Raw genomic sequence first — 56,388 nt, 5'->3', positions numbered from 1 at the left:
AGCTGCCAGCAATGCGCCACACAAGGGGCGCAAGACCGCGCAAAGCTACCACAGGAACGGATAAATATCCGCTGCGCACTTCGATTTAATGCAGGTTTTTCGGGGGTTTCAGCCTAAAACGCACAAAATTGAACAAAAAACGAACAACCGGCATTTCTGCCAACATCCGGCCACTGCATCACCTGATGTCTGGGTTAAACTTGACGACTTTTGCAGCTCGCCGAGAATCCCATGCCAATCCGTCATTGCATCGTTCACCTGATCGACAAAAAGCCCGATGGCAGCCCCGCCGTACTGCATGCCCGCGACTCCGAACTGGCCGCTTCCGACGCCATCGAAAACCTGCTCGCCGACCTCAACGACAGCTATAACGCCAAACAAGGCAAGGCCTGGGGCTTTTTCCACGGCGAGTCTGGCGCCTACCCGCTGAGTGGCTGGCTGAAGCAATACCTGGATGAAGAAAAGGACTTCACGGCCTTTAGCCGGGTGGCCGTCGAACATCTGCAGAAGCTGATGGAAGAGTCCAACCTGTCCACCGGGGGGCACATCCTGTTTGCCCACTACCAGCAAGGCATGACCGAATACCTGGCGATCGCCCTGCTGCACCACAGCGAAGGCGTGGCGGTGAACGCCGAGCTCGACGTGACCCCTTCCCGCCACCTCGACCTCGGCCAACTGCACCTGGCAGCGCGCATCAACTTGTCCGAGTGGAAGAACAACCAGAACTCCAAGCAGTACATTTCGTTCATCAAAGGCAAAAATGGCAAGAAGGTTTCGGACTACTTCCGCGACTTCATCGGCTGCCAGGAAGGCGTCGACGGCCCGGGCGAAACCCGCACCCTGCTCAAGGCCTTCAGCGATTTCGTCGAGAGCGAAGACCTGCCGGAAGAATCGGCCCGCGAAAAAACCCAGACCTTGGTCGAGTACGCCACCACCCAGACCAAGCTGGGCGAGCCAGTGACGCTGGAAGAACTGTCCAGCCTGATTGACGAGGACCGGCCCAAGGCGTTCTACGACCACATTCGCAACAAGGACTACGGGCTGTCGCCAGAGATCCCGGCAGATAAGCGCACCCTCAACCAGTTCCGCCGCTTCACCGGGCGGGCCGAGGGGCTGTCGATCAGCTTCGAGGCGCATTTGCTGGGGGACAAGGTGGAGTATGACGAAGAAGCAGGGACTTTGATTATCAAAGGGCTGCCGACCACTCTGGTGGACCAGCTCAAGCGGCGTAAAGACTGATCAGTACCGGGGCTGCTTCGTAGCCCAGGCCATCTCAAGCCGAGCCGATGAGATAAGACGCCACCAGCGCCTCCTTCGCCGACTTGCGCAGCCGCTTTACCAGCCGCTCCTGGCGCAATGCCTCGCCCTTGTCCGGCCATTGCTCCACATAGACCAGCGCCTGCGCCGGGCTGGTCTTGAAGTAACGGGCGCCTTGCCCCTTCTGATGCGCCAGGAAACGCCGCTGCGGGTCATCGCTGATACCGCAGTACAACGAGCCATTGGCCGCCCGAACCAGGTAGACATACCAGGGTTTCATTGCCTGATCCGGAACTTGTTCACTCACGACGCCTGCTCTTTCCATCATTAGTTTGGTGAGCCCACTCATTGAGGGCTTCATCATGCTCGACTCATATACCCGCACCGGTCTGGGTGCAGTGTTGCTTGCGGCTGCGTTCAGCGCCCAGGCCTCGATTGGCGCACGAACCGCCGAACAGATGCAGAACAACTACAACGCCACCCCGGCGCAATGCGCGGGCAATGCCGTACCGGCCCACGCCTGTTCGGGTGTGCTGCTCAGATCAACCAAGCCTTCGCCGCATTACCACACCTGGCATCATAGCCAGAACAGCAAGGACAAGGGCGGCGTTTCATTCTCGTACTTGCGTAGCGATATTCCCACAACGCGGTTGGCTGCCGACGGCCGCAGCGGCTTCACCCTGTACCCTCTGTTGCAGCGCCCAAAGGGCTCGCTGTGGTATGAAATGCTCTGCGCCTGGCCAACTGACGGCGACTCGTGGGAGCGCGATACACGGGGCTGCGGCGACAATCGGCAATCCGCTGAAGTGGAAGCCGCCTGCCACGAGCAAGGCGTGCTCACCGCCGAAGACTGGATGGCCCGGTTCAGCGAAAGCGGTGACTACAAACGCCAGTGTGCGTTTGATGTCCGGCGGGCCCGAGTCCCGGAACGGGCCGACGCCTTCTATCAAAGCGTACGCGCCAAACAGCTGTATGCCCAGCACATGCCATTCCCGTGGAACGAGATTGTGATCGGCACCTGGGATGAAGCAAACGCCGAGAAGCTGCCGATTCAATCTTTCTTCCATATCGAAGGGGAGCATGGCGCATTGCAGCAGGCACAGGCAGACCAGCAGGACTGGCACAACACCAATGGCACTTTCATTCCGGTCATCCGCATTCGACTACCGGACAACCTGCAGGAAAATGCCCGGTTCAGTTACCACGAGGGGGATCAGGCCGTACCTGCGCCTTGAGCATGCTGGTACGCCCGCAGGCCGTTGAACGCTTGCTTGCGTACCTTGTTCTGCAACATTGGCGACCAGCCTAGCAGTACGCCAGGCACACCCAACGCCTGCCGCGACCAGCGCCACAGGTCGAAAGTGTCGTCGTGCTGGCAGATCAGCCCATCGCGAATCACAAAGCGCGCCTGAATGTCATTGACCACCACTCGGCCAGTCTGGCTGAACAGGTAAGTCGCCACCCAGTGCGCGCCCCCACCACGCTCATCGGCACGGACACTGTCGTAGGTCAGGGTGAAGTTCTTGGCTCGGCTGGTGAGCATCCGCCACATGTCGCCAGCGTCCCGGCCACGCAGGGTGCCGAACACCGGGTCGCTGAAGACGATATCGTCGCTGTAGCAGGCAATCATCGCCTCGGCATCCAGGCGCTGGAAGGCTTGGTAGAAGCGTGTGATCAGGTCGCGGTTGGCGTCGCTCATGTGGGGATAGTCCGTCCTGGGGTCGAAAGCAGCACGATAAGCTGCACCGCAGGCTTACGCCAGTGCCGGCCTGTTCGCGGCGATTCGGTGCTTCGATGCAACCGCGAACAAACTGGTACAGGCAACGTCTTTCTCAGACTTTTTCGCTGCTGACCTGCACATGCAGCGCCCGCCCAGCCCCCAGCCCAAACACAATGGCACCTATCCCAAGCACAGCAAAAATCCAGCCCAGCGCCGCCCATCCCCCGGTCAGGTCATGCACCAACCCCACTGCAAACGGCCCCATCGACGCCAGCGTGTAACCTACGCCCTGGGCCATGCTCGACAGGTTCGCGGCAACGTGGGCGTCCTTCGAGCGCAACACGATCAAGGTCAGCGCCAAGGCGAAGGTACCGCCCTGCCCCAGGCCCAACACCACCGCCCACCCCCACAGTCCGGAAAGCGGCGCATACAGGCATCCGAACAACCCCGCCAGGGTGATCAGCATGACCAGCACGATCGCCAGGCGCTGGTCATTGCCGCGGGTGGCCAGCCAGGGCGCGCTGAGCGAGCTGATCAGTTGCACGATCACCGACCCCGACAGCACCAGCCCTGCCTCGGTCGGGCTCAGGCCACGGCCGATCAGGATCGAGGGCAACCAGCCAAAGACGATGTAGGCCAGCGACGACTGCAAGCCCATGTACAGGGTAACCTGCCAGGCCAGCGGATCGCGCCACAGGCCACGCACGCGATAAGCCACCTTGTGCAGGCCATGCCCCTGGCGCGCCTGGGGCAGCCACACCAGCATGGCCAGCAAGGCCGGCAGTACCCAGAAGCCCAGGCCCAGCGCCCAACTGCCATCGAAATGCTGGGCCAAAGGCACGGTGGCACCTGCCGCCATGGCCGCGCCCAGGCACAAGGCCATGGTGTACACACCGGTTAACGTACCCGCATGCTGCGGGAAGTCGCGCTTGACGATCCCGGGTAATAGCACACCGATAATACCGATGCTGGCACCCGCCATCAGGCTGCCGAAAAACACCCCAATGGCGCCGAAGGTGCTTCGCACCAGAATACCCAGCGCCAGCGTCAGGAGGATGCCGAGAATCACCCGCTCGCTGCCAAAGCGCCGCGCCAACACAGGCGCCAGCGGTGCAAACAAGCCCAGGCAGAGCACCGGCAAGGTGGTCAGCAAGCCCGCTTGCGAGGCATTTAGCCCCAGGCCATCGGAGACCTGGCCCAGCACCGGCGCCATGCTCGACAGCGCCGGGCGCAGGTTAAGCGCCACCAGCACCAGGCCCAGCAGCAGCAACCAGGGCCGCCTTGGCAGCGCGGGCTGCTGCTGAACCTGCTCGTCGTCAGCCTCGGCGTCGATCAGCAATTCTTCGAGGTCCCGCGGGTTCGGCGGGGTGTTGCGGGTGATGGATTCAGCCATGGCCTTCTCGGGTTCAGGATTCGATGAGGGTACGGCTCAGGCGCTTGGCCCGCTCCGCGTCGCGTTGCTCGATGGCGTCGAGGATCTGCCCATGCAGGTCGAACGTGGCCTGGCAGCGTGGCACGGTGGCCATGTTGTGTTGCAGCGCGGCAGCCACCACCCCGGAAAAGTAGCGATACAACTCGCTTAACGCCGGGTTGTGGGCGGCATCGACCAACCGTTGGTGGAACACCAGGTCGCAGGCCACATAGGTATCGACATCCCCGTGAAAGTGCCCGGCACTGCCGGCAAGGGCATCGCGAAGCGCCTGCAGGTCGGCTTCGGTACGCCGCACCGCTGCCAGGGCAATGGCCTCGGTTTCGAGGATATGCCGGGTTTCCCGGGCCTGCTCAGCCGTGCAGCGGGACATTGCCTGCACCGCCTGCAACGGATCCTGGGCAGTGCGCAGGTAGCTGCCATCGCCTTGGCGGATTTCGACCAGGCCACTGAAAGCCAGCACGCGCATGGCCTCACGCACGGTATTACGGCTGATCCCCAACTGCTGGGCCAGTTCCGGTTCGGTCGGCAGACGCTGGCCGACCTGCCAATGGCCCAACACGATTCGCTCGCGCATGCGCTCCACCGCCAGCTCTACCAAGGAACGCTTGGTCAACTCTGTAGTCATGCCATTCAACCAATCATCCGACGAATTAGCTCAAGTTACTGGATAGTGGTTAACAGCGCAAACCGCCTGGTATTTCTGCCAGTTGTGCAGGAGAAGGCGAATTGCAACGCTCGCCGGGTACTCCCAGGAAGATACCAACATGCGACTGGCAAGCCTGCTGCTAATGCTGTTCCTGACCCTGCTGCCTGGCTGTGAGCCGAGCCGCCAACCCAGCCGGCCAAAGGCATTGTTCATCGGCCTGGACGGCGTGCAGCTGCAGGAATATCTGCAGCTGGGCGACGCCACGAACCTGACGCAACGGCTGTACCATGGCAGGGCCTACGCCGGGGGCGTGAACGGCAAAGCCAGTGAGCAACCCACCTTGAGCGGCCCCGGTTGGGTCACCCTGCTGACAGGCGTCTGGAGCAACAAACATGGCGTCGACTCGGACGCCGAGTCCCTGCGGGTGAACCCGGCATTTCCCAGCCTCTTCAAGCGGTTGCGCCTGGCCTTGCCCAACGCTTACCTCTCCAGCATCGTCAACTGGCACCCCATCAACACAGCGTTCCTGCTGGAAGACGCCCACGGCGCCGACGTGCGCGAAAGTGGTTTGACGGATGCACAGGTGATCGATCGCGCCTTGCAGATACTCACCGATACGCCCGCAGACTTCACCTTCGTTCAACTGGACGAGCCGGACCAGGTGGGCCACAACCAGGGGTACGGCGAGCGTTACCAACAGGCATTGCGCAAGGTTGACAGCGAGCTCGGTCGGCTGCTGGACAAGGTAGACCAGCGACGTCACATGTTCCCGCAGGAAGACTGGCTGGTGATCGTCAGCACCGATCACGGTCGCGATTATTGGGGCAAAGGCCACGGCAGCGCTTCGGAGCAGGAAAAAAGCATCTTCATCGCCAGCAACAAACCGCTGAATCAGGAACTGACCGAACTGAGCGTGCCCGCGGAAATGCCAGGGCCCGACAACCTGTACGGCCTTCCCGCGCAGACCTCGGTGGCGCCCACTGTGTTACGCCATATGGGCCTGAGGTTGCAGCCGGAGTGGCTATTGGACGGCACGCCCTTGCTCGGTGATACGGGCGTGCGCAAGGCGCGGGCTGATGAGCACAAAGGGCGACTGCGCTGGAACAGCGATGCCAATGGCTACCTGACGATACTGAAGAATGGGCATGTGGTTGCCCAAGTAGCAGCCAGGGCCGAGCAATGGACCGACCCTGAAGGCATGGGGCAGCAGAACGACTATGCGCTGGTGCTGGACGGCACACCGGTGGCGGTGCGCAACAGGCCGGCGGCCAAGACGTTTGCCATAGAAGAGATCAGCTATTAAGCAGGACGCGCTTTCTGCTGGAGCAGCCTTATACCGCTAAAGGGCCACGTAACAGCAGAAAGCGATGCCGGTCAGTTCAACGCATCAAGCAGCGCCTGGTTCATCTCTGGCGTGCCGATGGTAATGCGCAGGAACTGGGCGATCCGCGCCTGTTTGAAGTGCCGCACGATCACACCCTGCTCGCGCAGGCGCGCTGCCAGCTCGGCGGCATCCTGTTGCGGGTGGCGAGCAAAGATGAAGTTGGCAGCCGATGGCAGCACTTCAAAGCCCTTGGCCTGCAACTGGGCTACCAACAGCTCGCGGCTGTCGATCACCTTGCGGCAGGTTTCCTCGAAGTAAGCGCGGTCTTCGAACGCCACTGCCGCACCGACGATTGCCGCACGGTCCAGCGGGTACGAGTTGAAGCTGTTCTTGATCCGCTCCAGCGCCTCGATCAGGTCCGGATGCCCCACTGCCAGGCCTACCCGCAAGCCAGCCAGCGAGCGCGACTTCGACAGGGTCTGGGTAACCAGCAGGTTGTCATAGCGGTCAACCAGGCTGATGGCGGTTTCGCCACCGAAATCGATGTAGGCTTCATCCACCACCACCACCGAATCACGGTTGGCCTGCAGCAACTGTTCCACTGCCTGCAGCGGCATCAAGCAGCCGGTGGGTGCATTGGGGTTGGGGAAAATGATGCCGGCATTGGGCTTGTTGTAGTCTTCGATGCGGATCTGGAACTGCTCGTCCAGCGCTACTTGTTCGAAGGCGATGCCATACAGCCCACAGTAGACCGGATAGAAGCTGTAGCTGATGTCCGGGAACAGCAGGGGTGCATCGTGCTGGAACAGGCCGTGGAAGATGTGCGCCAGCACCTCGTCCGAGCCATTGCCGACAAACACCTGCGCGGTGGTCACACCGTAGTATTCGGCCACGGCCTGCTTAAGCCGGTCACCATTCGGGTCCGGATACAGCCGCAGGTTATCGTTGAGCTCGCCGCGCATGGCCTCCAGCGCCTTGGGCGAAGGGCCGTAGGGGTTTTCGTTGGTGTTCAACTTGACCAACCGTGCCAGCTTGGGCTGCTCGCCCGGCACGTATGGCACCAGACCCTTGACGAAGGGGCTCCAGAATCGACTCATGCTCAGTTCCCCTTCTCTTGGGCCAGGATACGGTATTCAGCGCTGCGGGCGTGGGCGGTCAGCGACTCGCCACGGGCCAGGACCGAAGCAGTGTGGCCCAGCTCGGACGCACCTTGTTCGGAGCAGAAGATGATCGAAGAACGCTTCTGGAAGTCATACACCCCCAGCGGCGACGAGAAACGCGCGGTGCCGGACGTTGGCAGTACGTGGTTAGGACCGGCGCAGTAATCGCCCAGCGCTTCGCTGGTGTGGCGGCCCATGAAGATCGCGCCTGCGTGGCGAATCTGCGGCAGCCAGGCCTGCGGGTCGGCTACCGACAGCTCCAGGTGCTCTGGCGCAATGCGGTTGGCGACCTCGATGGCCTGCTGCATGTCCCGCACCTGGATCAGGGCGCCACGGCCATTGATCGACTTCTCGATGATTTCGGCGCGCTCCATGGTCGGCATCAGCTTGTCGATGCTGGCGGCAACACGGTCGAGGAAGGCGGCATCCGGGCTGACCAGAATGGCCTGGGCATCTTCATCGTGCTCGGCCTGGGAGAACAGGTCCATGGCGATCCAGTCCGGGTCGGTCTGGCCGTCACACACCACGAGGATTTCGGACGGGCCGGCGATCATGTCGATGCCCACCTGGCCAAATACGTGGCGCTTGGCGGTGGCAACGTAGATGTTGCCCGGGCCGACGATCTTGTCCACCTGCGGCACGCTCTCGGTGCCGTAGGCCAACGCCGCGACGGCCTGGGCACCACCGACGGTGAACACGCGATCGACACCGGCAATGCACGCAGCGGCCAGCACCAGCTCGTTGACCTCGCCACGTGGGGTCGGCACCACCATCACCACTTCAGCTACACCGGCCACCTTGGCCGGGATGGCGTTCATCAGCACCGAAGACGGGTACGACGCCTTGCCGCCCGGCACATACAGACCGGCACGGTCCAAGGGCGTGACTTTCTGCCCCAGCACGGTGCCATCGGCTTCGGTGTACTGCCAGGAATCCTGCTTCTGCCGCTCGTGGTAGATGCGCACACGCTCAGCGGCTTTTTCCAGCGCTTCGCGCTGCACCGGGGTAATGCGGGTCAGCGCCAGCTCCAGGCGGTCGCGCTTGAGGATCAGGTCGTCAATCGACTTGGCGTCAACACCATCGAAACGCTGGGTAAATTCCACCAGCGCCGCGTCGCCGCGCTCACGCACAGCCTTGATGATATCGAGCACGCGCTGGTTGACCGCGTCATCGGACACACTTTCCCAGCTCAGCAGATGATCCAGATGTCGGGCGAAATCCGGATCAGCAGCATTGAGACGGGCAATTGCAGTGGACACGGTCATGGCGAGGGCCTCGATTATTAGCGAATGCTCAGGCGCCCTAGGCTACCAGTCCATCCGCGCGGGCACCCGAGAAAAATGGCTATGACGCGGATAGACGGGCGCGACCGCGAGGGTCGCGCGCAGGAGGTATCAGCCGCGGTGTCGCGATTCGACCGCCCCGCGCAGGGTGTCGATCAGACTCTGGATACGGGCATGCTGCATTTTCATGGAGGCCTTGTTGACCACCAGGCGCGAGCTGATCGTGGCGATCAGTTCCTGGGGCTCCAGGCCGTTGGCACGCAGGGTGTTGCCGGTGTCGACCACGTCGATGATCTTGTCGGCGAGGTTGATCAGCGGTGCCAGTTCCATCGAGCCATACAGCTTGATGATGTCAACCTGACGGCCCTGTTCGGCGTAGTAGCGCTTGGCTACGTTGACGAACTTGGTGGCGACCCGCAGGCGGCCCTTGGGCTCGGCAGCACCGACTGCACCAGCAGTCATCAGCTTGCACTGGGCAATCTGCAGGTCCAGCGGCTCATACAGGCCCTGGCCACCGTACTCCATCAGCACGTCCTTGCCGGCCACACCCAGGTCGGCGGCACCATGCTCGACATAGGTCGGCACGTCGGTGGCACGCACGATCAGCAGGCGCACGTCGGCCTGCGTGGTGGGGATGATCAGTTTGCGGCTCTTGTCCGGGTTCTCGGTCGGCACGATGCCGGCCTCGGCCAGCAACGGCAAGGTATCGTCGAGAATACGGCCTTTGGAAAGCGCGATGGTCAACATTGGAACGTCGGTCCTTAAGCGGCTACTGCCGGCCAGGTCATCGACCTGGCCGCATTCAATTCGAATGGTGCGTCCATGCACCAGTGGGCTACTAGCCCGGTACGCGGCGGATTTTCGCGCCGAGCATCTGCAGTTTTTCTTCGATGCACTCGTAGCCACGGTCAATGTGGTAGATGCGGTCGATCAGGGTATCGCCTTCGGCTACCAGTGCCGACAGCACCAGGCTGGCGGAAGCACGCAGGTCGGTGGCCATCACCGGGGCGCCCTTCAGCGTCTTGACCCCGGTGACGATGGCGGTGTTGCCTTCGACCTGGATCTGCGCACCCATGCGGTGCATTTCGTACACGTGCATGAAGCGGTTTTCGAAGATGGTTTCGATGACTGCACCAGTGCCCTCGGCAATGGCGTTCAGCGAAATGAACTGCGCCTGCATGTCGGTCGGGAATGCCGGGTACGGGGCGGTGCGCAGGTTGACGGCTTTTGGCCGCTTGCCATGCATGTCCAGCTCGATCCAGTCTTCACCGGTGTTGATGTCGGCGCCGGCTTCCTTGAGTTTTTCCAGTACCGCTTCAAGGATGGTCGGGTCGGTGTCCTTGACCTTGACGCGGCCACCGGTTACGGCAGCGGCAACCAGGTAGGTACCGGTTTCGATGCGGTCAGGCATTACGCGGTAGCTGGCCGATGCCAGGCGCTCGACGCCATCGATGATGATGGTGTCGGTGCCAGCGCCCTGGATGTTGCCGCCCATGGCGTTGATGAAGTTGGCCAGGTCGACCACTTCAGGCTCGCGCGCGGCGTTCTGCAGCACGCTGCGGCCCTTGGCCAGGGCAGCGGCCATCATGATGTTCTCGGTACCGGTAACGCTGACGGTATCGAAGAAGAAGTGCGCACCGCGCAGGCCACCTTCCGGCGCCTTGGCCTTGATGTAGCCGCCTTCGACTTCAATCTTCGCGCCCATGGCTTCGAGGCCACGGATGTGCAGGTCGACCGGGCGCGAGCCAATGGCGCAACCGCCAGGCAGGGCCACTTCGGCCTCACCGAACCGAGCGACCATCGGGCCCAGCACCAGGATCGAGGCACGCATGGTCTTGACCAGCTCGTAAGGCGCGACCAGGGTCTTGATAGTACGCGGGTCGATCTCCACCGCCAGCTTTTCGTCGATCACCGGCTCAATGCCCATGCGCCCGAACAGCTCGATCATGGTGGTGATGTCGTGCAGGTGTGGCAGGTTGCCCACGGTGACCGGGCCATCGGCCAGCAGGGTCGCCGCCAGAATCGGCAGGGCTGCGTTCTTCGCGCCCGAAATGCGGATCTCGCCGTCAAGGCGAGCGCCGCCAGTAATAATCAGTTTGTCCATTGGAATCTCGCCGCCAAGTTGGCTCAGGTGCGCTCAGCCCAGGCTGCGCTGCTGAAAAATTTCATGGTTACCGCATGGATGCTGCCATTGGCGATCCACGGATTCAGGTGAGCATAGATCGCCTGCTGGCGTTTGACCGGGCTCAGGCCAGCCAACTCGTCGCTGATCACGTTCAACTGGAAGTTGCAGCCTTCGCCTTCAACTTCGACCCGGGAACCCGGCAATTTCTCTTCAAGGAAGCTTTTAACTTCTACGGCCTGCATGCTCAACCTCAATCGGCGCCCGATGCGCACGGGTCGGCCATCATACAAAAAAGCCCCTCGCCTGCGAAGCCCAACGAGGGCTTCGCTGACCGAGGGGCCATCATCCGTGCCGGGCCATCAGGTTGCCAGCACTTCATCGAGGTCATAGACCTCGGCAATTTCACGCATGTCGTCAGGCATGCCGCGCACCTGGCAAGCCTTGCCGGCCGCCTGGGCATCACGCATGAACGCCAGCAGCAGCGACAGGCCGACACTGGTGGAGCGCTGTACTGCCGTGCAATCAAGCACCAGTTGCGCGTCACGGCTAGCCGCGATCAACGCCTTGCCTTGCTTGCGCAAGGCCGGCCCGCTGCGGAAGTCCAGCACGCCGGCCAGGCACAACACGCCCGGCTCGACCATGCTTACGGCAGCCTCGCTCATTTGACGGTCTTCTCCGGCGAGCTGTCGGCAGTCTGCTTGGCCTTGGCCACTTCGCCGGCCCAGCCGTCGATGGTCTTGTCCAGGTCGTTGCCGTTGCGCTGCATGGCATCGGCGAACTGGTCGCGGAACAGCTTGCCGATATTGATGCCGTTGACGATGACGTTACGCACCTTCCACTCACCGGCGATGTTTTCCAGGGTGTACTGCACCGGGTATACGGCACCGTTGTTGCCGGTGACCTTCATGCCGACGCTGGCACGCTTGCCGTCATCAGCCTTGGCCGGGTCGACGGTAATGCCCTGGTTGTTGTACTCCAACAGCGCGTTGCCGTAGAACTGCATCAGGCTGCGCTTGAAGTTTTCCTGGAAGCGCTGCATCTGCTCCGGGGTAGCCTTGCGCGAGTACTTGACGGTCATGATGCTGCGGGAAATACCGTCCGCGTCCACCACCGGGCCAAGAATGCGGTTGAGCGCATCGTAGAAGGCGTTGGGGTTGGACTTGTACTGTTCCTTGTTGGCCTTGAGGTCGCCGAGCAGTTCAGTGGTGGTGCCCTGAACCACATCGTGCGGGGTTTGCGCCGCCATGGTCAGCAGGGGGAAGGCCGCCAGCAGAACCAGCAGGCCACGTCGCAGGATCGAAATCATGGAAACTCCTTAATTAGCCGGTTGCGCTTCTTTCGGTTCCTTGCCAACGGAGTTGAGCAGGAACTTGCCAATCAGATCTTCCAGCACCAGTGCCGACTGGGTGTCGTGGATGGTCGCGCCGTCCTTGAGCACTTCGTCCTCACCGCCCACGCTGATGCCGATGTACTTCTCGCCAAGCAGACCAGCGGTCAGGATCGAGGCAGTGGAGTCGGTCGGCAGGTTGTCCACCGACTTGTCCAGCTGCAAGGTCACCCGACCGGTGTAGGAATCACGGTCCAGATCGATGGCGGTGACCTTGCCGATGGTCACGCCGGCCATGGTCACTTTAGCTCTGACCGTCAAACCGGCGATATTGTCGAAGTAGGCATAAACTTTATAGGTATCGCTGCTCGGGCTGGCCGACAGCCCGCTGACACGCAGGGCCAGCAGCAGCAGCGCCAGGATCCCGGCCAGGAGGAACAGGCCGACACCGATTTCCAGGGTGCGGTTTTGCATCAGAAATCTCCAAACATCAAGGCGGTCAGAATAAAGTCCAGACCCAGCACTGCCAACGAGGCGTAGACCACGGTCTTGGTGGTGGCACGGCTGATCCCTTCTGAGGTGGGCTCGCAGTCGTACCCCTGGAAAACGGCGATCCAGGTCGTGACGAAGGCGAATACCAGGCTCTTGATCAAGCCGTTGAGCACGTCGTCGGTGAAAGAAACACTGTTCTGCATGTTGGCCCAGAACGAGCCTTCGTAGACGCCCAGCCAGTCCACCGCCACCCACGACCCGCCCCAGATGCCAACCACGCTGAAGATCAGCGCCAGCAACGGCAGCGAGATGAAACCGGCCCACAGGCGTGGTGCAACGATGTACTTGAGCGGGTCGACGCCGATCATTTCCAGGCTCGACAGCTGCTCGGTGGACTTCATGTTGCCAATTTCGGCGGTCAGGGCGGAACCGGCGCGACCGGCGAACAGCAATGCTGTCACCACCGGGCCAAGCTCACGCAGCAGGGTCAGGGCGACCATCTGCCCCACCGCCTGCTCCGAGCCGTACTTGGTCAGGATGCTGTAGCCCTGCAGCGCCAGCACCATGCCGATGAACACGCCTGACACCACGACGATCGCCAGCGACAGCACGCCCACCGAGTACAGCTGCTTGGTCAGCAACTGGAAGCCGCCACCGATGCCGCCGCGACCGACCAGTGCATGGAACAGGAACAGGCAGGAGCGCCCCAGTACCGCCACCACGTCGATTGCCGAGCGGCCCAGCAGGCGGACACGTTCGAGTAAGGATTTTCTGCGCATCAACGCGCCCCCAGCAGGTCGGCGCGGTAGTCAGGCGCAGGAAAGTGAAAGGGAACCGGGCCGTCCGGGTCGCCTTTCATGAACTGACGAATCCGCGGGTTGTCCGAGCCCATCAGCTCGTCAGGCGTGCCTTGGCCCAGCACCTGGCCATCACCGACCACATAGATGTAGTCCGCGATACTGGCGGTTTCCGCCAGATCATGGGAAACCACGATGCTGGTGATGCCCAGGGCATCGTTGAGCAGACGGATGAGGCGCACCAGTACGCCCATGGCGATCGGGTCCTGGCCGACGAACGGTTCGTCGTACATGAGAATCTGCGGGTCCAGGGCAATCGCCCGGGCCAGTGCGACACGGCGCTTCATGCCACCGGACAGCTCGTCGGGCATCAGGTCGATGGCACCGCGCAGGCCCACGGCCTGCAGCTTCATCAACACGATGTCACGGATCATTTCGTCCGACAGCTGCGTATGCACGCGCAACGGGAACGCAACGTTCTCGAACACATCGAGGTCGGTGAACAATGCACCGCTCTGGAAGAGCACCCCCATTTGCTTGCGGGCGTCGAACAGGTCACTGCGCGACAGCGTCGGCAGGTTCTGCCCGGCAACCCATACCTCACCGCCGGAGGGGCGCAGCTGCGCGCCCATCAGGCGGAGCAACGTGGTCTTGCCGCAACCCGATGGCCCCATGATACCGGTGACCTTGCCGCGCGGGATGCGAATGTCGACGTTGCTGAAAATGCTGCGCGAACCGCGTTTGAAGGTAACACCCTTCAACTCGACCGCGTAGGCGCTATCCACACTCATCTAGACTCCTTGCTGATGCAGCCTCGTCCATATGGACGCCGGCCTCCATCTGGAAGGCACACGCACCCCTGACAGGCCGAATAGCGGCGAACTATAGCACCGCTGACAGCGCCGCCCCAAGGCCGGGCAACGAGTCGTTCAGCGCCGCGACAGGCAGGTCGGTGTTTTACCTGTGGCAATCGAAAGCGTGAGGGTTTCTTACATTGCGGCTATAATCGCCGCCTTTTCATCAGGCATTGCTTTTTCGACATGAGCCAATCCAGCGAGCTGATCCAATCCGCCCAACGCACCCTGCGCCTGGAACTCGAGGCCGTAGAGGGCCTGCTGGCGCGCATCGACGACAATTTCGTCAAGGCCTGCGAACTGATCCTGGCCAGCAAGGGCCGGGTCGTCGTGGTCGGCATGGGCAAGTCCGGGCACATCGGCAACAAGATCGCCGCGACCCTGGCCAGCACCGGTACCCCGGCGTTTTTCGTGCATCCGGCCGAAGCCAGCCATGGTGACATGGGTATGATCACCCGCGACGATGTCATCCTTGCCCTGTCGAATTCCGGCAGCACTGCCGAAATCGTCACCCTGCTGCCACTGATCAAGCGCCTGGGCATCAAGCTGATCAGCCTGACCGGCAATCCCGCTTCACCGCTGGCCCAGGCCGCCGAGGTCAACCTTGACGCCCGCGTCGAGCAAGAGGCTTGCCCGCTGAACCTGGCCCCCACCTCCTCGACCACCGCATCGCTGGTGCTGGGCGACTGCCTGGCCATCGCCCTGCTCGAGGCCCGCGGCTTCACGGCCGAGGACTTCGCCTTCTCGCACCCTGGCGGTGCGCTGGGCCGCCGCCTGCTGCTGAAGGTCGAAAACGTGATGCACGCCGGCGATGAGCTGCCTCAGGTACCTCGGGGCACCCTGCTCAAGGACGCGCTGCTGGAAATGTCCCGCAAAGGCCTGGGCATGACCGTGATCGTCGAAGCCGATGGCAAGCTGGCCGGAATCTTCACCGACGGCGATCTGCGCCGCAGCCTGGACCGCAACATCGATGTACACACTACCCTGATCGACCAGGTCATGACCGTTCATGGCAGAACCGCGCGCGCCGAAATGCTCGCCGCCGAGGCCCTGAAAATCATGGAAGACCATAAAATCGGCGCGCTGGTGGTGGTGGACCGCGAGGACCGCCCGACCGGCGCCCTGAACATGCACGACCTGCTGCGCGCCGGCGTGATGTAAGGAGCGATGGAATGAACCAGGACCTCATGCAACGCGGCAAAAGCATCAAGCTGGCAGTGTTCGACGTGGACGGCGTGCTCACCGACGGGCGCCTGTACTTCCTCGAGGACGGCAGCGAATTCAAGACCTTCAACACGCTCGACGGCCAGGGCATCAAGATGCTCATGAATTCTGGCGTGACCACCGCGATCATCAGCGGGCGCAAGACCCCGGTGGTCGAGCGCCGGGCGAAGAACCTCGGCATCCCGCACCTGTACCAGGGCCGCGAGGACAAATTGGTGGTGCTTGACGGCCTGCTCGCCGAACTGGGCCTAAGCTATGATCAAGTGGCCTACCTGGGGGACGACCTGCCCGACCTGCCAGTCATCCGCCGGGTAGCACTGGGCATGGCGGTCGCCAATGCCGCGCCGTTCGTACGCCAGCATGCCCACGGCGTGACCCAGGCACGGGGCGGCGAAGGCGCGGCCCGTGAATTCTGCGAACTGATCATGCAGGCCCAGGGTACCCTGGACGCTGCCAACGCCAACTACCTGTAAGGCTGCCCATGTTCAGCAAGAAAGCCCGAAACATTGTGCTGCTCGGGGCGATCGCCGCCCTGCTGGTAGCCATTGGCTACTGGAATGTCAGCCCGGAAAGCTTCCTCGACAAGCCAGTAGCCCAGGTTGACGAAAGCGCCATCGACTATTACGCGATCAATGCCCACAGCCTGCAGTTCCTGCCCGATGGCAAACTGCAGTACGAAATGACCGCGGACAAGGTCGAACACCTCAAGGCCAGTGAAATCACCCTGCTGACCACCCCGGACCTGCACTTGTACCGCGGTACCGAGTTCCCGTGGCACGTACAGAGCACCCGCGCCGAGGTGAACCCGGACGGCACCGAGGTCGAACTGATCGACAACGTCCGGGTTGCCCGCACCGACGAAAAACAGCGCGAAATCATCATTACCAGCTCACGCATGACCGTGTTCCCGCAGAAGCAATATGCGCAGACCGAGCAAGCCGTTAGAATCGACGGCGCCGGTGGCACAACTACGGGCAAAGGAATGAAAGCGTATTTGAAAGAAGGCAAGATGGACTTGCTCTCTAACGTAAGAGGACAGTATGAGGCTCGTTAAAACCCTCCCCCTTTTGCTCAGCCTGAGCGCAGCACTGGGAAGCGCGAGCGCCCTCGCCCTGCCGAATGACCGTGACCAGCCTATTCGCATCCAGGCCGATAATGCCCACCTGGATGACAAGCAAGGCGTGGCCACCTACACCGGCGATGTGATCATCACCCAGGGTTCGATGATGATCAAAGGCAACACCGTGACCATCACTCGCTCCGCCTCTGGCGATATCGACGTGGTGACCTCGGTGGGCAACCTGGCCTACTTCGAGCAGCAGCAGAGCGCGGCCAAGCCGGACAAGATGAAAGGCTGGGGCGTAACCATCCAGTACCAGTCGCAAAAAGACCTGGTGATCCTTACCGATCGCGCCAAGGTCGAAAACGAAGGCAACACCACCGAGGGCGAGAAAATCGTCTACAACACCCAGACCCAGGTGGCGACCGCCGGTCGTGGTGGCAACGTGACCTCACCGCGTCAGCGTATCGACATGGTGATCCAGCCCAAGAAGAAGGCCGAGTAAATGGCAACCCTCAAAGCCCAGCACCTGGCCAAGAGCTACAAGGGGCGACAGGTGGTACGTGACGTCAGCCTGTCAATCGACAGCGGCCAGATCGTCGGCCTGCTCGGCCCCAACGGCGCCGGCAAGACCACCTGCTTCTACATGATCGTCGGGCTGGTCCAGGCCGAACAGGGCCGGGTGCTGATCGATAGCCTCGATGTCAGCCATCAGCCCATGCACGGCCGTGCCCGCGCCGGCATCGGCTACCTGCCGCAGGAAGCGTCGATTTTCCGCAAGCTGTCGGTGGCCGATAACATCATGGCCATCCTCGAGACCCGCAAGGACCTCGACCGCGACGGCCGGCGCAAAGAGCTGGAAAGCCTGCTGCAGGAGTTCCACATCAGCCATATCCGCGACAACCTCGGCATGAGCCTGTCCGGCGGTGAACGCCGTCGCGTCGAGATTGCCCGTGCACTGGCGACCGCGCCCAAATTCATCTTGCTGGACGAACCCTTTGCCGGTGTCGACCCGATCTCGGTCGGCGACATCAAGCAGATCATCCACCACCTCAAGGCCAAGGGCATCGGTGTACTGATCACCGACCACAACGTGCGCGAGACACTGGATATCTGCGAAACCGCCTATATCGTCAACGATGGCCGGCTGATCGCTGAAGGCGACGCCGAAACCATCCTGGCCAACGATCTGGTCAAAGAGGTTTACCTGGGCCACGAGTTCCGCCTCTGACCCTGGCACAGGCCTGGAGTACTGGCTAATAGCCCCGAGACCCGGGTTAAAGTTGTTACGGTACTCTAGGCAAACGCTACAATTTAAGGCATAAAACTTGCTTGATCTGGCGCCCCGGCGCCCTCGTGTAGTGGATGGCGCATGCGCGCCGGCGAACAAGGTATTAAGCCCCAGCCATGAAACCATCGCTCGTCCTAAAAATGGGCCAGCAACTGACGATGACACCGCAGTTGCAACAGGCCATCCGCCTGCTCCAGCTATCCACCCTGGACCTCCAACAGGAAATCCAGGAAGCGCTGGAGTCGAACCCGATGCTCGAACGTCAGGAAGACGGCGACGACTTCGACAATAGCGACCCGATGGCGGACAACGCCGAGAACAAGCCGGCCGCCGAAGTCCAGGACAACAGCTTCCAGGAAAGCACCGTGAGTGCCGACAACCTGGAAGACGGTGAGTGGAGCGAGCGTATCCCCAACGAGCTTCCGGTCGACACCGCCTGGGAAGACATCTACCAGACCAGTGCCAGCAGCCTGCCAAGCAACGATGACGACGAGTGGGACTTCACCACCCGCACATCGGCCGGCGAAAGCTTGCAAAGCCACCTGCTGTGGCAGCTGAACCTGGCCCCGATGTCCGACACCGACCGGCTGATCGCCGTGACCCTGATCGACAGCATCAACGGTCAGGGCTATCTGGAAGACACCCTCGAGGAGATCTGCGCAGGCTTCGACCCGGAGCTGGATATCGAGCTGGACGAGGTCGAAGCGGTGCTTCACCGCATCCAGCAGTTTGAACCGGCCGGCGTCGGCGCCCGCAACCTGGGTGAATGCCTGCTGCTGCAACTGCGCCAGCTGCCCGCCAACACCCCGTGGATGAGCGAAGCCAAGCGCCTGGTCACCGACTTCATCGATCTGCTCGGCAGCCGTGACTACAGCCAGCTGATGCGGCGCATGAAAATCAAGGAAGACGAGCTGCGCCAGGTGATCGAGCTGGTGCAAAGTCTCAACCCGCGCCCCGGTTCGCAGATCGAGTCCAGCGAACCCGAATACGTGGTACCTGATGTGATCGTGCGCAAGGACAGCGATCGCTGGCTGGTCGAGCTGAACCAGGAAGCCATCCCGCGCCTGCGCGTAAACCCGCAGTACGCCGGCTTCGTGCGACGAGCCGACACCAGCGCAGATAACACGTTCATGCGCAACCAGCTGCAGGAAGCGCGCTGGTTCATCAAGAGCCTGCAAAGCCGCAACGAAACCCTGATGAAGGTGGCCACGCAAATCGTCGAGCACCAGCGTGGCTTCCTCGACCACGGCGACGAGGCCATGAAGCCGTTGGTGCTGCATGACATCGCCGAGGCAGTGGGCATGCACGAGTCGACGATTTCGCGGGTTACCACGCAGAAATACATGCATACCCCGCGTGGCATCTACGAACTGAAATACTTTTTCTCCAGCCACGTAAGCACCGCAGAAGGCGGAGAATGCTCGTCCACAGCGATCCGCGCGATCATCAAGAAACTGGTTGCGGCGGAAAATCAGAAAAAGCCATTGAGTGACAGCAAGATCGCTGGTTTACTGGAGGCACAAGGCATCCAGGTAGCCCGTCGCACCGTCGCCAAGTACCGCGAGTCCCTCGGCATCGCACCGTCGAGCGAGCGCAAGCGACTGATGTAGCCCCTGGGATGTGCCACAGCGTTTGTGGGGCAGGTGCAATACCTGCCTCTTTATGCACGGGCAACAAAGGAGAAGCTGTATGCAAGTCAATATCAGTGGACAGCATGTAGAAGTCACCCAGCCACTGCGCGATTACGTGCTTGAAAAGCTCGCCCGCGTGGAAAGTCACTTCGACAAGATCACCAACGTGCAGGTCATCATGAAGGTCGAGAAGCTGCAACAGAAGGTCGAGGCGACCCTGCAGATTCCCGGCGGTGAAGTGGTAGCCAACGCCGAACACGAAGACATGTATGCAGCGATCGACGCCTTGGCCGACAAGCTCGACCGCCAACTGAAAAAACACAAGGAAAAACAGCAAAGCTTGCTGCAAGGTGCAGCTGCCCGCTGATCCCCCTCATCCATGATCCGACTTGAAACCATCCTGACCCCCGGCCGTTCGCTTGTGAACGTGCCGGGCGGCAGCAAGAAGCGCGCCCTGGAAAAGGTCGCCACTGTCATCGCCGGCCAAGTACCCGAACTGGAGATGCAAGACGTCTTCGAAAAACTGGTCGCCCGGGAAAAACTCGGTTCGACCGGTTTTGGCAACGGCATTGCCATCCCGCACTGCCGCCTTGAAGGATGCTCCGCCCCGGTCAGCGCCCTGCTGCACCTGGAAGCCCCAATCGATTACGACGCCATTGATGGCGCGCCGGTGGACCTGCTGTTTGTCCTGCTGGTGCCTGAGGCCGCCACCGATGCGCATCTGGAACTGCTGCGCCAGATCGCCAGCATGCTCGATCGCAAGGAGGTCCGCGATCGCCTGCGTGCGGCCACCAGCAGTGAGGCCCTGTTCCAGGTTGTCCTGGACGTACAGAACGAGCATTGACCATGCGCTTGATCATTGTCAGCGGCCGCTCCGGCTCCGGCAAGAGCACCGCCCTCGATGTCCTGGAAGACAACGGTTTCTACTGCATTGACAACCTGCCTGCCGGGCTGCTGCCGCAGTTGGCGGAAAATGCACTGATCAACACTGAACTGCTGCAACCCAAGGTGGCCGTATCGATCGATGCGCGCAACCTGCCCAGCCACCTGACGCGCTTCCCGGAGCTGCTTGAAGACGCACGTGCCCGGCACATCCAGTGCGACGTGCTGTATCTGGATGCCGACGAAGACATACTGCTCAAGCGCTTCTCGGAAACCCGCCGGCGCCATCCGTTGACCAACGCCAACCGCTCGCTCGCCGAAGCGATCCGCGTAGAAAGCGAGTTACTGGGGCCGATCGCCGACCTGGCCGACCTCAAGATCGACACCACCAACCTGAACCTGTACCAGTTGCGTGACTCGATCAAGCTGCGCCTGCTCAACCAGCCCGAGCCTGGCACTGCGTTTCTGGTCGAGTCGTTCGGCTTCAAGCGCGGCATGCCGGTCGACGCCGACCTGGTGTTCGATGTGCGCTGCCTGCCCAACCCGTACTGGAAGCCCGAATTGCGCGAGCACTCCGGCCTCGATCAACCGGTTATCGATTACCTGGCCGCACAGCCGGATGTCGAAGACATGTATAACGATATCTCCAGCTACCTGCTCAAGTGGTTGCCACGCTTTGCCGCCAGCAACCGCGCCTACGTCACCATTGCCATTGGCTGCACTGGCGGTCACCACCGTTCGGTATACATCACCGAGCGCCTTGGTCAACAGTTGCAACAGTCCCTGAAAAACGTCCAGGTCCGCCACCGCGACCTCTAGCCCAAGGATCCACCCTACATGCCCGCCCGCGAAATCACCATCATCAACAAGTTGGGTCTGCATGCCCGGGCGGCAGCCAAGTTCGTCGGCGTGGCCGGCCGCTTCCCTTGCACAGTACGTGTAGGCCGCGCCCCGGACAAACTGGTGGATGGCAAGAGCATCATGGCGGTGATGATGCTGGCGGCTGGTAAAGGTACCCAGGTGCACCTGCACACCGAGGGTGAGCAGGACACCGATGCCATGGATGCGCTGGTCGAGTTGATCAACAACTTCTTCGACGAAGGCGAATAACCCGCAGTTTACCTGCGCTGCTCAGGATCGCCGGGGCCGCTGTGCGCCTCAAGCGCGACGCGAAGCCACCCCCACAGGCATCCCGATTGTCCTGACGACCGATCAGGACATCGCGGTATCCATCACCATCATCAGGCAGAAGCCAACACATAGCCCCAGGCTCGCCAAGCGATGATGGCCGTTGCTGCGCGATTCCGGGATGATCTCCTGGGTCACTACCAGCAGCATCGCCCCCGCCGCGCAGGCCAGGCCCAGCGGCAGTAGCAGTTCGGCAATGTTCACCAGCCAGGCACAGATCACTGCGGCCACCGGCTCGACCAAGCCTGACGCGGCGCCGATCAGGAAGGCCCTGAAGCGCGACATGCCCGCCCCGGCCAGCACCAGCGCAATGACCAACCCCTCAGGCACATCCTGCAAGGCAATGCCCATGGCCAGGCTGTCGGCATCGGCCATGCCACCACCGGCCGACACACCGATAGCCATGCCTTCGGGGATGTTGTGCGCGATGATGGCAATGACAAACAGCCAGATACGCGCAGCAATCACCGGCTGGTTGCCGGTGCCGACCAACGCTTCTGGCGAAGCGCCAGAGACCTTGAGGTCAACCAGAAACAGGCACAGCGCACCGAACAACAAGCCAAAGCTGATCAGGCCACCCGCCCCCCAAGGGCTGAAACCGATGGACTGGGCGGCGCCCAGCCCTGGGATGATCAGGGAAAACGCGGTGGCTGCCAGCATCACGCCAGCGCCGAAGCCCAGCAGCGTATCGGCCAGTGCCACCGGCATGTTGCGAATGACCAGTACCGGTACTGCGCCCAACGCCGTGCCGAGTGCGCATACTGCGCCGCCCTCCAGGGCGCGCAGCATGCGTGGCTCCAGGTCCAGCCAGGCAAGGCCACGCGCTACCAGCAGCGCGGTGCCGGCCAGCAAAAGCAAAGTCCCAAGCGCCAGGCGGAACAGGCGCACACTGCTGACAGACATCACCTCAGAGCGCATACCGGTTCGACTCACTTCAGGGCTTCGAGGTAACGGCGTGCCACTTCTGCCCAATCAATGACGTTGTAGAACGCACCGATGTATTCCGGACGACGGTTCTGATACTTCAGGTAGTAGGCATGCTCCCACACGTCCAGACCAAGGATCGGCGTATTCCCGTGCATGAGCGGGCTGTCCTGGTTGCCGCTGCTCTCCACCACCAGGGTTTTCTGCGGTGTGACACTGAGCCAGGCCCAGCCGCTGCCAAAGCGGGTCAGTGCAGCCTTGGTGAATGCCTCTTTGAAGGCCTCGAAACCGCCCAGTTGTGCAGCCACCGCTTGAGCCAACTGGCCGACAGGCTCACCACCGCCCCGCGGCGACATCACGGTCCAGAAGAGGCTGTGGTTGGCGTGCCCGCCACCGTGGTTGGTCACAGCACCGCGAAGGTGTTCCGGCAGTTGCTTGACCGCACCGACCAGTTTTTCCACCGGCCATTCAGCCCATTCGGTACCTTCGAGGGCGGCATTGAGGCCGTTGACGTAGGTCTGGTGGTGTTTGGTGTGGTGGATTTCCATGGTCTGGGCGTCGATGTGCGGTTCCAGCGCATCGTAGGCGTAAGGCATTGCAGGCAGGGTATGAGGCATGTCAGTGAATTCCGTAGGCATGGGTTCTGGGCGCCATGTGCGGCTGGCCAGCAAGTTCGCTGGCACCGGCACCCTGGCGGTTGAGCAGGCGTTCCGTACGCGGGTACTGGCCGTACTCGGCGATGAAACTCAGCAGTTCGGTGTAGGTGCGCCCACTGTGGCGCAAGGCGGCATCACGCAGCGGCTGCGGCAAGCGCGCCTCCTGGCTGGCCCGCAGCAGCCGCTGGTGAGCGGCGCACAGGTAGTCGGCGCTTTCCTGCGGTTGGTTCAGGCGCAGGTGCAGGTCGGCCAGGTTGTGGTGGGCGATGACGAACGCGGCCACCGCTTCGTCGACGTCATGCCAGCGCTCGAACAGCACCTGGGCCAGCGCCAAGGCTTGCAGGTAGTGTTCCCGGGCATCGACCAGCTCGCCTTGCTCGAATAGGCGGTTGGCGGTTTCCGTGGTGCGTTTCCAGTGCTGCATGGTGGTCTCCTGGGCGGCAACGCAGGGTCAGATGCCGCCAGCGGTGAGTTTTTCCGGATCCAGCAGCGCTTCAAGCTGGTCACGCGACAGGTCGGTGTGCTCCAGCGCCACATCGATGATCGGGCGGCCCTGCTTGTAGGCGGTCTTGGCGATTTCGGCGGCCTTGAGGTAGCCGATGATGGGGTTCAGCGCAGTGACCAGGATCGGGTTGCGCGCCAAAGCTTCCTTGAGCTTGCCCTCGTTGACCTTGAAGCTGGCGATGGCCTTGTCGGCCAGCAGGCGGCTGACGTTGGCCATCAGCTCGATGCTTTCCAGGAGGTTGCGGGCAATCACCGGCAGCATCACGTTCAGCTCGAAGTTGCCGGACTGGCCAGCCACGGCGATGGTGGCGTCATTGCCGATCACCTGCGCGGCGACCATGGCTGTGGCCTCCGGGATCACCGGGTTGACCTTGCCCGGCATGATCGAAGAGCCCGGTTGCAAGCCTTGCAACTCGATCTCCCCGAGTCCGGCCAACGGGCCGGAATTCATCCAGCGCAGGTCGTTGGCGATTTTCATCAGTGCCACTGCGGTGGTCTTGAGCTGGCCGGAGAGGGCCACGGCGGTATCCTGCGAGCCGATCAAGGCAAACAGATTCTGCCCCGGGGTGAACTCGACCTGGGTCAGGCCGCTGAGCTGGCGGGCGAAGCTGGCAGCGAACTGTGGGTGAGCGTTGATGCCGGTACCCACGGCGGTGCCGCCCTGGGCCAACGCCTGCAGGCTCGGCAGGGTGGCTTCGATGTGTGCCTTGGCGCCGTTTACCTGCGCCGCCCAGCCATCCAGCACCTGGCTCATGCGCACCGGCATGGCATCCATCAAGTGGGTCCGGCCGGTTTTGACATACTGATGCACTTGCACCGACTTGGCCTCGATCACCTGGACCAGGTGGCTCAGCGCCGGCAACAGCTGCTCGTGCAGCGCCAATGCGGCACTGACGTGGATAGTCGTGGGGATGATGTCGTTGCTGCTCTGGCCACAGTTGACGTGGTCGTTGGCATTGATTGCTTCACCCAGAACGCGGCTGGCCAAGGTAGCGATCACCTCGTTGGCGTTCATGTTCGAACTGGTGCCGGAACCGGTCTGGAACACATCCACAGGGAAGTGCTGGATGAAGTCGTCGGCCAGCAGTTGCTCGACGGCCTTGCCGATGGCCTGGCCCTGCGCGGCAGTCAATTGCTCCAGCTCGACGTTAGCCTTGGCGGCAGCAGCCTTGGCCAGCAGCAGCGCACGAATGAACTGGGCCGGCATGCGCTGACCGCTGATTGGGAAGTTGTCGACCGCGCGCTGGGTCTGGGCACCGTACAGGGCCTGGGCAGGCACCTGCAGCTCGCCCATGCTGTCACGCTCGATACGGGTATCACTCATCATCAAATCCTTGCATCAGTTCATCGGGAGAAATCGACGGCAGCAGGCGGCAATCAGCCAGCTGCAGAGCGTAGGTTTGCCAGCGTTGGTTGCGTTCCTGGCGGTCGAGATTGCGCAGGTCCAGCAGCGGGCGCCAGGCCTGGTCGAGGCACAGGCAGCGCCAATGCCAGGGCAGCATGCGGTCGCAGGCGGTATCCAGCAGCAGGCGGAAGGAGGTCAGTGCCACCGTCCATGGCGAGGTCTCGGTACAGCACACCAGGTAGCGGCCTTCGGCCAGGTAATGCTCGATCAGGCGCGGCTCGTCAGGTTCAAGTGCGCAGCGGATACGCCGGCTGAGCCAGCGCCAGTTTTCCAGGTAGGGCAGTTCGCGGAGGACGGGTTTCATGAACATCATCGCCGAGTTACTGGATAATGATATTCATTATTAATTGATAAACAGAATCACTTCAAGCGAAAGGTGATGAGACAAAAAACCCGGCGCAAGGGCCGGGTCTTCAGATTTGCGCCCGCGAAAGGGCCGGGACAGGCTAAATATCAGCTACCCGCAACAGTCATACGCTCGATCAGAACCGAGCCCGTGTGAATATTGCTACGGGTTTCAAGATCGCTGCCAATCGCGACAATCTGTTGGAACATGTCCTTCATATTTCCGGCGATAGTCACTTCTTGCACGGCATGCTGGATCTCGCCGTTTTCTACCCAGAACCCCGCCGCACCGCGGGAATAGTCCCCAGTCACCATGTTCAAGCCATGCCCCATCAACTCGGTTACCAACAACCCGCGCCCCATACGGCGAATCAATGCAGCCTGGTCTTCGACACCATGGCTGACGAACAGGTTGTGCACACCCCCCGAGTTGGCCGTGCTCGGCAAGCCAAGCTTGCGCCCGGAGTAAGTCCCCAGCAGGTACGACACCAGCTCACCCTTGTCGACGAACGGCTTGGCATAGGTGGCCAGGCCATCACCGTCAAATGCAGCACTGCCGAGGGCACGCGGGATGTGCGGGCGCTCGTCGAGTGTCAGCCAGGACGGGAACAAGCGCTGACCGATGGTGCCCTCGAGGAACGACGACTTACGGTAGAGGTTCCCACCGGAAATCGCCGACAGGAAGCTGCCGAACAGGCCGCCGGCCAGTTCAGCCGAGAACAACACCGGCACCTCGCAAGTGGGCACCGGCCGTGCGCCCAGGCGGCTGGCGGCCCGCTGGGCAGCGCGCACGCCGATGCTACGCGGGTCGGCCAGCAGGCTGCCCTGGCGGTTCACGTCATACCAGTAGTCACGCTGCATCTGCCCGTCGCCTTCGGCAATCATCACGCAGCTCAGGCTGTGCCGAGTCGAGGCATAACCGCCGATGAAGCCGTGGCTGTTGCCATACACACGGCAGCCCTGGTGGGTATTGAGGGTGGTGCCATCGGCGTTGAGGATGCGCGGGTCGGCGTCGAAAGCGGCCGCCTCACACGCCAGGGCCATCTCGATCGCCCTCTCCGGCTCGATGTCCCAGTCGTGATAAAGGTCCAGGTCCGGGACTTCACGGGCCATCAGTGCCGCGTCGGCCAAGCCCGAACATTCGTCCTCGGAAGTGTGTTTGGCAATGGCCAAGGCAGCCGCGACGGTCTCGCGGATCGCGTCCGGGCCACTGGCCGAGGTGCTGGCCGAGCCTTTGCGCTGGCCAACGTAGAGGGTGATGCCAAAGCCCTGGTCGCGGTTGAACTCGACCGTTTCGACCTCGCGCTGGCGTACGGTGGTGGACAGGCCCTGCTCCAGCGACACAGCCACTTCGCAGGCACTGGCCCCCTGGCGGCGCGCCTCGGTGATGATCGCCTCGACCTGCTCCTGCAATGCTGGCAGGTCTTTCGGACCTACGCTCTGGACTGCACTCATGGTTCTCTCCACTCAAATTCTGCGTTCGGCGAGGGTCATTCTACGACCGGGCCGGACAAGCGGCCCCCGACTGGTTATCATGGCGGCGATTCTTAGCGGACTGCCACCATGGTTGATTCAAACGACGACGCCTTCGACGGCGAAAAAAGCAAAACCCAGATCAAGCGCGAGCTGCATGCCCTGGTCGAACTCGGCGAGCGCCTCACTACGCTCAAGGCCGATACCCTGGCGCGCCTGCCGTTGACCGACGAGCTGCGCAAGGCATTGGCCGAGGCCAGCAAGCACACCGCTCATGGTGCCCGCAAACGCCACATGTCGTTTGTCGGCAAGCTGATGCGTGTGCAGGACCTGGATGCCATCCATGCCTTGCTCGAGCAGATGGACAGCTCGACCCGCCAGTACAACGAGCGCTTCCATGGCCTGGAGCGCTGGCGTGACCGGTTGATCGACGGTAACGACGAAGACCTCGAGCGCTTCGTCAACGAGTACCCCGACACCGATCGCCAGCAGCTGCGTTCGCTGGTGCGCCATGCCCAGCACGAAAAGGCCCGGAACAAACCACCGGCCGCCGCGCGCAAGGTCTTCAAGTACATTCGCGACCTCGACGAGTTGCAGCGCGGGCTACGCTGACGGACCGGGACCCTGTGGAGGCGGTCATGCCCGCCCCCACAACGGTTCCCGAAGCCCTCAAGCCCCGGTACCGCCCACGGTAATCGCATCCAGCTTCAAGGTCGGCTGCCCTACCCCGACCGGCACAGACTGCCCGTCCTTGCCACACGTCCCCACCCCGCTGTCCAGCGCCAGGTCATTACCGACCATCGACACCCGGCTCATCGCCTCCGGCCCGTTGCCGATCAGGGTCGCGCCCTTCACCGGTGCGGTAATCTTGCCGTCTTCGATCAGGTAGGCCTCACTGGTCGAGAACACGAACTTGCCGCTGGTGATGTCCACCTGGCCACCACCGAGGTTGGCGCAGTAGATACCCTTCTTCACCGACGCGATGATTTCCTGGGGGTCGCTTTCGCCGGCACGCATGTAAGTGTTGGTCATGCGTGGCATCGGCAGGTGCGCGTAGGACTCACGGCGGCCGTTGCCGGTCACCGCCATGCCCATCAGGCGCGCATTGAGCTTGTCCTGCATGTAGCCCTTGAGCACGCCGTTCTCGATCAGCGTGGTGCACTCGGTCGGGGTACCTTCGTCGTCCACGCTCAACGAGCCGCGGCGGCCTTCAAGGGTGCCATCGTCGACGATGGTGCACAGGCTCGAGGCAACCTTCTCGCCAATCCGGCCGCTGAACGCTGAACTGCCCTTGCGGTTGAAGTCACCTTCCAGGCCGTGGCCGACCGCTTCGTGTAGCAGTACGCCCGACCAGCCCGAGCCCAGCACCACCGGCAAGGTACCGGCCGGTGCGGGGATCGCTTCCAGGTTGACCAGTGCCTGGCGCAACGCCTCGCGGGCATAACCCATGACCCGCTCTTCGGTGAAGAAACGGTAGTCGGTACGGCCGCCACCGCCCTGCCCACCACGCTCGCGACGGCCATTCTGCTCGACGATGACGCTGACATTGAAGCGCACCAGCGGGCGCACGTCGGCGGCCAGGCTGCCATCAGCCGCCGCAATCAGGATGCGTTCCCACACCCCGGCCATGCTCACGCTGACCTGCTGGATACGCGGGTCGAGCGCACGGGTGGCAGCATCGACACGCTTGAGCAGCTCGACCTTCTCGGCACGGCTGAGCACGTCCAGCGGGTTATCCGCTGCGTACAGGGCGGTCACGTCCTGGCTGCGGAAGGCCTGCACCGTGCCGTTTTGCCCGGCACGGGAAATCGAACGGGCAGCGCGGGCTGCCGAGGTCAGCGCTTCGAGGTTGATGGCATTGCTATAGGCGAAACCGGTCTTTTCACCGGACTGGGCACGCACGCCGACGCCCTGGTCCAGGTTGAAACTGCCCTCTTTGACGATGCCGTCTTCCAGCGCCCAGGTTTCCGAGATCTGGCCTTGGAAATACAAGTCGGCGGCGTCGATGCCGCGGCCGGCCAACTCACCCAGCACGCTCTGCAGGCTGTCCAGGCTCAAGCCGCCTGGGGCCAGGAGCTGCTCACTGACGGTGGATAACATCTGGCTCATAGTCACTCCGAGGTGTGCGCAGGTCGCAACGCGCCCTGCGAAAAAAAGCGCCGGTGCGATACCACCGGCATGCGCGCCCGGATGGACGCTTGTTCTTCAATGTTGCGCTCGGCTAGCAGTACCGCTTCGCCTTGCGCCTGTTCTGCGATGATGCGGCCCCAAGGGTCGATAATCGCCGCATGGCCGTGGGTTTCCCGGGGGCCTGGGTGGGTGCCGCCCTGCGCCGCAGCCAGCAGGTAGCATTGGGTTTCGATGGCCCGGGCCCGCACCAGCACCTCCCAGTGCGCGGCGCCAGTCACTGCCGTGAAAGCCGCCGGAGCAGTAATCAGTTCTGCACCGGCAGCGCGCAACGCGCTGTACAACTCGGGAAAGCGCAGGTCGTAGCACACGCTCAGCCCCAGCCGCCCAACCGGCGTATCAGCCACCACCACCTGGGCGCCGTGGGCATAGTCATCCGATTCACGGTAACGCCCGCGGTTGTCGGCCACGTCCACGTCGAACAAGTGCAGCTTGTCATAGCGCGCTGCTACCTCGCCGTGTTCATCGATCAGTAGCGAGCAGGCATGAGCCTTGGCCTCGGGCTGGCCGACCGGCGGCAGGGGCAAGGTACCGGCGACTATCCATAACTTGAGGTCGCGAGCGGTACGTTTCAACCATGGCAGGATCGGCCCTTCACCCAAGGCTTCGGCACGACCTATGGCAGCGGCGTCCTTGCGGCCCATGGCGGCAAAGTTTTCCGGCAGCACCGCCAACCGCGCGCCGCCCAATGCAGCCTGCTGCAACAGGGCGGCGGCACGCTGCAGGTTGGCCAGCACATCGTCCTGGCTGACCATCTGGATTACCGCTGCCTTCATGGGCACTCCTGGCACTATTTTTCGAAAGGTTTCACAAAGGTGATTCTAGGCTCTTTCCACGGCCCTTCGACACGGTAGTGCACGCTGGCAAAGCGCGACACCCGGTCACCGATCAGCCGATCGACGAGGAACAACGCCCCGCCCACTGCCGGCGCGCCGACGATCAGCGCGGCCAGCGGCAGGTTGTTGGTCACCGGCAGGCTGACCTGCAGATTGGCATTAACCTGGTCACGGACCATGTCCAGCGTGCCCTCCAGCTCGAAGCTGCTCGACGGGCCGGTCATGGTGATCGGTTCGCGGGTCACGTAGACCCCATCACTGGCCACCAGCAGCCCTTTAACCCTGTCATAAGCCAGGCCCTTGTCGAACAGGTCGGAGAAGTCCAGGCGCAGACGGCGACCGATCGAATTGAAGTTGAGCAGGCCGAACACCCGCAACGCCTGGGCGCTGCCTTCGACCTCGACGAACTGGCCCGTGCGCAACGCCGCGTCCATGCTGCCCGAGAAGCGTTTCAGGCCCACCGCAGCTGGTGAGCCCGGCCAGCGGCCGTCAACGTCCAGGCGAAAATCTCGGCTGGTCACCGTCGGGGCAAAACCCCAAGCCTTGAGGACATCGGCCAGGTTCTTGCCATCCAGGCGGCCCTTGTACCAACTGCTGGTCTTGCCGGTTTCGCCCTCCCAGCCACCGCCGCCGTCGATGCGCAAGCCTTTGAAGTCAAGGTCGATATCACTGGCGGTCACACCACGCGCGGTTGGCCGCAGCTTGACTGCGGCACTGCCGAACAGGTCGTCACCTCGGTACAGCTTGTCGATGCTCAGGTCCAGCGCCGGGACCTTGCGCGGGTCGAACGACGCCAGCGGGTCGGGGCCATCCTGGGCTTGTTCTTCAGCTTGCTTTTCAGCTGGGCTGGGCGCGGGCAGGCGCAAGGTCTGCATGCGCACGACCATGGGCGCGCCCTTGGCATCCGGCACACGGGCGTTGCCGATGACTTCCTTGCTGTCCAGGCGCAGGTCCCAGGCCGGGCCGCCCCGGGCCAGGCGAACCACCGCCTGGTTCAGGTCCATGCCGAAGGCTTTCAACTGGCCAATGCTCAGGTCAACGCTTTGCAGGTTCTGCCGCGCACTGCCGCCCGGGTCGTCGCCGGCCAAACGCGCCGCCTGCTCCTGCCAAGGTGCCAGATCCAGCGTATCCAGACGCCCACGCACCCGCAGGCCTTGGCCGGCCGGCACTTGGGCGTCACCTGTACCCAACAGCAACTCGCCCCGACCCTGGGCCAGCTTGTCCCCCGGCGCGGCATAGGCTAAACGGGCAAGGTCGGCGTAGGCAGCGTCAAAACGCCGCTCCGGGCCTTGCAGGTTCATGCTGAAACGGCTGTCACGGGTATCGGCCGCCGCCTTGCCGAACGGCGCTGGCAGGTCAATGGCCAGGCCCTTGAGACTGGAGGTGACGCTCAGTCGGTTGTCCCGGCTGCCGAGGCTGAGCTGCAACTGGTACGGCAAGTCGCCGGATGCCGGCAAAGCCTGGTTGAAGTGCAACCAGTCGGTCAGCGCCTTGAGCGAAACCTGGCCACTGGCATCGATGCGGGTCTGCATCTGCCCGGCCTGGCCTTCGGCGGTGATTTGTGCGGTTACCGGTTTGCCAAACGCCTGCAGGCTGATGCCCTTGCCGCTCAGGCCCTTGTCGAAGTCGAAGCTGAAATCACCCTTGAGGCGGCTCAACTCCAGGCTCGGTGGGACAACTTTCAGGCGTGCATCACTGGTGGCGAAGTCGACCTGCACTTTCGGCCGCTGCCCATGCGCCAACGGGATATCGAGCTTGAGTTTGCCCTTGAGCGGACCCTCGCCTTCCCAGCCGGCGAAGATCTCACCCGTGCCAATCGGCGCTTCCTTGAGAATTTTCAAGCCATCACCCAGGCTGCCGTCAAAGTCGCCATCGAGGAACAGATGGCTGTGCTGGCCCTCCTCGACATGCGGGATATCCACCGTCACATCACTGACCTTGGTGTCGAGCAGCACACCGCGTTGGGCCTTGATGCGTACGCCGCTGTCTTCGATGAACACATCGCCATCCACGTGCTGTACCTGAGGCCAGCCAGGCTGGAAGTCCAGCGCAGCGTCATGCACCTTGAAGAACAGGCTGATGCTGCGCGCTTCAGGCGCCGCGCCGTGGTTCAGCGAGCCCTGGTACTGGAAATAACCTTCGTCCACGGCGCCCTTGACGATGGCACTGCGCAGCCACTCGTCGAGGGCCGGGCTGAGTACCTCGGGCAGGTACTTGGCGGTATAGCGGCCATCGCCTTCGGTCAGGCCAACCCGCAAGTCCATGTAGTCTTCGCGGCCTTCCTCGAACAGCAGGCGAATCAGGAAGTCCCCGGCGATCTTCCCCTCCTCGCCCAGCACCTTGAGGTACGGCGCAATCAAGGTGAAGCCGTCTTTGTCGAGTGCCCAGACCAGGCGCGCATTGGCCTTCTGGTAATGCCAGGGCTTGGCAAAGATCGGGTACAAATGCAGCATGAACGCATCAGTGTCCAGACGCAGTTCACCGTGCCCAAGGTCACCACTGATACTGCCGCTGACGTTACCCGCGGCCGGGGCATTGTGATAGGCATCGAAGCCGACCTTGTCCAGGTTGGCTGCGAATTGCAGGCGCTGGTCCCCTTCAGCCTTGGGCCGGGCCTCTAGCCGTACATTGCGCAGCGCGCCAGTCACGTTCAGGCCATCAACCACGGCCATAACCTTGTCCGGCAGCGGCGCCAGGGCATTGATCAGCGGGGTCAATGGCGTCAGGTCAAGCCGGTCGGCCTGAACCTGCCAGCGTTCATCAGCGTCGTTCTCGCCAGGGCGTTGCTGCAACTGCAGGTGCGATTCCCAGCGCGTCTTGCCGATGTCCATGGCCAGCGAGTCGACGGCCACGTCGAAGCCTTGCTCCCGGCGCTGGAACCAGGCCCTCAGGGCCAGGTTATTCAGGGTGGCGGCCTTGCGCCCGCTGTAGGCGCCCTTCAGTTCCGGAGCGTTGAGCCGCACCACGGCCTGTTGCAACTGCCTCTTGCCCCAGTCGACCCAGAACTCCCCCCCCGCGCGCAGGGTATCAGCCTGCCATTGCCCCAGCAGGCTTGGCGGCAACCAGCGCGACCAGTCGCTTTGCGGCAAGCTGAGATAGGCCTCAACCTCACCATCGCGCCAAGCCTTGGCCGACACCCGGCTATGCAGGCTCAGCGCCAATGGCTGGCCATCGGGCAAGGTCGCCCGCAGGTCCAGTGCCTGGCGCGAAGCACCGGCCTGCAGGCCCGCACTGACGTATGTCAGGGTCAGCGGGTAGCGCTGCCATGGGTGCACGGTGACCTGGCTGTCGAACACATCGACGCGGCCCAGTTGGCGCAGGCGCTGCAGCAGGTCGGCAGGGTCCAGCGGTGTGTCGTCTTTCTTCGGTAACCCTTCAAGGCTCCAGGCGCCCTGGTCGTTCTCACGCAGGATGAGCTGCAAGCCACCCAGCTGGATGCGCGCCAGGCGCACCTCACGGGCGGTGAGGCTGGCCCATATGTCGGGCACTACCATGACCTCATCCAGCCGCAACGCTTTGGCGCCCTCGCCCAATTGCAGGTCGCGTACCCGAAGCACCGGCGCCAGGCCGCTCCAGTGCCCTTCAAGCGCACCTACATGCACGGGCAGGCCAAGCGCCTGCTCGGCCTTGCTCTCTACATCGGCGCGATACTCGGCTACCAGGGGCACCAGTTCACGGCCGAGGCTGACGTACAGCGCCACCAATACCGCCAACAGGGCGCAAATGCCCAGCCCCCAGCGGGTCAAGGCGACAAGAACGCGGGTCAGACGTCCCATGGCCGTGGCCCTCCAAGTCGTTTATCCATGATGGCCCGTCGCGCAGGTTTTGCCAGCGTGACAATGCCGCGGCGTAGTTCAGAAGGCCTCAGAGCAGCACCACGTCGTACTGTTCCTGCGAATACATCGACTCGACCTGGAAGCGAATGGTTCGACCGATAAAGGCCTCCAGCTCCGCCACGTTGCCTGATTCTTCGTCCAGCAGACGGTCGACCACCTTTTGGTTGGCCAGCACACGGTAGCCTTCGGCCTGATAGGCACGGGCCTCACGCAGGATCTCGCGGAAGATTTCGTAACAGATGGTCTCGGGCGTTTTCAGCTTGCCACGGCCCTGACAGGCCAGGCAGGGTTCGCACAGCACCTGCTCGAGACTTTCGCGCGTGCGCTTGCGGGTCATCTGCACGAGGCCCAGTTCGGTTATGCCGATGATGTTGGTCTTGGCGTGATCACGCTCGAGTTGCTTCTCCAGGGTGCGCAGCACCTGGCGCTGGTGGTCCTCATCTTCCATATCGATGAAGTCGATGATGATGATGCCGCCGATGTTGCGCAGGCGCAGTTGCCGGGCGATGGCGGTGGCAGCCTCGAGGTTGGTCTTGAAGATGGTCTCTTCAAGGTTGCGGTGGCCAACGAAAGCCCCGGTGTTGACGTCGATGGTGGTCATCGCTTCGGCCGGGTCGACCACCAGGTAGCCACCGGACTTCAGCGGCACCTTGCGCTCCAGGGCGCGCTGGATCTCGTCTTCGACGCCATACAGATCGAAAATCGGCCGTTCGCCAGGGTAGTGCTCAAGGCGGTCGGCGATTTCCGGCATCAGTTCACCGACGAACTGCGTGGTCTTCTGGAAAGTCTCGCGCGAGTCGATACGGATCTTCTCGATCTTCGGGTTGACCAGGTCGCGGAGAGTACGCAGGGCCAGGCCCAGGTCCTCGTAGATGACCGTGGGCGCACCGCAGGTCTGGATCTGGGTGCCAATCTGCTCCCAGAGGCGACGCAGGTAGCGGATGTCCTGCAGAATTTCTTCGGCACGCGCGCCCTCGGCGGCAGTGCGCAAGATGAAGCCGCCGGCATCCTTGATGTTCTCGCTGTCCATGCAGGCGCTGACCACCTGTTTGAGGCGCTCGCGCTCGGCTTCGTCCTCTATCTTCAACGAAATACCGACATGGCTGCTACGCGGCATGTACACCAGGTAACGCGACGGGATCGACAGCTGGGTGGTCAGGCGAGCCCCCTTGGTGCCGATCGGGTCCTTGGTCACCTGCACGACCAGGGCCTGGCCCTCGTGCACCAATGCAGTGATGTTCTCTACCGCCGAACCTTCGCGCTGCGAGATCTCCGAGGCGTGGATGAACGCCGCGCGCTCCAGGCCGATGTCGACGAAGGCCGCCTGCATGCCCGGCAGCACACGCACCACCTTGCCCTTGTAGATGTTGCCGACGATGCCACGGCGCTGGGTGCGCTCGACGTGCACTTCCTGCAGCACCCCGTTTTCCACCACCGCCACGCGTGACTCCATCGGGGTGATGTTGATCAGGATCTCTTCACTCATGGCAGGCTCTCGTCAAAGGTCTTTTGTAATGATGGATGGGCTATGCAGTGCTGGCTACCGCTGGTTTGTTACCTCTGGCGTATGCGCGGGTGATTGCCAGCAGGCGATGCCGAACTGGCCAAGCAGATCGGCCGTTTCACAGAGCGGCAAGCCGACCACCGCCGAGTAACTGCCGGACAGGCCAGTGACAAAGACCGCGCCCAGGCCCTGGATGGCATAGCTGCCGGCTTTGTCGGCGGGTTCGCCGCTGGCCCAGTAGCGTTGCGCCTCGCCAGCAGTGATCTCGCGGAAACGTACCCTGCTCGTCACACACAGGCTCTGCACACGCTGGCCATCATCAAGGGCGACCGCAGTCAGTACCTGATGCTCCCGGCCAGACAGGTCAGCCAGCATGGCCAGGGCATCTTCGCGGTTTTCCGGTTTACCGAGAATTCGACCATCGAGCACCACCGCAGTGTCTGCGCCGAGCACCACCGCCGGACCGGTGACAGTGGCCAGGCCGGCGGCCGCTTTGGCCCGGGCCAGGCGCTCAACGTAGGCCGGCGCGCTTTCGCCGCTCAGCGGGGTTTCATCGATAGGGGCGCTGACGACGCTGAACGGTACGCCGATCTGGGTCAGTAGTTCACGCCGACGAGGCGAGCCAGAAGCCAGGTGTAGCGGGTTCATGCAGACATCTCCCTGTCAGCGGCACTTTGCCGTCAGTTGATATGCAAGCGTCGGCGCAGGTCGCGCAGGGCGAAACTGATCCACGGCCAGAGCAAGGCACTGATCACCGCCGACCAGACCAGTGCCAGGGTAGGCAGGCGGTTGCCGGTCAGGGCGCTGAGCCATAGCTGGATCAGCTGGGCGATACCGAAAATCACCAGAATGACCAGGCTTTGCTGCCACATGGGGAACATGCGCAGGCGCTGCTGCAAGGACAGCACCAGGAAGGTTATGAGGGTAAGGATCAGCGCGTTCTGCCCGAGCAGGGTGCCGTACAGCACGTCCTCGGCCAGGCCCAGCACGAATGCCGTGGTCATGCCAACCTTGCTCGGCACGTTCAAGGTCCAGAACGACACCAGCAAGGCCAGCCACATGGGCCGGAACACTTCCATGAAGTGCGGCATGGGCGAAACGCTGAGCAACAGGCCGATGGCGAAAGTCAGCCAGATAACCCAGCCGTTGTTACGGCGTGATGCAGCCATCATTGCCTCCGGGGGGTAACGGGTGCGGCAGCCGGGGCAGCGGGCTGTGCGGCCGGGGCTGCGGGCTGTACCGCTGGCGTGGCAGCCGGTGGCTGTGCGACCGGGGCCGTAGCGGTAGGAGCAGCCTGCTCGCCGCTGGCAGCCGGCTGGCCGGCGGGGGTAGCGCCTTTGCGGTCAGCCTCTTCCTGGGCGATAGCGGCATCGGTCGCGCGCTGCTCGGGGCTACGACGGTCGCTGAACACCAGTAGCATGTAGCGACTACGGTTCAGCGCGGCGGTTGGGATAGCGCGAACGATGGCGAAGGGCTGGCCGGAGTCGTGGATCACTTCGTTCACCGTGGCCACCGGGTAGCCGGCAGGGAAACGCTGGCCCATGCCGGAACTGACCAGCAGGTCGCCTTCCTTGATGTCGGCGGTATCGGCCACATGGCGCAACTCCAGACGCTCCGGGTTCCCCGTGCCACTGGCGATGGCCCGCAGGCCATTGCGGTTGACCTGCACCGGAATGCTGTGGGTGGTGTCGGTCAGCAGCAGCACCCGCGAGGTATAGGGCATCAACTCGACCACCTGGCCCATCAGGCCGCGGGCATCGAGTACCGGTTGGCCGAGGAACACACCGTCGCGCTCACCCTTGTTGATCAGGATGCGATGGGTGAACGGATTGGGGTCGACCCCGATCAACTCGGCGACCTCGACCTTCTCGTTGACCAGCGCCGAGGAGTTGAGCAACTCGCGCAAGCGCACGTTCTGCTCGGTCAGGGCCGCCAGCTTCTGCAAGCGCCCCTGCAGCAGCAGGGCTTCGGTCTTGAGCTTCTCGTTTTCGGCTATCAGCTCGGTACGGCTGCCGAACTGGCCGGCCACGCCTTGCCAGGCACGCTGCGGCAGGTCGGTGATCCAGTAGGATTCCATCAGCACCAGGCCCATCTGGCTGCGCACGGGCTTGAGCACATCGAAGCGCGCGTCGACAACCATCAACGCGACCGACATCACCACCAGGACGAGCAGGCGAACGCCCAGCGAAGGGCCCTTGGAGAAAAGCGGTTTAATGGGCCGTTCCTCGTGGACGACTCAGGAGGTCATTGGACATGGGACAACGCACCAGCCTGGTTGCGGATTGACGGATACGGCGCCCGAACGGGCGCCAGCCCAGCACATACAGGTAGCACTGTGCGTACTACCTGTAAACCGGGCGCTCGTGAACAGCGAGCGGAATCACTCGCTGGAGAGCAGGTCCATCGCATGCTTGTCCATCATCTCCAGGGCGCGACCGCCGCCACGGGCGACACAGGTCAGCGGGTCCTCGGCGACGATCACTGGCAGGCCGGTTTCCTGAGCCAGCAGCTTGTCGAGGTCACGCAGCAGCGCACCGCCACCGGTCAGCACCAGGCCACGCTCGGCGATGTCCGAGGCCAGTTCGGGCGGCGATTGCTCCAGGGCGCTCTTGACCGCCTGGACGATGGTCGCCAGCGATTCCTGCAACGCTTCGAGCACTTCGTTGGAGTTGAGGGTGAAGGCACGCGGTACGCCCTCGGCCAGGTTACGGCCACGCACGTCGACTTCACGGACTTCGCCGCCCGGGTAGGCAGTACCGATTTCCTGCTTGATGCGCTCGGCGGTGGATTCGCCGATCAGGCTGCCATAGTTGCGACGCACGTAGGTGACGATGGCTTCGTCGAAGCGGTCGCCGCCAACGCGGACGGATTCGGCATAGACCACACCGTTCAGCGAGATCAGGGCGATTTCAGTGGTACCACCACCAATGTCGACGACCATCGAACCGCGGGCCTCTTCGACCGGCAGGCCGGCACCAATGGCAGCGGCCATCGGCTCTTCGATCAGGAACACTTCACGGGCACCGGCACCCAGGGCCGACTCGCGAATGGCGCGGCGCTCTACCTGGGTCGACTTGCACGGTACGCAGATCAGCACGCGCGGGCTTGGCTGCAGGAAGCTGTTCTCGTGAACCTTGTTGATAAAATATTGCAACATTTTTTCGCAGACGCTGAAGTCGGCGATGACGCCGTCCTTCATCGGACGAATGGCTGCAATGTTGCCAGGCGTACGGCCCAGCATGCGTTTGGCTTCGGTACCGACGGCGACGACGCTTTTCTGGTTGCCATGGGTACGGATGGCAACAACCGAGGGCTCATTCAGGACGATACCGCGCTCACGCACGTAAATAAGGGTGTTGGCAGTACCCAGGTCGATGGAAAGATCGCTGGAAAACATGCCACGCAGTTTCTTGAACATGGGAAAGTGACCCTGGGGAAAGCGTGGGTAAAAAAGTGCGGCAAACTCTAACAATGGCAGGGATTTTGGGCAAGGAGCCAATATGTTAAATTGGCTGTTTTTCCGAGCACGCCAGCAGAAATTCGCGGCCGTTAGACCGTCAGAAAGCTGACATGTTCCTCACTGCGGACCCAAATTCCGTTCTTTGTTTCCCCTGGAGATCCTCATGGCGCTTGAACGCTGCGACGTGGAAAAGATCGCCCATCTGGCCCGTCTGGGCCTGAATGATGGCGAACTGCCACGCATTACTGACGCCCTGAACAGCATTCTCGGCCTGGTCGACCAGATGCAAGCGGTCGACACCACGGGCATCGAGCCCCTGGCCCACCCACTGGAGGCCAGCCAGCGCTTGCGCCCCGATCAGGTCACCGAAAGCAACCAACGCGACGCCTACCAGGCAATCGCGCCATCGACCGAAAGCGGTCTGTACCTGGTTCCCAAAGTCATCGAGTAAGGGATAGAGCCTGCCATGCATCAATTGACCCTGGCCGAGATCGCCCGCGGACTCGCCGACAAGTCGTTTTCCTCCGAAGAGCTGACCGGCGCGCTGCTGGCGCGCATCAAGCAGCTCGACCCACAGATCAACAGCTTCATCAGCATCACCGAAGACCTGGCCCTGGACCAGGCACGCGCCGCCGACGCCCGTCGCGCCGCCGGCGAGAGCGGCGCGCTGCTGGGCGCGCCGATCGCCCACAAGGATTTGTTCTGCACCAACGGCGTACGCACCAGTTGCGGCTCGAAGATGCTCGACAACTTCAAGGCGCCCTATGACGCCACCGTGGTCGCCAAACTGGCCGAAGCCGGCATGGTCACCCTGGGCAAGACCAACATGGACGAATTCGCCATGGGTTCGGCCAACGAATCCAGCCACTACGGCGCGGTGAAGAACCCGTGGAACCTCGAACATGTGCCGGGTGGTTCGTCGGGCGGCTCGGCTGCCGCTGTGGCTGCACGCCTGCTGCCGGCCACCACCGGCACCGATACCGGCGGTTCGATCCGTCAACCGGCGGCACTGACCAACCTCACTGGCCTTAAACCGACGTACGGTCGTGTTTCGCGCTGGGGCATGATCGCCTATGCCTCCAGCCTCGACCAGGGCGGCCCGCTGGCCCGTACTGCCGAGGACTGCGCCCTGCTGCTGCAAGGCATGGCCGGTTTCGACGCCAAGGACTCCACCAGCATCGAAGAACCCGTGCCGGACTACAGCGCCAACCTCAATGCTTCGCTGCAGGGCCTGCGCATCGGCCTGCCAAAGGAGTACTTCGGTGCCGGCCTCGACCCGCGCATCGCTGAGCTGGTCCAGGCCAGCGTCAAGGAGCTGGAAAAGCTCGGTGCCGTGGTCAAGGAAATCAGCCTGCCGAACATGCAGCACGCCATTCCGGCCTACTACGTGATCGCTCCGGCGGAAGCCTCTTCCAACCTGTCGCGCTTCGACGGTGTGCGCTTCGGCTACCGCTGCGAAGAACCGAAAGACCTCACCGACCTGTACAAGCGTTCGCGTGGCGAAGGCTTCGGCGTGGAAGTACAACGTCGCATCATGGTCGGTACTTACGCCCTGTCGGCCGGCTACTACGACGCCTACTACGTGAAGGCACAGCAGATCCGCCGCCTGATCAAGAACGACTTCATGGCTGCCTTCAACGATGTCGACCTGATCCTCGGCCCGACCACGCCTAACCCGGCCTGGAAGCTCGGCGCCAAGAGCAGCGACCCGGTCGCCGCCTACCTGGAAGACGTCTACACCATCACCGCCAACCTGGCGGGCCTGCCGGGCCTGTCGATGCCAGCTGGCTTCGTCGACGGCCTGCCGGTCGGCGTACAACTGCTGGCGCCCTACTTCCAAGAAGGCCGCCTGCTCAACGTCGCGCACCGCTACCAGCAAGTGACCGACTGGCACACCCGCGCCCCCAACGGCTTCTGAGGAATTCACACATGCAATGGGAAGTTGTGATCGGGCTGGAAATCCACACTCAGCTCGCCACCCAGTCGAAGATCTTCTCCGGCAGCGCCACCACCTTCGGCTCCGAGCCGAATACCCAGGCCAGCCTGGTTGACCTTGGCATGCCTGGCGTACTGCCGGTGCTGAACCAGGAAGCCGTGCGCATGGCGTGCATGTTCGGCCTGGCGATCGACGCCGAAATTGGCAAGCGCAACGTGTTCGCGCGCAAGAACTACTTTTACCCGGACCTGCCCAAGGGTTACCAGATCAGCCAGATGGACCTGCCGATCGTCGGCAAGGGCCACCTGGACATCGCCCTGGAAGACGGCACCATCAAGCGCATCGGCGTAACCCGCGCGCACCTGGAAGAAGACGCCGGCAAGAGCCTGCACGAAGACTTCAGCGGCTCCACCGGCATCGACCTGAACCGTGCCGGCACCCCGCTGCTGGAAATCGTTTCCGAGCCTGACATGCGCAGCGCCAAGGAAGCCGTTGCCTACGTCAAGGCGATCCACGCGCTGGTGCGCTACCTGGGCATCTGTGACGGCAACATGGCAGAAGGCTCACTGCGTTGCGACTGCAACGTGTCGATCCGCCCGAAGGGCCAGGCCGAATTCGGTACCCGCTGCGAGATCAAGAACGTCAACTCGTTCCGCTTCATCGAGCGTGCGATCAACAGCGAGATCCAGCGCCAGATCGACCTGATCGAAGACGGCGGCAAGGTGGTACAGGAAACCCGCCTGTACGACCCGAACAAGGACGAGACCCGCTCCATGCGCAGCAAGGAGGAAGCCAACGACTACCGTTACTTCCCCGACCCGGACCTGCTGCCGGTGGTGATCGAGGACAGCTACCTCGAAACCATCCGCGCCGGCCTGCCGGAGCTGCCACCGCAAAAAGTCGAGCGCTTCCAGAGCCAGTATGGCCTGTCGGCCTACGACGCCAACGTGCTGGCGTCCAGCCGCGAGCAGGCGGACTACTTTGAAGAAGTGGTGAAGACGGGTGGCGACGCCAAGCTGGCCGCCAACTGGGTCATGGTCGAACTGGGCAGCCTGCTGAACAAGCTGGGTGTCGAGATCGACCAGGCGCCGGTCAGCGCCGCGCAACTGGGTGGCATGCTGCTGCGCATCCGCGACAACACCATCAGCGGCAAGATCGCCAAGACCGTGTTCGAGGCCATGGCTGCCGGCGAAGGGGATGCCGACAGCATCATCGAGAGCAAAGGCCTGAAGCAGGTCACCGATACCGGTGCGATCGACAAGATGCTCGACGAAATGCTGGCTGCAAACGCCGAGCAGGTCGAACAGTACCGCGCGGCTGACGAGGCCAAGCGCGGCAAGATGTTCGGCTTCTTCGTCGGCCAGGCCATGAAAGCCTCCAAAGGCAAGGCCAACCCGGGGCAGGTGAACCAATTGCTCAAAGCCAAGCTCGAAGGGTGATTGTTTTACCCCTGTAATGCTGCGAGGGCTTTGCCCTCGTTCGCGGTTAGAGCCGCTCCTGCACAAGCCAGCGCTTTACCTGTAGGAGCGGGTTTACCCGCGAATGGCCGCACCGGAGAGCACCTGACTTGCTAAAACGATCCCTCGGCACCCTCGCCCTGTTTTCTTTCCTGGCCGGCTGCGCCAGCCATGACATCGACCCGCGCGGCTACGACCAGACGGGCACTGCTTCCTACTACGGCTCGCGCCACCACGGCAAACGCACCGCCAGTGGCGAACCGTTCAACCAGCACGGGCTGACCGCCGCCCATCGCAGCCTGCCCTTCGGCAGCCGCGTACTGGTTACCAATATGGCCAACCAGCGCAGCGTGGTGGTACGCATCAACGACCGTGGCCCGCACACCCGTGGCCGCCTGATTGACCTGTCACGCGCCGCCGCAGAAAAAATCGGCATGCTCCGTAGCGGAACGGCTCGCGTGCGAGTACAAGGGCTTAGCGACTGACGCGACAGGAGTCCGACCATTTTCGACTTGGCCACCCTTCCTACTTTCAGCCTGCTGCAACTGGGCATCGCCCTGCTGTTGCTGGTAGGCGGCGCCGAACTGCTGGTGCGCGCAGCTTTGCGCCTGGCGCAGCGCCTGCACGTTCGCCCGCTGATCATCGGCCTCAGCCTGGTGGCCTTTGGCAGCACCGCCCCGCAACTGACCGTAAGCCTGCAGGCAGCCTACCAGGGCGCGCCAGACGTGGCGGTCGGCAGCGTGGTCGGCAGCAATATCTTCAACGTACTTGTGATACTCGGGCTGGCGGCCCTGATCATCCCGCTGCGCGTGTCGCGGCAACTGGTGCGCCTGGATATACCGCTGATGATCGCCGCCAGTGGGCTGGTCTATGCGTTGTCTGCCAATGGCCACCTGGGGCGCGTCGAGGGGGTGGTCCTGCTGCTGAGCCTGGCCTGTTACCTGGCGATGCTCTGGCACCAGTCCCGCCACTACGCACGTACCTACCCTGCTCCGGACACGGCCAGAGCCAGTGCTGGACGCTTCTGGTCAGGCACACTGCTGCAAGTGCTGACCGGTTTTGGCCTGCTCAGCCTGGCCGGCCACCTGCTGCTGGAGGCCGCGGTGGAGGTGGCCACCGACCTGGGCTTGTCCGAACGCATCATCGGCCTGACCGTCGTCGCCATCTGCACCTCGCTCCCGGAACTGGCCGCCGCGCTGATTGCCGCCCTGCGTGGTGAACGGGAGATTGCCGTGGGCACGGTGATCGGCAGCAACCTGTTCAACCTGCTGGCCGTACTGGGCATGACCGCACTGGTCACCCCCGAGCCGCTGTCGATCTCGCCCAATGCGCTGTCTTTCGACCTGCCGGTGATGCTTGGCGTGGCAGTGCTGAGCCTGCCGGTGTTCTATTCCGGGTACCGCATCACGCGCGCAGAAGGCCTAGTGTTCCTGTGCCTGTACCTGGCCTACGGCCTGCACGTGGCAGCCTTTACCATGGGCATGCCGCTGGCCGGCCGACTGGAGCAATTGATGCTGTTCTATGTACTGCCGGTGCTTGCCTTGGTGTTGCTGTACACCACCGTGCGCGCCTGGCGCCGCCAACATTGAACGCGTCGTTGGGATCGAGCGCGGCACGGGCGCCGCTCGATCCCACAAAACGCAGAAGATCTACCGACGAACCTGCCGAGCTTTCTTCAATTTGAAGGCCACCCACAGCACGGCAATCCATGCCGGGATCAGCATCACCGAAATGCGAATCGGCGGCGTCAGGTACATCACTACCAGGATCAGCACAATGAAGGCCAGGCACAGGTAGTTGGTCAGCGGATGCCCCAGGCTTTTGTAAAACGGGGTGATGCCGGCGGCCAACTTGGCCTTGCGGAATTTCAGGTGGGTAATGCTGATACTTGCCCAGTTGATCACCAACGCCGACACCGCCAAGGCCATCAACAGGCCAAAGGCTTCGCCCGGCATCAGATAGTTGATGAGTACGCACAGGCCCGTGGCGAACGCCGACACCCCCAGCGCGGTCAGCGGCACGCCGCTGCGGCTGACCTTCAGCAGTTGGCGCGGTGCATCGCCCTGGCTGGCCAGGCCGAACAGCATGCGGCTGTTGGCATACACGCAGCTGTTGTACACCGACAGCGCGGCAGTCAGGACCACGATATTGAGGATGGTCGCCACCAGGTCACTGTCCAGTTCGTGGAAAATCATCACGAAAGGGCTGCCCCCCTGCACTACCTTCTGCCAAGGGTACAACGACAGCAGCACCGCCAATGCACCGATGTAGAAGATCAGGATGCGGTACACCACCTGGTTGGTGGCCTTGGGGATGCTCTGGCGCGGGTTGTCGGCCTCGGCGGCGGTGATGCCCACCAGTTCCAGGCCACCGAACGAGAACATGATTACCGCCAGGGCCATCACCAGGCCGCTTACGCCGTTGGGGAAGAAGCCGCCGTACTGCCACAGGTTGGCCACGCTGGCATCCGGGCCACCATGGCCGCTGCTCAGCAACCAGGCGCCAAAGCCGATCATGCTGACAATGGCCACCACCTTGACCAGGGCAAACCAGAACTCCATTTCGCCGTAGACCTTGACCTGCGTCAGGTTGATCAGGTTGATCACCACGAAGAAGATCGCCGCCGTGGCCCAGGTGGGGAATTCCGGCCACCAGTACTGCACATAGATCCCGACCGCCGTCAGCTCGGCCATGCCGACCAGCACGTACACCACCCAGTAGTTCCAGCCCGAGACAAAGCCGGCGAACTCGCTCCAGTACTGGTGGGCAAAGTGGCTGAAGCTGCCTGCCACCGGCTCTTCCACGACCATTTCGCCCAGCTGGCGCATGATCAGGAACGCCATCAGGCCGGCGATGGCATAGCCCAGCAACACGGAGGGGCCGGCCAGTTGGATGGTCTGGGCAATGCCCAGGAACAACCCGGTACCGATGGCCCCGCCCAGCGCGATAAGCTGGATATGGCGATTCTTCAGCCCGCGCTGTAACTGCTCGGGCGTGCTCTGGTCTTGCATGAAGTGTCCTTTAGCTCAGTGAGGCAGTGTTGTCGCTGTTATTTGCAGTCAAGGATCTAGATCCATCCGCCCCACTGCAAGATGAAAATGCCGATGTTGGTGGTAATCGCCGCCATTAGCGTGGTAATCACGATGATCGACGCCGCCAGCTGATGGTTCCCGTTTGCCGCCCGTGCCATGACGTAGCTGGCTGCTGCGGTCGGGCTACCGATGTACAGGAACAGAATGCCCAGTTCCGCACCACGGAAGCCACACAACCAGGCACCCAGCGTACCGACCACCGGCAGCCAGACCATCTTCACCAGGCTGGCATCGAACGCCAACCTGCCGCTGTCGCGCAGTGCCGCCAGCGACAAGGTGCCGCCAATGCAGATCAACGCCAGCGGCAGGGTCATCTGGGCCAGGTAGTCGCCCGACGTCAGCAGCCAGTTGGGCAGCGGCACCTGGCCGTAGGCCATGGGGGTGGCTACCAGCACACTGATGATCAACGGGTTGCTGAAAATGCTCTTGCAGATGCTCCACGGGTCGGACTTGAGGTCCGGGCTGTACACCGCAAGCACCACCGCAGACAGCGAGTTGTACATAAGGATGACCAGGCCGGCGAGCACCGCCCCCAGAGAAATCCCGTAGTCGCCGTACAGGCTGGCAGCCAGGGCCAGGCCGATGACGCCGTTATTGCCGCGGAATGCGCCTTGGGTATAGATACCACGGTCGGCCAGCGGACTGCGCCAGATGGCCAGCCCCCAGGCAATGGCGAAGCCCACCAACGTGGCAACGATGAAGTACAGGATGACCCCGGGCTTGACTGCTGCAGCCAGGTCGGCGTGGTAGATGCCAAGAAACAGCAGCGCCGGCATGCACACGTTGAACACCAGCTGCGAGGCGACGCGGTTGAAATTATCGTCGATCAGGCGGATGCGTTTGAGCAGCACGCCCATGAACAGCATGGCGAAGACCGGTGCCGTGATGTTCAGCGTCTGGATAAGAAGGGCGAGCATGCGCAAGCGATCCTGGAGAGGGTTGCCGTTAGGTGGCTAATGATACGCCAACGGCTGGTATTTGCGGGGATCGCGGGGTGATTAAAGAGAAGCCTCTGTCAGTTATGCCCTCTTCGCGGGCTTGCCCGTTCCCACAGGTATTCGACAAGACTTGAGGCCTGTGCTGGTCCTGTGGGAGCGGGCAAGCCCGCGAAAGGGCCGGCCCAAGCCCAGCAAGAATCAGCGCCGGACCGGGCGCTTTTGCAGCTTGCGCTGCAAGGTCCGCCGGTGCATGCCCAGCGCTCGCGCGGTAGCGGAGATATTGCCCTCGTGCTCGTTCAGCACGCGCTGGATGTGCTCCCACTGCAGGCGGTCGACCGACATCGGGTTTTCCGGCACCAGGGTATCCAGGTCGGTGTGCTCCGACAGCAACGCCGCCAGCACATCATCGGCGTCAGCCGGCTTGCACAGGTAGTTGCACGCGCCGCGCTTGACCGCTTCCACGGCAGTGGCAATGCTCGAATAGCCGGTCAGGATCACCACGCGCATTTCCGGGTCCAGCTCCAGCAGCTTGGGCAGCAGCACCAGGCCGGAGTCGCCGTCCATCTTCAAGTCCAGCGTGGCATAGTCCGGCAGGTCCTGCTGGGCCAGGATCAGGCCTTCCTCGGCCGAGCTGGCAGTGCTTACGCGGAAACCACGACGGCTCATGGCACGCGCCATGACCCGGGTGAAGGTGGCATCGTCATCCACCAGCAGCAGGTGCGGCAGCTCTTCGCCTTCGACTTGGTTTTCTTCGCTCATCATTCATCTCCTCGCTTGCCATAGGGCAGGCGCAGTTCGGTCAGGGTGCCACCCTGTTCATGACTATAGAGTTTCACCGAGCCGCCCGCACGGGTCACGCTGGCCTTGCTCAAGAACAGGCCAAGGCCGAAGCCTTTGCCTTTGGTGGTAATGAAGGGTTTGCCGATGGCCTCGGCGATGGCCGGCGGCACGCCAGGGCCATGGTCGCGGATGCTGATGACGATGTCTTGGGCATCCCAGTCCAGGTGCACCTCGAGGTCATCAGGGCAGGCATCGGCGGCGTTGTTCAACAGGTTCAGCAATGCCTGGGTCAGGTCCGGCGGCGGGGTCAGGCGTGGCACCTGGCCGTCGCGCAGGCGCTGGAAGCGGTAGCTGGCTTCCGGGCGCATCAGGTGCCAGCGGTTCAGCGCTTCGTCCAGCCAAGCCGTGACATCCTGTTCAACCACCGCCAGGCGGCGGTTGGCTTCGGCGGCACGCACCAGCTGCTGCAGGGTTTCCTTGCACAGCTTTACCTGGTCCTGAAGGATCTGCAGGTCTTCCTGCAACAGCGGGTCGGTGTGGTCCTGGCGCATTTCGTTGATCAGCACGCTCATGGTCGCCAACGGCGTGCCCAGCTCATGCGCAGCACCGGCAGCCTGGGTAGCGACGGCCAGCAACTGCTCGTCGCGCAGGCTTTCTTCACGCCGCTCGGAACGCAGCTGCTCCTGCCGGCGCAGTTCTTCGGCCATCCGTGCAGCAAAGAAGGTAATGACGGCGGCGGCCAGGGCAATACTCAGCCACATGCCGTAGACCTGCATCTTGTCCCGCGCCATCGGCAGGCCTTCGAGGGGGTAGAACTGCACCAGCAGCAGGCTGTAGGCAGTCAAGGCAATACCGGACAGGATCAGCGAATACAGCCACGGCAGGGTCACTGCGGCAATCGCCAACGGCACCAGGTAATACGACACGAACGGGTTGGTCGAACCACCGGAGTAATACAGCAAGGCGCTGTGGATCAGCAGGTCACAGGCCAGCTGCAGGGCGTACTCCATTTCGGTGACTGGCAACGACAGCCGCAGCCGCAGGGCCGTGAAGGCACACAGCAGCGAGGACAAGGCCAAGGTGCCGGCCAGCGACAGCCAGGGCAATGGCAGCAGCTCGGTCCAGTAGGCGACACCCACCGAACCGGCCTGGGCAGCCAGGACCAGGACCCGAATGACGGTCAGGCGCCAGAGGTTCTGGCGGGTAGCGGACAACGGTTGTACGGCGGCGAGCATGAGCTCTCCTGATGAGTGCTCCAGAAAAATCGGCTGGAGTATACCGAAGCCGGGCGCCCTGCTGCAGCGATGCGGCAAAGCGCCACACTTTGTCACACTGTCATGATGGCACTTGTGAACCCACTACACTGTTCCCGGTCTGATGGGCCATGCGTGGCATGGATGACCAGAGCCCACGCCTTTTATTGCCAAGGAGTACCACATGCAAATCCCACGTCGCGGCGCCGCCCTGATCATGTCCTGCGGCCTGCTTGCCAGCCTGCCGGCCCTGGCTGCCGATGAACCGCGCTACAACCAGGTATCGCTGCGTGCCGAAGTCAGCAAGGAAGTGGCGCGCGACCTGATGGTCGTGACCCTGTACAGCGAAGCGCAGAATACCGACCCGGGCAAGCTTGCCAAGCAGATCACCGAAACCATGAACAAGGCCGTGCAGCAGTCGCGCCAGGTCAAGGACGTGAAGATCAGCCAGGGTAGCCGCAACAGCTACCCGGTGTATGACAGCAAGGGCCAGAAGATCACCGGCTGGCGCGAACGTGCCGAACTGCGCCTGGAAAGCGCCAATTTCCCAGCCCTGTCGCAGCTTACCGCCGACCTGCTGCAAGAACTGAAAATGGGTGGCATGGACTTCTCCATCGCCCCGGCCACGCGCAAGTCCAGCGAAGATGCACTGCTCAAGGATGCGGTCGACGCCTTCAAGGCACGCGCGCAACTGGCCACCGAAGCGCTGGGTGGCAAGGGCTACAAGGTGGTCAGCCTGAACCTGAACAGCAGTGGTTACCCTCGCCCGTACCTGCGTAGCGCACCGATGGCGATGAAGGCCATGGGCGCGGATGAAGCGGCGCCGGCGCCGGACATCGAAGCCGGGACCAGTGAGGTGAGCATGAACGCCGACGGGCTGATTGAAGTGCAGATGCCGTAACAGACTCACGAAACACCTGTGGCAGCGGGCACGCCCGCTGCCACAGAGCCCCGACCCAACCGCACAATTTAGCGATTTCAGACATCTCCTACGCACCAGCAAGGTGCGTCCTACACCCATCCCCGCGCCGAAATATTCTGAAAAAAGCCATCATTTTGCCCTCGCAAACGTTTAACTTCGCCGAAAGTTATACCGATGCGACATCCATGTACGCTCGTTCCACATTTCTGGCGCCAACTATCCTTGTATGTATTGCATTGGGAACACCCCCTGCATAAGTATCCGCAGGTCGGCTCACGAGGCCACCTCAATCGAAAAATGACAACAATGAGGCCACCATGCTCAAACACGCAGTCATTCCGTTCCTGCTAGGTGCAGGCTTGCTCACCGGTGCGCCTTCGGCCCTCGCCGCGTCCAACCTGGTGTTCTGCTCCGAAGGCAGCCCGGCCGGTTTCGACCCAGGGCAGTACACCACCGGGACCGACTTCGACGCCTCGGCCGAGACCGTATTCAACCGCCTGACCCAGTTCGAACGGGGCGGCACTGCGGTGATCCCGGGCCTGGCGACCAAATGGGAAGTGTCCGACGACGGCAAAACCTATACGTTCCACCTGCGCGAAGGGGTGAAGTTCCACACCACCGATTACTTCAAGCCTACCCGCCCGTTCAACGCCGACGACGTGCTGTTCACCTTCAACCGCATGCTCGACAAGGACCACCCGTTCCGCAAGGCCTACCCCACCGAGTTCCCCTACTTCACCGACATGGGCATGGACAAGAACATCGCCAAGCTGGAGAAGCTCGACGAGCACACGGTCAGGTTCACCCTCAACGAAGTCGACGCCGCGTTCATCCAGAACCTGGCCATGAGCTTTGCCTCGATCCAGTCCGCCGAATACGCTGACCAGTTGCTCAAGGACGGCAAGGCGGCCGACATCAACCAGAAACCCATCGGCACCGGCCCGTTCGTGTTCAGCAAGTACCAGAAGGATGCGCAGATCCGCTTCAAGGGCAACAAGGACTATTGGCAGCCTGATGACGTGAAGATCGACAACCTGATCTTCGCCATCACCACTGATGCCTCGGTGCGCATGCAGAAGCTGAAGAAGAACGAGTGCCAGGTCACCTTGTTCCCGCGCCCGGCCGACATCGAACCGCTAAAGGCCGACAAGAACCTGCAGATGCCACAGCAGGCCGGCTTCAACCTCGGCTACATCGCCTACAACGTGATGGACAAGATCAAGGGCAGCAGCGAGCCCAACCCCATGGCCCAGCTGAAAGTGCGCCAGGCGCTGGACATGGCCGTGGACAAAAAGAAAATCATCGAGTCGGTCTACCAGGGCGCCGGCCAGCTGGCAGTCAACGCCATGCCGCCCACCCAGTGGTCGTACGACACCAGCATCAAGGACGCCCCGTTCGACCCCGAAAAAGCCAGGCAGCTGCTTAAGGAAGCCGGTATCAAGGAAGGCACGGAGATCACCCTGTGGGCCATGCCGGTGCAACGCCCGTACAACCCCAATGCCAAGCTGATGGCCGAAATGCTCCAGTCCGACTGGAACAAGATCGGCATCAAGGCAAAGATCGTCAGTTATGAATGGGGCGAATACATCAAGCGCTCCAAAGGCGGCGAACAGGGCGCCATGCTGATCGGCTGGAGCGGCGACAACGGTGACCCGGACAACTGGCTGGGCACCCTGTACGGCTGCGATGCCATCGACGGCAACAACTTCTCCAAGTGGTGCTACAAGCCCTACGACGACCTGATCAAGCAGGCCAAGGCCACTTCCGACCAGGCCAAACGTACCGAGCTGTACCAAAAGGCGCAGCACATCCTCAAGGAGCAGGTACCGATCACCCCGATCGCCCACTCCACCGTCTACCAGCCCATGAGCGCCAAGGTGAAGGACTTCAAGATCAGCCCATTCGCGCTGAACTCCTTCTACGGCGTCAGCGTGGACAAATAGGCTGACTGAGGCACCCGCTGAATCGCGGGTGCCCTTCACCCCCGCCACCTCTTCATGTCGTCCTGCGGCCATACGCTGCGGGGTCGGCGAACTGTTGCCGCCATTCGTACCCGGAGGCGGCGCGAACAGATGAAAAAGGATTTGCCATGCGCCACGTTACCCGCCTTTCCGCGTTGCTGGCCCTGGGCCTGGTCAGCCAATCCCCGGTCCTGCTGGCCAACAACCTGGTGTTCTGTTCTGAAGGTAGCCCTGCCGGTTTCGACACCGCCCAGTACACCAGCGCCACCGACAACGACGCCGCCGAGCCGGTCTACAACCGCCTGGTCGAGTTCGAGCGCGGCGGTACTGCCGTGCACCCTGCCCTGGCCACCCGTTGGGAGGTGTCCGAAGACGGCCTGCGCTACACGTTCCACTTGCGTGAAGGGGTCAGGTTCCACAGCAACAAGGCCTTTACCCCAGGCCGAGATTTCAATGCCGATGACGTGCTGTTCACCTTCAACCGCATGCTCGACAAGGACCACCCGTTCCGCCGGGCCTACCCTACCGAGTTCCCCTACTTCATCAGCATGGGCCTGGACAAGAACATCGCCCGGGTCGAGAAAACCGGCCCACTGACCGTGGTGTTCACTTTGAACACGGTCGATGCCGCGTTCATCCAGAACCTGGCCATGAGCTTTGCCTCGATTCTCTCCGCCGAGTACGCCGACACCTTGCTGGCCAGTGGGCGTGCCAGCGACATCAACCAGCAGCCGATCGGCACTGGCCCCTTCGTGTTCCAGCGCTACCAGAAGGACTCGCAGATCCGCTACAAGGGCAACAAGGATTACTGGGCGCCGGAGCAGGTGAAACTCGACAACCTGGTGTTCTCGATCAACGTCGACCCTTCGGTGCGCATCCAGAAGCTGCGCCGCAACGAGTGCCAGGTCACCCTGCATCCACGCCCGGCCGACCTGCCGGCACTCAAGGCCGACAGCAAACTGCAGGTCCTGCAGCAACCGGGCTTCAACCTCGGCTACATCGCCTATAACACCCAGCACGCACCGTTCAACCGCCTGGAAGTGCGCCAGGCGATGGACATGGCGGTGAACAAGAAAGCCATCATCCAGGCGGTGTATCAGGATTCCGGCCAACTGGCCGTCAACGCCATGCCGCCGACCCAATGGTCCTATGACGAAAGTATCAAGGACGCGCCTTACGACCCGGAAAAGGCCAGGCAGTTGCTGCAGCAGGCGGGGGTCAAGCCGGGCACCGAGGTCACCCTCTGGGCCATGCCGGTGCAACGCCCGTACAACCCCAATGCCAAGCTGATGGCGGAAATGCTCCAGGCCGACTGGCACAAGCTTGGCCTCAAAGTACGCATCGTCAGCTACGAATGGGGCGAATACCTCAAGCGCATGAAAAGCGGCGAACACGACATTGCCCTGATCGGCTGGACCGGTGACAACGGCGACCCGGACAACTGGCTGGGTACCCTCTACAGCTGTGATGCCATCGGCAGCAACAACTACTCGCAATGGTGCGACCCGCAGTACGACAACTTGGTCAAGCGGGCCAAGCAGGTCACCGACCAGGCGCAACGCAGCGCCCTGTACCAGCAAGCCCAGCAACGGCTCAAGCAGCAGGTACCCATTACCCCGGTGGCACATTCCACGGTTAACCAGCCGCTCAGCACCAAGGTATCCGAATTCAAGGTCAGCCCATTTGGGCGCAATGTTTTTTCCGGTGTGAGTGTTGATTAAGCGTTAGCCAGTACCGGCCTCTTCGCGGGCGAGCCCGCTTCCACAGGATCTCAACAGGTTCGGACACTGCGCCCTACCTGTGGAAGCGGGCTTGCCCGCGAAGAGGCCAGAACGGCCAACACAACGCCCCGATTCTGCCCGGCGATCCCGCGGCGACCCTGGCAACACCGCAGCAATCACCCGGCCCACAAGGCCGGCATAACTAGAAAAGAAAGGGAGCTTTAACCTTGAGAGTATTCACCTTGACCGCACTGGCCTTATCCATCAGTGCCGTATCCACCGTGGCCCAGGCTGACCCGCAAAGCCAGGACTTCATCCCCGTCACCCTGAAAAGTGAAAGCGCGCAGGCCCAGGCCAGCGGCTTCATCGACGGTCAGAGCCTGTCCGGCAGTACCCGCAACTGGTACGCCCGCGAGCGTGCCGCACGCGCCCCGTTGTGGAAGTACTACAAGAACGACGGCACCCGCCACCCCACGCACAGCCGCGAAAACTGGGTACAGGGCACCATCCTCAACTACAGTTCCGGCTTCACCGAGGGCACCGTGGGCATCGCCGTCGAGGCGGCCGGTTACAACGCCATCGCCCTGCAGCAGAGCCGCGAAGCGATTGCCGGCCCCAACAACCGCACGCTGACCCACAGCGATGGCGACCCCATTGGCCAGTGGAGCAAGCTGGGCCTGGGCAACATCAAGGCGCGGGTATCCAACACCACCCTTACCCTCGGCCGCCAGACAGTGGACACACCGATGATCGCCTACATCGGTAACCGCGCGCTGCCATCCAGCTTCCAGGGCGCGTTCCTGCACAGCGCAGAATTCGACAACCTCAGCTTCGACCTGGGCACCTTTGACCGCGTCTCGCCACGAACCGAGCAAAGCCTCAGCAAGTTCCGCAGCGAGTACAGTGCCACTGGCGTGGAAACCGACCGCGCCAGTACCGCCGGCATCAACTACCAGCCGTTCAAGAGCCTGAGTACCAGCCTGTACGCGACCAAAGCCGACGATTTCTGGAACCAGTACTACTTCGGCGCCAACCACGTGCTCGGCGACAGTGCAGTGCTCAGCCTGAGTACCGGCCTGAACTACTACAAGACGGTCGACGCCGGCAGCCAGAAGATGGGCAAGATCGACAACGACACCTACAGCCTGTCGTTCGACCTGACCCACCAGGCGCACACCCTCGGCGCCTCCTGGCAGCAGGTCAACGGCAACGAGTACTTCGACTACCTGCACGAAACCAACGGCATCTACCTGGCGAACTCGCTGCTGTCGGACTTCAACGGTCCCAACGAGAAATCGCTGAAGATTTCCTACGTACTGAACATGGCGCCCTACGGCGTGCCGGGGCTCAAGTTCAACCTGTACAACGCCCGCGGCTGGGGGATCGATGGCACCCACTACCGTGGGACCGCGTATGACGTGAACGGCCTGGATGGCGAAACCCACTATGAGTGGGGCATCGGCACCAGCTACGCGGTGCAGAGCGGGTCACTGAAAGACACCAGCATCCGTGCCACCTACACCACCCACCGCGCCAGCAAGGCACAGGGCGATGGCAGCCTGGATGAGTTCCGCGTGGTCACCACCATTCCATTCAATATTCTCTGACCGTTGGCGCCACGGTCCGCTTCACGGCGGGCCGTGGCGGCTACGCTGGAATCAATGCAAGCAGGGAGTCTTCAACCCATGCAGAGAGCTTTCATCAAATCGCTACCACTGCGTCTGGCATTGGCCGCGCTGGTGCTCGGCGGCGCCACGCAGGTGGCGGCCAAGCCGCTGGTGGTGTGCACCGAAGCCAGCCCGGAGGGGTTCGACGTGGTCCAGTACACCACTGGCGTGACCTTCGATGCCACCGCAGAAACGCTGTTCAACCGCTTGGTCGACTTCAAGCCTGGCACCACTGACGTGCAGCCGGCCCTGGCCGAACGCTGGGATATCTCGGCAGACGGCCTGACCTACACCTTTCACCTGCGCAAGGGCGTGAAATTCCACAGCACCGACTACTTCTCTCCCAGCCGCGAGTTCAACGCCGATGATGTGCTGTGGAGCCTGCGCCGCCAGCTCGACCCTGCCCACCCGTGGCACGACAAGACCAGCGTCGGTTACCCGTATTTCGAAAGCATGGCGTTCAAGGGGTTGCTCAAATCGGTGGACAAGCGCGACGACTACACCGTGGTGATCACACTCACCCGCCCAGAAGCGCCGTTCCTGCGGGACATGGCCATGGGCTTCACCTCGATCTACTCCGCCGAGTACGGCGACCAGTTGCTCAAGGCCGGCAAGACCGCCGAGCTGAACAGCAAGCCGATCGGTACCGGCCCATTCATCTTCCAGCGTTACAACAAGGACGCCCAGGTCCGCTTCAAACCCAACCCGGACTACTTCCGCGGCAAGCCGCCAGCCGACTCCCTGATATTCGCCATCACTACCGATAGCAACGTGCGCCTGCAGAAACTGCGCGCCAACGAGTGCCAGGTGGCGCTGTACCCCAAGCCGGATGACGTGCCGTCGATAATGGCCGAGCCCAGTCTCAAGGTTGCCCAAACCGAAGCGTTGGTCACCGGCTACATCGCCATGAATACCCAGCACAAATACCTCAACGATGTGCGCGTGCGTAAAGCCATCAACATGGCCTTCGACCGCCAGGCCCATGTCGACCAGCTGTTTGGCAAAGGCAACGCACTGGTGGGGGTAAACCCTTACCCTCCGACCATGATCGGCTACAACCCCCGCAACCAGAACCCGCCGCGCGACCTCGACAAAGCCCGTGCCCTGCTCAAGCAGGCCGGGGTACCCGAAGGTACGGTGATCACCCTGTTCACCCGTAACGGCGGCGGCATGACCAACCCTAACCCGCGTCTATCCGCCGAGATGCTGCAAGCCGACCTCAAGCAGATCGGCCTGAAGCTGGATATACGCGTGATGGAGTGGGCCGAGATGCTGCGCCGCGCCAAGAATGGCGAAGCCGACCTGGTGTCTACCGGTTGGGCTGGCGACAACGCCGACCCGGACAACTTCCTCACCCCGCTGCTGAGCTGCGAGGCGGCCAGGAACGGCGAGAACTATGCCCGCTGGTGCAACCCTAAGTTCCAGGAGCTGATCACCCGCGCCCGTGAGGTGATCGACAACGACGAGCGCGCAAGGCTCTATAGCGAGGCATTGAAGGTGTACGATGACGACCAACCCTGGATCAGCATGGCCCACCCCAAGGTGTTCACGGCCATGCGTGACAACGTGGAGGGCTACGTGATCAGCCCTCTGACCAACAATAACTTCGCCACGACCAAGGTGAAGTAGAACAACAACGACCGCCGGCCACCCACACGGGGACCGGCGGCACTGCCGTACCGGGCTGATCGCCCCACGGCCTGATGAGGTAACCCCGACAATGTTGAGTTTTATTGCCCGGCGCCTTGGCCTGTTGATACCGACCTTTTTCGGCATCACCTTGCTCACCTTCGCGCTCATACGCCTGATCCCCGGCGACCCGGTGGAAGTGATGATGG

The 56,388-nt window shown here is 62.5% G+C and carries 57 protein-coding genes (1 of these 57 only partly in view); 25 read left to right on the top strand and 32 right to left on the bottom strand.

What is annotated here, in order from left to right; all coding sequences use genetic code 11:
• Nucleotides 1-231 precede the first annotated feature (231 nt).
• Entirely contained in the window at nt 232-1,239 is a 1,008-nt protein-coding gene (gene yejK, locus E8E68_RS00640; RefSeq protein ID WP_110745770.1) for a nucleoid-associated protein YejK, read from the top strand.
• Between the two features lie 34 nt (nt 1,240-1,273).
• Here yejK and E8E68_RS00635 read toward each other — a convergent pair whose 3' ends face one another.
• Nucleotides 1,274-1,537: a GIY-YIG nuclease family protein gene (locus E8E68_RS00635; protein WP_256590634.1), complete on the bottom strand. Its 264-nt coding sequence runs from the start codon at nt 1,535-1,537 to the stop codon at nt 1,274-1,276.
• Nucleotides 1,538-1,619: 82 nt separating this feature from the next.
• On the opposite strand from E8E68_RS00635, the gene E8E68_RS00630 reads away from it, so the two are divergent.
• A complete protein-coding gene (locus E8E68_RS00630; protein WP_266028444.1) occupies nt 1,620-2,492 on the top strand; it encodes a hypothetical protein in 873 nt (290 codons plus the stop codon).
• Here the strand turns inward: E8E68_RS00630 and E8E68_RS00625 are convergent.
• From E8E68_RS00625 to E8E68_RS00615, 3 genes are all read right to left on the bottom strand, one after another.
• The gene (locus E8E68_RS00625; RefSeq protein WP_266028445.1) at nt 2,471-2,956 is read right to left on the bottom strand and encodes a nuclear transport factor 2 family protein; all 486 of its coding nucleotides are present in this window, start codon (nt 2,954-2,956) and stop codon (nt 2,471-2,473) included. The genes E8E68_RS00630 and E8E68_RS00625 overlap by 22 nt on opposite strands.
• A 133-nt stretch (nt 2,957-3,089) precedes the next feature.
• Nucleotides 3,090-4,370: a CynX/NimT family MFS transporter gene (locus tag E8E68_RS00620; RefSeq protein WP_280339137.1), complete on the bottom strand. Its 1,281-nt coding sequence runs from the start codon at nt 4,368-4,370 to the stop codon at nt 3,090-3,092.
• Between the two features lie 13 nt (nt 4,371-4,383).
• Entirely contained in the window at nt 4,384-5,034 is a 651-nt protein-coding gene (locus tag E8E68_RS00615; RefSeq protein WP_280339135.1) for a FadR/GntR family transcriptional regulator, read from the bottom strand.
• 139 nt (nt 5,035-5,173) lie between these two features.
• Between E8E68_RS00615 and E8E68_RS00610 the strand changes: the two genes are divergently transcribed.
• On the top strand, nt 5,174-6,358 hold the full coding sequence (locus tag E8E68_RS00610; RefSeq protein ID WP_280339133.1) for an alkaline phosphatase family protein: 1,185 nt from the start codon (nt 5,174-5,176) through the stop codon (nt 6,356-6,358).
• A 71-nt stretch (nt 6,359-6,429) separates the two neighbouring features.
• On the opposite strand, the gene hisC is transcribed toward E8E68_RS00610, so the two are convergent.
• The 10 genes from hisC to E8E68_RS00560 all read right to left on the bottom strand — a co-directional run bounded on the left by hisC (nt 6,430) and on the right by E8E68_RS00560 (nt 14,354).
• A complete protein-coding gene (gene hisC / locus E8E68_RS00605; RefSeq protein ID WP_266028451.1) occupies nt 6,430-7,476 on the bottom strand; it encodes a histidinol-phosphate transaminase in 1,047 nt (348 codons plus the stop codon).
• Nucleotides 7,477-7,478: 2 nt separating this feature from the next.
• Complete coding sequence (gene hisD / locus E8E68_RS00600; protein WP_266028452.1) at nt 7,479-8,804, bottom strand: histidinol dehydrogenase; 1,326 nt, start codon at nt 8,802-8,804, stop codon at nt 7,479-7,481.
• Nucleotides 8,805-8,933: 129 nt separating this feature from the next.
• Nucleotides 8,934-9,569 (bottom strand): ATP phosphoribosyltransferase, encoded by a 636-nt coding sequence (gene hisG, locus E8E68_RS00595; protein WP_110744862.1) that lies wholly within the window; start codon nt 9,567-9,569, stop codon nt 8,934-8,936.
• Nucleotides 9,570-9,660: 91 nt separating this feature from the next.
• Complete coding sequence (murA, locus tag E8E68_RS00590; protein ID WP_266028455.1) at nt 9,661-10,926, bottom strand: UDP-N-acetylglucosamine 1-carboxyvinyltransferase; 1,266 nt, start codon at nt 10,924-10,926, stop codon at nt 9,661-9,663.
• 23 nt (nt 10,927-10,949) lie between these two features.
• Nucleotides 10,950-11,189: a BolA family protein gene (locus E8E68_RS00585; RefSeq protein ID WP_003255121.1), complete on the bottom strand. Its 240-nt coding sequence runs from the start codon at nt 11,187-11,189 to the stop codon at nt 10,950-10,952.
• Between the two features lie 117 nt (nt 11,190-11,306).
• Nucleotides 11,307-11,609, bottom strand: coding sequence for an STAS domain-containing protein (locus E8E68_RS00580; RefSeq protein WP_266028457.1), 303 nt, complete (start codon nt 11,607-11,609; stop codon nt 11,307-11,309).
• Entirely contained in the window at nt 11,606-12,253 is a 648-nt protein-coding gene (locus E8E68_RS00575; protein WP_110744865.1) for an ABC transporter substrate-binding protein, read from the bottom strand. Before E8E68_RS00575 ends, E8E68_RS00580 begins: the two co-directional genes overlap by 4 nt.
• Nucleotides 12,254-12,262: 9 nt before the next feature.
• Nucleotides 12,263-12,748, bottom strand: a complete 486-nt coding sequence (mlaD, locus tag E8E68_RS00570; protein WP_010952152.1) for an outer membrane lipid asymmetry maintenance protein MlaD — start codon at nt 12,746-12,748, stop codon at nt 12,263-12,265.
• The gene (gene mlaE, locus E8E68_RS00565) at nt 12,748-13,545 is read right to left on the bottom strand and encodes a lipid asymmetry maintenance ABC transporter permease subunit MlaE (protein ID WP_110744866.1); all 798 of its coding nucleotides are present in this window, start codon (nt 13,543-13,545) and stop codon (nt 12,748-12,750) included. The genes mlaD and mlaE overlap by 1 nt, the downstream gene beginning before the upstream one ends.
• The gene (locus tag E8E68_RS00560; protein WP_110744867.1) at nt 13,545-14,354 is read right to left on the bottom strand and encodes an ATP-binding cassette domain-containing protein; all 810 of its coding nucleotides are present in this window, start codon (nt 14,352-14,354) and stop codon (nt 13,545-13,547) included. Before E8E68_RS00560 ends, mlaE begins: the two co-directional genes overlap by 1 nt.
• A 249-nt stretch (nt 14,355-14,603) precedes the next feature.
• Between E8E68_RS00560 and E8E68_RS00555 the strand changes: the two genes are divergently transcribed.
• From E8E68_RS00555 to E8E68_RS00510, 10 genes are all read left to right on the top strand, one after another.
• Nucleotides 14,604-15,578 (top strand): KpsF/GutQ family sugar-phosphate isomerase, encoded by a 975-nt coding sequence (locus tag E8E68_RS00555; RefSeq protein WP_266028460.1) that lies wholly within the window; start codon nt 14,604-14,606, stop codon nt 15,576-15,578.
• An 11-nt stretch (nt 15,579-15,589) separates the two neighbouring features.
• On the top strand, nt 15,590-16,114 hold the full coding sequence (locus tag E8E68_RS00550; RefSeq protein ID WP_110744869.1) for an HAD family hydrolase: 525 nt from the start codon (nt 15,590-15,592) through the stop codon (nt 16,112-16,114).
• An 8-nt stretch (nt 16,115-16,122) separates the two neighbouring features.
• Nucleotides 16,123-16,695, top strand: a complete 573-nt coding sequence (gene lptC, locus E8E68_RS00545; protein ID WP_266028461.1) for an LPS export ABC transporter periplasmic protein LptC — start codon at nt 16,123-16,125, stop codon at nt 16,693-16,695.
• Nucleotides 16,682-17,206 carry a lipopolysaccharide transport periplasmic protein LptA gene (gene lptA / locus E8E68_RS00540; protein WP_063911362.1) on the top strand — a complete coding sequence of 175 codons (525 nt, stop codon included), beginning with the start codon at nt 16,682-16,684 and terminating at the stop codon, nt 17,204-17,206. Before lptC ends, lptA begins: the two co-directional genes overlap by 14 nt.
• On the top strand, nt 17,207-17,932 hold the full coding sequence (gene lptB, locus E8E68_RS00535; protein ID WP_110744871.1) for an LPS export ABC transporter ATP-binding protein: 726 nt from the start codon (nt 17,207-17,209) through the stop codon (nt 17,930-17,932).
• A gap of 176 nt (nt 17,933-18,108) precedes the next feature.
• Nucleotides 18,109-19,602, top strand: coding sequence for an RNA polymerase factor sigma-54 (locus tag E8E68_RS00530; protein ID WP_110744872.1), 1,494 nt, complete (start codon nt 18,109-18,111; stop codon nt 19,600-19,602).
• A gap of 79 nt (nt 19,603-19,681) precedes the next feature.
• The gene (gene raiA / locus E8E68_RS00525) at nt 19,682-19,990 is read left to right on the top strand and encodes a ribosome-associated translation inhibitor RaiA (protein ID WP_003255135.1); all 309 of its coding nucleotides are present in this window, start codon (nt 19,682-19,684) and stop codon (nt 19,988-19,990) included.
• Nucleotides 19,991-20,002: 12 nt separating this feature from the next.
• Nucleotides 20,003-20,467, top strand: coding sequence for a PTS IIA-like nitrogen regulatory protein PtsN (gene ptsN, locus E8E68_RS00520; RefSeq protein WP_266028465.1), 465 nt, complete (start codon nt 20,003-20,005; stop codon nt 20,465-20,467).
• A 2-nt stretch (nt 20,468-20,469) separates the two neighbouring features.
• Nucleotides 20,470-21,324, top strand: a complete 855-nt coding sequence (gene rapZ, locus E8E68_RS00515; protein WP_266028467.1) for an RNase adapter RapZ — start codon at nt 20,470-20,472, stop codon at nt 21,322-21,324.
• 18 nt (nt 21,325-21,342) lie between these two features.
• A complete protein-coding gene (locus tag E8E68_RS00510) occupies nt 21,343-21,615 on the top strand; it encodes an HPr family phosphocarrier protein (RefSeq protein ID WP_110744875.1) in 273 nt (90 codons plus the stop codon).
• Between the two features lie 102 nt (nt 21,616-21,717).
• On the opposite strand, the gene E8E68_RS00505 is transcribed toward E8E68_RS00510, so the two are convergent.
• The 6 genes from E8E68_RS00505 to pmbA all read right to left on the bottom strand — a co-directional run bounded on the left by E8E68_RS00505 (nt 21,718) and on the right by pmbA (nt 26,982).
• On the bottom strand, nt 21,718-22,611 hold the full coding sequence (locus E8E68_RS00505; RefSeq protein ID WP_266028468.1) for a ZIP family metal transporter: 894 nt from the start codon (nt 22,609-22,611) through the stop codon (nt 21,718-21,720).
• Nucleotides 22,612-22,622: 11 nt separating this feature from the next.
• Nucleotides 22,623-23,234 (bottom strand): superoxide dismutase, encoded by a 612-nt coding sequence (locus E8E68_RS00500; RefSeq protein ID WP_110744877.1) that lies wholly within the window; start codon nt 23,232-23,234, stop codon nt 22,623-22,625.
• Between the two features lies 1 nt (nt 23,235).
• On the bottom strand, nt 23,236-23,697 hold the full coding sequence (locus tag E8E68_RS00495) for a hypothetical protein (RefSeq protein WP_110744878.1): 462 nt from the start codon (nt 23,695-23,697) through the stop codon (nt 23,236-23,238).
• 27 nt (nt 23,698-23,724) lie between these two features.
• On the bottom strand, nt 23,725-25,101 hold the full coding sequence (locus E8E68_RS00490; protein WP_266028472.1) for a class II fumarate hydratase: 1,377 nt from the start codon (nt 25,099-25,101) through the stop codon (nt 23,725-23,727).
• A complete protein-coding gene (locus E8E68_RS00485; protein WP_266028473.1) occupies nt 25,094-25,495 on the bottom strand; it encodes a FagA protein in 402 nt (133 codons plus the stop codon). The genes E8E68_RS00490 and E8E68_RS00485 overlap by 8 nt, the downstream gene beginning before the upstream one ends.
• Before the next feature lie 140 nt (nt 25,496-25,635).
• Nucleotides 25,636-26,982, bottom strand: coding sequence for a metalloprotease PmbA (pmbA, locus tag E8E68_RS00480; protein WP_266028474.1), 1,347 nt, complete (start codon nt 26,980-26,982; stop codon nt 25,636-25,638).
• A 108-nt stretch (nt 26,983-27,090) separates the two neighbouring features.
• Here pmbA and yjgA point away from each other — a divergent pair, with 108 nt between their 5' ends.
• Nucleotides 27,091-27,612 carry a ribosome biogenesis factor YjgA gene (yjgA, locus tag E8E68_RS00475; protein ID WP_009683052.1) on the top strand — a complete coding sequence of 174 codons (522 nt, stop codon included), beginning with the start codon at nt 27,091-27,093 and terminating at the stop codon, nt 27,610-27,612.
• Between the two features lie 57 nt (nt 27,613-27,669).
• On the opposite strand, the gene tldD is transcribed toward yjgA, so the two are convergent.
• The 8 genes from tldD to mreB form a co-directional block, all read right to left on the bottom strand.
• Nucleotides 27,670-29,109, bottom strand: coding sequence for a metalloprotease TldD (tldD, locus tag E8E68_RS00470; RefSeq protein ID WP_266028477.1), 1,440 nt, complete (start codon nt 29,107-29,109; stop codon nt 27,670-27,672).
• Nucleotides 29,110-29,111: 2 nt separating this feature from the next.
• A complete protein-coding gene (locus E8E68_RS00465; RefSeq protein WP_266028479.1) occupies nt 29,112-29,963 on the bottom strand; it encodes a carbon-nitrogen hydrolase family protein in 852 nt (283 codons plus the stop codon).
• A gap of 14 nt (nt 29,964-29,977) precedes the next feature.
• The gene (locus E8E68_RS00460; RefSeq protein WP_280339113.1) at nt 29,978-33,799 is read right to left on the bottom strand and encodes a YhdP family protein; all 3,822 of its coding nucleotides are present in this window, start codon (nt 33,797-33,799) and stop codon (nt 29,978-29,980) included.
• Nucleotides 33,800-33,887: 88 nt separating this feature from the next.
• Nucleotides 33,888-35,345 carry a ribonuclease G gene (rng, locus tag E8E68_RS00455; RefSeq protein WP_266028481.1) on the bottom strand — a complete coding sequence of 486 codons (1,458 nt, stop codon included), beginning with the start codon at nt 35,343-35,345 and terminating at the stop codon, nt 33,888-33,890.
• A gap of 54 nt (nt 35,346-35,399) precedes the next feature.
• Nucleotides 35,400-36,011, bottom strand: coding sequence for a Maf family protein (locus tag E8E68_RS00450; protein WP_280339111.1), 612 nt, complete (start codon nt 36,009-36,011; stop codon nt 35,400-35,402).
• Nucleotides 36,012-36,043: 32 nt separating this feature from the next.
• Nucleotides 36,044-36,532, bottom strand: a complete 489-nt coding sequence (gene mreD / locus E8E68_RS00445) for a rod shape-determining protein MreD (RefSeq protein WP_110744887.1) — start codon at nt 36,530-36,532, stop codon at nt 36,044-36,046.
• On the bottom strand, nt 36,532-37,578 hold the full coding sequence (gene mreC, locus E8E68_RS00440; RefSeq protein WP_110744888.1) for a rod shape-determining protein MreC: 1,047 nt from the start codon (nt 37,576-37,578) through the stop codon (nt 36,532-36,534). Before mreC ends, mreD begins: the two co-directional genes overlap by 1 nt.
• Nucleotides 37,579-37,743: 165 nt before the next feature.
• Nucleotides 37,744-38,781 carry a rod shape-determining protein MreB gene (gene mreB / locus E8E68_RS00435; protein ID WP_003255163.1) on the bottom strand — a complete coding sequence of 346 codons (1,038 nt, stop codon included), beginning with the start codon at nt 38,779-38,781 and terminating at the stop codon, nt 37,744-37,746.
• Nucleotides 38,782-38,986: 205 nt separating this feature from the next.
• Between mreB and gatC the strand changes: the two genes are divergently transcribed.
• The 5 genes from gatC to E8E68_RS00410 all read left to right on the top strand — a co-directional run bounded on the left by gatC (nt 38,987) and on the right by E8E68_RS00410 (nt 43,805).
• Nucleotides 38,987-39,274, top strand: a complete 288-nt coding sequence (gene gatC / locus E8E68_RS00430; protein WP_003255165.1) for an Asp-tRNA(Asn)/Glu-tRNA(Gln) amidotransferase subunit GatC — start codon at nt 38,987-38,989, stop codon at nt 39,272-39,274.
• A 15-nt stretch (nt 39,275-39,289) separates the two neighbouring features.
• Nucleotides 39,290-40,741 (top strand): Asp-tRNA(Asn)/Glu-tRNA(Gln) amidotransferase subunit GatA, encoded by a 1,452-nt coding sequence (gatA, locus tag E8E68_RS00425; RefSeq protein WP_280339108.1) that lies wholly within the window; start codon nt 39,290-39,292, stop codon nt 40,739-40,741.
• Nucleotides 40,742-40,752: 11 nt separating this feature from the next.
• Complete coding sequence (gene gatB / locus E8E68_RS00420) at nt 40,753-42,198, top strand: Asp-tRNA(Asn)/Glu-tRNA(Gln) amidotransferase subunit GatB (RefSeq protein WP_110744890.1); 1,446 nt, start codon at nt 40,753-40,755, stop codon at nt 42,196-42,198.
• 128 nt (nt 42,199-42,326) lie between these two features.
• Nucleotides 42,327-42,701: a septal ring lytic transglycosylase RlpA family protein gene (locus tag E8E68_RS00415; protein ID WP_054881438.1), complete on the top strand. Its 375-nt coding sequence runs from the start codon at nt 42,327-42,329 to the stop codon at nt 42,699-42,701.
• 60 nt (nt 42,702-42,761) lie between these two features.
• A complete protein-coding gene (locus E8E68_RS00410) occupies nt 42,762-43,805 on the top strand; it encodes a calcium/sodium antiporter (protein WP_266028720.1) in 1,044 nt (347 codons plus the stop codon).
• Between the two features lie 60 nt (nt 43,806-43,865).
• Here the strand turns inward: E8E68_RS00410 and E8E68_RS00405 are convergent, their stop codons facing one another.
• The 4 genes from E8E68_RS00405 to E8E68_RS00390 form a co-directional block, all read right to left on the bottom strand.
• On the bottom strand, nt 43,866-45,227 hold the full coding sequence (locus E8E68_RS00405) for an amino acid permease (RefSeq protein WP_110744891.1): 1,362 nt from the start codon (nt 45,225-45,227) through the stop codon (nt 43,866-43,868).
• 56 nt (nt 45,228-45,283) lie between these two features.
• Nucleotides 45,284-46,225 (bottom strand): AEC family transporter, encoded by a 942-nt coding sequence (locus tag E8E68_RS00400; protein WP_266028484.1) that lies wholly within the window; start codon nt 46,223-46,225, stop codon nt 45,284-45,286.
• Between the two features lie 219 nt (nt 46,226-46,444).
• A complete protein-coding gene (locus tag E8E68_RS00395) occupies nt 46,445-47,005 on the bottom strand; it encodes a response regulator transcription factor (protein WP_025337806.1) in 561 nt (186 codons plus the stop codon).
• Nucleotides 47,005-48,261: an ATP-binding protein gene (locus E8E68_RS00390; protein ID WP_110744893.1), complete on the bottom strand. Its 1,257-nt coding sequence runs from the start codon at nt 48,259-48,261 to the stop codon at nt 47,005-47,007. Before E8E68_RS00390 ends, E8E68_RS00395 begins: the two co-directional genes overlap by 1 nt.
• A gap of 202 nt (nt 48,262-48,463) precedes the next feature.
• Between E8E68_RS00390 and E8E68_RS00385 the strand changes: the two genes are divergently transcribed.
• From E8E68_RS00385 to E8E68_RS00360, 6 genes are all read left to right on the top strand, one after another.
• Nucleotides 48,464-49,180, top strand: a complete 717-nt coding sequence (locus E8E68_RS00385) for an SIMPL domain-containing protein (RefSeq protein WP_110744894.1) — start codon at nt 48,464-48,466, stop codon at nt 49,178-49,180.
• A 338-nt stretch (nt 49,181-49,518) separates the two neighbouring features.
• Nucleotides 49,519-51,144 carry an ABC transporter substrate-binding protein gene (locus E8E68_RS00380; protein WP_280339103.1) on the top strand — a complete coding sequence of 542 codons (1,626 nt, stop codon included), beginning with the start codon at nt 49,519-49,521 and terminating at the stop codon, nt 51,142-51,144.
• Between the two features lie 146 nt (nt 51,145-51,290).
• Complete coding sequence (locus E8E68_RS00375) at nt 51,291-52,883, top strand: ABC transporter substrate-binding protein (protein WP_280339101.1); 1,593 nt, start codon at nt 51,291-51,293, stop codon at nt 52,881-52,883.
• 227 nt (nt 52,884-53,110) lie between these two features.
• Nucleotides 53,111-54,490: an OprD family porin gene (locus E8E68_RS00370; RefSeq protein WP_266028487.1), complete on the top strand. Its 1,380-nt coding sequence runs from the start codon at nt 53,111-53,113 to the stop codon at nt 54,488-54,490.
• Between the two features lie 78 nt (nt 54,491-54,568).
• Nucleotides 54,569-56,179, top strand: a complete 1,611-nt coding sequence (locus tag E8E68_RS00365) for an ABC transporter substrate-binding protein (RefSeq protein WP_266028488.1) — start codon at nt 54,569-54,571, stop codon at nt 56,177-56,179.
• A 91-nt stretch (nt 56,180-56,270) separates the two neighbouring features.
• Nucleotides 56,271-56,388: the 5' portion of an ABC transporter permease subunit gene (locus E8E68_RS00360; protein ID WP_110744900.1), read on the top strand. The gene runs 893 nt beyond the window's last position; 118 of the gene's 1,011 nt are visible here — the first part of the coding sequence; its start codon is at nt 56,271-56,273; the stop codon falls past the right edge of the window.

It is taken from the genome of Pseudomonas sp. BN607 (assembly GCF_029871175.1).
Taxonomy (GTDB): Bacteria; Pseudomonadota; Gammaproteobacteria; order Pseudomonadales; family Pseudomonadaceae; genus Aquipseudomonas.
Note: the sequence above shows the minus strand (reverse complement) of the source record. Positions and strands in the feature narration are given on the sequence as shown.

Coding starts and splice junctions, on each gene's coding strand:
- E8E68_RS00560 (WP_110744867.1), bottom strand. CDS start 14,354: ATGAGTGTGGATAGCGCCTACGCGGTCGAGTTGAAGGGTGTTACCTTC.
- ptsN (WP_266028465.1), top strand. CDS start 20,003: ATGATCCGACTTGAAACCATCCTGACCCCCGGCCGTTCGCTTGTGAAC.
- E8E68_RS00365 (WP_266028488.1), top strand. CDS start 54,569: ATGCAGAGAGCTTTCATCAAATCGCTACCACTGCGTCTGGCATTGGCC.
- E8E68_RS00485 (WP_266028473.1), bottom strand. CDS start 25,495: ATGATGTTCATGAAACCCGTCCTCCGCGAACTGCCCTACCTGGAAAAC.
- raiA (WP_003255135.1), top strand. CDS start 19,682: ATGCAAGTCAATATCAGTGGACAGCATGTAGAAGTCACCCAGCCACTG.
- E8E68_RS00575 (WP_110744865.1), bottom strand. CDS start 12,253: ATGATTTCGATCCTGCGACGTGGCCTGCTGGTTCTGCTGGCGGCCTTC.
- rng (WP_266028481.1), bottom strand. CDS start 35,345: ATGAGTGAAGAGATCCTGATCAACATCACCCCGATGGAGTCACGCGTG.
- gatA (WP_280339108.1), top strand. CDS start 39,290: ATGCATCAATTGACCCTGGCCGAGATCGCCCGCGGACTCGCCGACAAG.
- E8E68_RS00375 (WP_280339101.1), top strand. CDS start 51,291: ATGCGCCACGTTACCCGCCTTTCCGCGTTGCTGGCCCTGGGCCTGGTC.
- E8E68_RS00495 (WP_110744878.1), bottom strand. CDS start 23,697: ATGCAGCACTGGAAACGCACCACGGAAACCGCCAACCGCCTATTCGAG.
- mlaE (WP_110744866.1), bottom strand. CDS start 13,545: ATGCGCAGAAAATCCTTACTCGAACGTGTCCGCCTGCTGGGCCGCTCG.
- gatB (WP_110744890.1), top strand. CDS start 40,753: ATGCAATGGGAAGTTGTGATCGGGCTGGAAATCCACACTCAGCTCGCC.
- E8E68_RS00460 (WP_280339113.1), bottom strand. CDS start 33,799: ATGGGACGTCTGACCCGCGTTCTTGTCGCCTTGACCCGCTGGGGGCTG.
- rapZ (WP_266028467.1), top strand. CDS start 20,470: ATGCGCTTGATCATTGTCAGCGGCCGCTCCGGCTCCGGCAAGAGCACC.
- E8E68_RS00530 (WP_110744872.1), top strand. CDS start 18,109: ATGAAACCATCGCTCGTCCTAAAAATGGGCCAGCAACTGACGATGACA.
- E8E68_RS00490 (WP_266028472.1), bottom strand. CDS start 25,101: ATGAGTGATACCCGTATCGAGCGTGACAGCATGGGCGAGCTGCAGGTG.
- lptC (WP_266028461.1), top strand. CDS start 16,123: ATGTTCAGCAAGAAAGCCCGAAACATTGTGCTGCTCGGGGCGATCGCC.
- E8E68_RS00585 (WP_003255121.1), bottom strand. CDS start 11,189: ATGCAGGCCGTAGAAGTTAAAAGCTTCCTTGAAGAGAAATTGCCGGGT.
- hisC (WP_266028451.1), bottom strand. CDS start 7,476: ATGAGTCGATTCTGGAGCCCCTTCGTCAAGGGTCTGGTGCCATACGTG.
- murA (WP_266028455.1), bottom strand. CDS start 10,926: ATGGACAAACTGATTATTACTGGCGGCGCTCGCCTTGACGGCGAGATC.
- mreB (WP_003255163.1), bottom strand. CDS start 38,781: ATGTTCAAGAAACTGCGTGGCATGTTTTCCAGCGATCTTTCCATCGAC.
- E8E68_RS00390 (WP_110744893.1), bottom strand. CDS start 48,261: ATGCTCGCCGCCGTACAACCGTTGTCCGCTACCCGCCAGAACCTCTGG.
- E8E68_RS00400 (WP_266028484.1), bottom strand. CDS start 46,225: ATGCTCGCCCTTCTTATCCAGACGCTGAACATCACGGCACCGGTCTTC.
- E8E68_RS00505 (WP_266028468.1), bottom strand. CDS start 22,611: ATGCGCTCTGAGGTGATGTCTGTCAGCAGTGTGCGCCTGTTCCGCCTG.
- E8E68_RS00450 (WP_280339111.1), bottom strand. CDS start 36,011: ATGAACCCGCTACACCTGGCTTCTGGCTCGCCTCGTCGGCGTGAACTA.
- tldD (WP_266028477.1), bottom strand. CDS start 29,109: ATGAGCCAGATGTTATCCACCGTCAGTGAGCAGCTCCTGGCCCCAGGC.
- yjgA (WP_009683052.1), top strand. CDS start 27,091: ATGGTTGATTCAAACGACGACGCCTTCGACGGCGAAAAAAGCAAAACC.
- E8E68_RS00610 (WP_280339133.1), top strand. CDS start 5,174: ATGCGACTGGCAAGCCTGCTGCTAATGCTGTTCCTGACCCTGCTGCCT.
- hisG (WP_110744862.1), bottom strand. CDS start 9,569: ATGTTGACCATCGCGCTTTCCAAAGGCCGTATTCTCGACGATACCTTG.
- E8E68_RS00580 (WP_266028457.1), bottom strand. CDS start 11,609: ATGAGCGAGGCTGCCGTAAGCATGGTCGAGCCGGGCGTGTTGTGCCTG.
- E8E68_RS00380 (WP_280339103.1), top strand. CDS start 49,519: ATGCTCAAACACGCAGTCATTCCGTTCCTGCTAGGTGCAGGCTTGCTC.
- hisD (WP_266028452.1), bottom strand. CDS start 8,804: ATGACCGTGTCCACTGCAATTGCCCGTCTCAATGCTGCTGATCCGGAT.
- E8E68_RS00555 (WP_266028460.1), top strand. CDS start 14,604: ATGAGCCAATCCAGCGAGCTGATCCAATCCGCCCAACGCACCCTGCGC.
- E8E68_RS00405 (WP_110744891.1), bottom strand. CDS start 45,227: ATGCAAGACCAGAGCACGCCCGAGCAGTTACAGCGCGGGCTGAAGAAT.
- E8E68_RS00465 (WP_266028479.1), bottom strand. CDS start 29,963: ATGAAGGCAGCGGTAATCCAGATGGTCAGCCAGGACGATGTGCTGGCC.
- pmbA (WP_266028474.1), bottom strand. CDS start 26,982: ATGAGTGCAGTCCAGAGCGTAGGTCCGAAAGACCTGCCAGCATTGCAG.
- mlaD (WP_010952152.1), bottom strand. CDS start 12,748: ATGCAAAACCGCACCCTGGAAATCGGTGTCGGCCTGTTCCTCCTGGCC.
- E8E68_RS00635 (WP_256590634.1), bottom strand. CDS start 1,537: ATGAAACCCTGGTATGTCTACCTGGTTCGGGCGGCCAATGGCTCGTTG.
- E8E68_RS00625 (WP_266028445.1), bottom strand. CDS start 2,956: ATGAGCGACGCCAACCGCGACCTGATCACACGCTTCTACCAAGCCTTC.
- lptB (WP_110744871.1), top strand. CDS start 17,207: ATGGCAACCCTCAAAGCCCAGCACCTGGCCAAGAGCTACAAGGGGCGA.
- lptA (WP_063911362.1), top strand. CDS start 16,682: ATGAGGCTCGTTAAAACCCTCCCCCTTTTGCTCAGCCTGAGCGCAGCA.
- mreD (WP_110744887.1), bottom strand. CDS start 36,532: ATGGCTGCATCACGCCGTAACAACGGCTGGGTTATCTGGCTGACTTTC.
- E8E68_RS00500 (WP_110744877.1), bottom strand. CDS start 23,234: ATGCCTCATACCCTGCCTGCAATGCCTTACGCCTACGATGCGCTGGAA.
- E8E68_RS00630 (WP_266028444.1), top strand. CDS start 1,620: ATGCTCGACTCATATACCCGCACCGGTCTGGGTGCAGTGTTGCTTGCG.
- gatC (WP_003255165.1), top strand. CDS start 38,987: ATGGCGCTTGAACGCTGCGACGTGGAAAAGATCGCCCATCTGGCCCGT.
- E8E68_RS00395 (WP_025337806.1), bottom strand. CDS start 47,005: ATGAGCGAAGAAAACCAAGTCGAAGGCGAAGAGCTGCCGCACCTGCTG.
- E8E68_RS00510 (WP_110744875.1), top strand. CDS start 21,343: ATGCCCGCCCGCGAAATCACCATCATCAACAAGTTGGGTCTGCATGCC.
- E8E68_RS00615 (WP_280339135.1), bottom strand. CDS start 5,034: ATGACTACAGAGTTGACCAAGCGTTCCTTGGTAGAGCTGGCGGTGGAG.
- yejK (WP_110745770.1), top strand. CDS start 232: ATGCCAATCCGTCATTGCATCGTTCACCTGATCGACAAAAAGCCCGAT.
- E8E68_RS00550 (WP_110744869.1), top strand. CDS start 15,590: ATGAACCAGGACCTCATGCAACGCGGCAAAAGCATCAAGCTGGCAGTG.
- E8E68_RS00620 (WP_280339137.1), bottom strand. CDS start 4,370: ATGGCTGAATCCATCACCCGCAACACCCCGCCGAACCCGCGGGACCTC.
- E8E68_RS00385 (WP_110744894.1), top strand. CDS start 48,464: ATGCAAATCCCACGTCGCGGCGCCGCCCTGATCATGTCCTGCGGCCTG.